We start from the raw sequence: 49,531 nt of genomic DNA on the forward strand, positions 1-49,531 counted from the left end.
TTCCGCGACGACGTGGCCAAAGGCCGAGGGAATGCGGCGCAAGCTGGGGTAACCGGGGGACTCGACGCCCACCGTGAGCGCGCCGCCGAGCGTCGGCGCGAGCGCGCGGAGTAACAGTGCCAGTCCTTCGCGGGCGCCCGAGGTGATGAGGATGCGCGCCGGGTCGACGGCGAGTCCGCGCATGGTGCCGAGGTGCGCGGCCACCTCGTGGCGGAGGGCGGGAAGGCCGGAGGCGGGGGCATCGGAAAGCGGAGTGGACGCCGCGCGGCGCCATGCGGAGCGCCATTCGGGGGTAATGATGCCCGCCGTGTCTGGGGCGCCGGGGGTAAGTTCCACGAGCGCGCGGGCAGGCTTGTGCACGGCCGGTTCCGGGGCTGGGGGAACGGGGTTGTGGTTGAGGCGGCGGCTCACGTGCGTGCCGGAGCCGACAGTGGCCTCGAGGTAGCCCTCGGCGAGGAGCTGATCGTAGGCGGAAACGACGCTACCTCGAGAAATGCCGAGTTCTGCGGCGAGCTGACGCGTCGAGGGAAGGGCCTCGCCGGGGGAGAGGATGCGTGCGGAAATCTGGCCGCGGATGGCGTGGGCGAGTTGCACCGGAAGGGTGCGGGTATCAGCCGGGTCGAGGATGACGTGCATGGGGTAAGGGTAAGTGGTCTAATTCAATCGGGTGAAATTGGCTCTTGTGATAGACCACTTGCGGCGCTGAAATAGTCGGCATGACTGAACAGATTGCAACTACCCGTGTGAAGCGCGGACTCGCTGACATGCTCAAGAACGGCGTCATCATGGACGTCGTCACCCCGGAACAGGCCAAGATCGCGGAGGACGCCGGTGCCGCCGCCGTTATGGCGCTCGAACGCGTTCCCGCCGATATCCGTGCGCAGGGCGGCGTGGCCCGCATGTCCGATCCGGATCTCATCGAGGGCATCGTCGATGCCGTGTCCATCCCGGTCATGGCCAAGGCGCGCATCGGCCACTTCGTCGAGGCGCAGATTCTTGCCGAGCTGGGCGTGGACTTCATCGACGAGTCCGAGGTTCTCTCCCCGGCGGACTACGTCAACCACATCAACAAGTGGGACTTTGACGTGCCGTTTGTCTGTGGCGCGACGAACCTGGGCGAGGCCCTGCGCCGCATCACCGAGGGCGCTGCCATGATCCGCTCCAAGGGCGAGGCCGGCACCGGCGACGTCTCCGAGGCCGTTAAGCACCTGCGCACCATCAAGGGCGAGATCGCCCGCCTGCGCAATCTGGACAAGGACGAGCTCTACGTCGCGGCGAAGGAACTGCAGGCCCCGTACGACCTCGTCGCCGAGGTCGCCGAGACCGGAGAACTGCCCGTCGTTCTCTTCGTTGCTGGTGGCGTGGCCACGCCTGCCGATGCCGCCCTCGTGCGCCAGATGGGCGCCCAAGGCGTGTTCGTCGGTTCCGGCATCTTCAAGTCCGGCAACCCGGCCGCCCGCGCCAAGGCCATTGTCGAGGCCGCCGCCCTCTACGACGACCCGGCCGCGCTCGCTCGCGTCTCCCGCGGCCTGGGTGAGGCCATGGTCGGCATCAACGTCGCCGATGTCCCGGCCCCGCACCGTCTCGCTGAGCGCGGCTGGTAATCCCATGCTCATTGGAGTGCTTGCCCTCCAAGGCGGGGTCGAAGAGCACATCGAGGTTCTCGAATCACTTGGCGCGGCCACGCGCCGAGTGCGCCAGGTGGCGGACCTTGAGGGCCTCGACGGCCTTGTTCTTCCCGGTGGCGAATCCACCGTCATCGACCGCCTCGCGCGGTCCTTCGGCCTGGACGAACCGCTGCGCGCCGCCATCGATGCCGGCCTGCCCGTGCTCGCCACCTGCGCTGGGCTCATCTACCTCGCGCGCGAGCTCGAAAATCCCGCCGCCGGCCAACAGACCCTGGGCGCGCTAGACGTCACTGTGCGCCGCAATGCGTTTGGCAATCAGCGTTTCTCCGCGGAGCGCGCCGTTTCAGTCATTCTCGACGACGGCGAAGCCGGAGTCGGCGACGAAGTCGTCGACGTGGACGCTTCGTTCATTCGCGCGCCCATCGTCACCCGTACCGGTCCGGGCGTGGAGGCTATCGCCACCGTCTCCGGTAACGCTGGCGAGGGCGAATTCATCGTGGGCGTGCGCTCTGGCGCCATCACCGCGTTGAGTTTCCATCCCGAGGAAAATGGTGATGCCCGCGTCCATGCGGCGTGGTTGGCGCAGATTCCGGCGGCCTCGGCTGTGGCCTAAGCGTGTGGCCTAAGCGCCCCACAACCGGCGGCGATACGCGAGCACGCGGGTGAGGTCGCGGCGTCGCCGGGGGTCGAATCCCGCGGCGTCGGCGATGGTTTCCGCTGCCCCCTCGGTAGCGCGGAGCACGTCTGCGATGACTTTGTGCGTCGCCGCCTCGCTGAGACCGAGCGATGCCGTGAATTCGGCGAACTTACGCGGCGAGAGATTGTCACGTACCCCGCCTACCGTAAGCGCCAGCGTGGAGTCGCCGTAGGGGAGGGTGCTGGGGATGTCATAAATTGGGGCGAGCTCGAACCCGCGACCCTTGTTAATGACCGAGACATTCTTGGCATGGAGATCGCCGTTGCCGGTAAGCCATGCGAAAGCGACGAGATGGGCGAGGCGCAGCGCTGCGACCTGCGGTCGCGCGACGACGCGGAGGACTGCCGCGGCAACGTCTTCCATGGGCGGCTCGTATTTCGACGAGGGCGGGATATTGAGCAACTGCGCGCCATCCTCGACTGCCCAGCGCACGCCGTTGTCTCGGTCGAACCGGGTGACGAGCAACCCGGAACGCCCCGACTCATCGTGTAGGACGCGCACCTGGCTGGCGGGAAGTGCCTTTCCGTATGTGCGGAGAAGCTCAAAACATGCAGCTTCATTTTCGACGAGGCCGGGATACTCAGGCGGAGAGACCTTGAGGATGTAATGTGTGCTGCCTAATCGCGTCGGGGCGGCGATGGTGCGTGCGGACGCCTTGTCTTGGGCGCCAGGGAGCGCCGCAGGGTCAGCGATGCCCGCCGCAGAGAGAACTGTAGAAAAATCGAGCGGCCCGTCTAGCTCTATCTGTGCGATGCTGTCATCTGGCCTAGCTCCTGGTTCCACGATGGAGACGTTTCCGATGGTGTTGGTGCCGACGGCAAGAAGCAGGCTGAGCTCGTCGTCCAGGGACGTCTTCACCGTGCGTTTGAGCGTTGAGAGGCGGCGGCCTTCGGGGAGGAGATTGCTGAAGAAGTTGGGAAGCGCGCCGTGTGGTGTCACCACGGGCTCAGGCACAACAGGCAAGGTGGTCGCGACCACCGGTCCTTGTTTGGATATGGCTTCTGCGGTATAGGAAAAGGTCGTCACTCCCGTGTCGTCGCGGTGAAGAGTTGCCGCAGGACATGGCCCTACCCAGACGTCTGCGTTCACGATGCCTCACCACGGGCTCGCGCAAGAGTCCAAGGGTCAAGTCGAGCATTGAACTGACCGTTGTGGAGCTGCGGTTCTAGATCAAAACCCACGACAGACAAGACGGCAATGGCCTTATCGAGGTGAACGCTGCCTTTGCCGGATTCGAAGGCTCGGACAAAGCGCTCGGACACGTCCGCGAGGAGAGCGACGTCCTGCTGGCTCAGGCCAGCCTCGCGGCGTTGTTCCTTCGCGAAGCGTCCCAATTCCTGTGCGTCCATCGAACCTCCTTGACGGAAAACCGGCACGATCATGCCTATTTGGGTCGAATTTACCACCAGTGCGTACATAAAGTATTAAAACCGGCACGAACGTGCCGATTCCTTGCCTTATTTATGAGTTTTCAAACATAGTATCCCGGATCGGCGCGATCGTGCCGGTTTATGTCATCACGTCGAACGGCAGTGCGCCTGCCGTTTCGACACGGACGTGCAGTCCAATCGCCGCGAGCACTGCGAGTGCCTTCTCGAGCTGTACTGTGCCTTTCCCTGTTTCTAAGTCGCGCACGAAGCGCTCGGATACGCGGGCGCGCCGGGCGACGTGTCGCTGTGTCAGTCCTCCTTCGCGGCGGCGTTCGCGCGCGATATCCCCGATTGTTCCAGCCGTGAGCATGGCGTAGACCCCCGTCTCCCCGATATATGCATGGTGTGCCGCCAGTCTAAAACGTCGCGGCGGGTGCCGCTACTTAAAAGGGAGCTGCGGCTCGGCGGGCGAGTACTGGTCATGCTTCCTGTGCTTGCACCGCAATTGGGGGTAGTGTGCCACCTTAACCCAGCGCAGGATAGTGACGTGGGCTACATTTGTGTAAATCCTGTAAACCACAGTGTGTTAACTCCGCGGCCGTGCTGAGGCAGTACAGAATCCGCGCCGAGGCGGCACAGAAAGGACTCCTCATGACCACCGCCAGCCCGTCCCGTGACTTCGTCAAAGACGATATCCGCCTGCTCGGACGGGTACTTGGCCGCGTCATCGCGCAGCAGGAGGGTGAGGACGTCTATGAGCTCGTCGAGTCCACGCGTCGCCTAGCTTTCGACGTCGCCCACGGGGACGCCAGCCCTGAGGACTTGCTTGCCGTCTTCCGCGACCTCGACATCACGAAGGCCAACCTCGTCGCTCGCGCCTTCTCCTACTTCGCGCTACTTACCAACTTGGTCGAGGACCTCGCGGACGAGTCCGTGCCTGCGCCCGTCTCCCTGCGCGCGACCTTTGACAAGCTCAAGGATTCGCCGGTCACCGCCGCTCAGGCTTCCCGCGTCGTTCGTGATGCCGAGGTCGCGCCGGTCCTTACCGCGCACCCCACGGAAACTCGCCGCCGCACGGTCTTCGATACTCAGACACGCATCAAGAAGCTCCTCCAGCAGTGGCATCTCGGCGGCGATGAGTCGGACATTGAACGCGAGCTGTACCTGCGCATGACGCTGCTGTGGCAGACCGCGCTCATCCGCATTGCGCGCCCGACCCTCGAAGACGAGGTTGACGTCGCGCTGCGCTACTACAAGCTTTCCCTGCTCGAGCAGATTCCGGCGCTCAACCGTGCCGTCCGCGAGGGCCTCAAGGAGACCTTCGGGCTGCAGCTTCCCGGAGCCGCCCTCATGCGCCCTGGCTCCTGGATCGGCGGCGACCACGACGGCAACCCTTTCGTCAACGCGGATACGCTCACCTACGCCACCTCGCGCGCGGCGGAGACGGCGCTCAAGTACTACGAGGATCAGCTCGCGGAGCTGGAGCGCGAGCTCTCCCTCTCGGACCGCTATTCCTCCTGTTCCACGGAGCTGGAGCAGCTTGCCGATGCCGCCCATAACGACTGGGAGTCCCGCGTCGACGAGCCCTACCGCCGAGCTATCTTCGGCATTCGTGCCCGCGTCGCCGCCACGCGTACGCATTTCTTCGGCGACGAGGCCGCGACCGTCGCCCCCTTGACGGAGCGCCGCCGCCCCGATCTTCTGCCAGCCTCGGGTGCCGCGCCCGCTGAGCCGTACGAGGGGCCCGCGGAGCTGCAGCGTGACCTCGACATCATCGACCGTTCGCTGCGCCAGCACAATGACGACATCATCGCCGAGGACCGTCTGGCACGCCTGCGCGACGCTATCTCGACGTTCGGGTTCCACCTCTACACGCTCGACATGCGCCAGAACTCTGAGTCCTTCGAGGCCGTCCTCGCTGATATCTTTGCTGCCGCCGGTCTCACCGACGACTATGCCTCGCTCGACGAGACTGCCCGCGTCGAGCTTCTGGTGGGTGAGCTGGGTACGCCGCGCCCGTTGCTCTACCCGAACCATGCCCCGCTGGGCGAGCTCGCGGAGAAGGAGCTCGGTATCTTCCGCGCGGCTGCCGCGGCCGTCGCGAAGTTCGGCGAGCGCTCCGTCGCGCACTGCATCATCGCTATGACCGGTACCGTAAGTGACGTCCTCGAGCCCATGGTCCTGCTTAAGGAAGTGGGGCTCACCCACGTCGACGTCGTCCCGCTCTTCGAGACCATCGACGACTTGAAGGCCGGCGCCCACATCCTGGAAGAACTCTGGTCCCTGCCGTTCTACCGCGACTACCTGCGCGCCCGTGGTGACGTCCAGGAAGTCATGCTCGGCTACTCGGATTCCAACAAGGACGGCGGCTACCTTCAGGCGAACTGGTCGCTCTACGACGCGGAGCTCGAACTTGTCGAGTTGTGCCAGCGCCACAATGTTGAGCTGCGTCTGTCCCACGGCCGTGGCGGCGCCGTCGGCCGTGGCGGCGGCCCGACCTATGACGCCATCCTTGCCCAGCCCAAGGGTGCCGTCTCCGGTTCTGTTCGCATCACCGAGCAGGGCGAGGTCATCTCCGCGAAATACGGTGCGCCCGAGACCGCTCGCCGCCACCTCGAAGCCTTCGCAGCCGGCGCGCTCGAGGCCTCCCTCTTTGATACCGAACCCATCGCCGACCCGGAAGGTTCTTACGCGCTCATGCGCGAGCTCTCCGCGCGCTCCGGCGAAAAGTATCGTGAGCTCATCGGCGACCCGGGCTTTATCCAGTACTTCACCGAGTCCACTCCTCTCCACGAAATCGGCGACCTCAACCTCGGTTCCCGCCCCGCGGCCCGTAAGCAGACCACCGCGATTTCTGACCTCCGCGCCATCCCGTGGGTGCTCTCTTGGTCGCAGTCGCGTACCAACGTCCCCGGCTGGTTCGGCGTGGGCACCGCGCTCTCCGGTTGGGCAGGGGAGAACGCCGCGCGCTGGGATAAGTTGCGCGAGCTCTACCAGACCTGGCCCTTCTTCCGCGCCGTCCTGTCCAACATGGCGCAGGTCATGACCAAGGCGGAGATCACCCTCGCGCGTCTCTACGCGAACCTCGTCAGCGACCAAGACGTGGCCGACCGCATCTACACGCTTATCGCTGACGAGTTTGAGCTCACCCGCGAGGTCTACCTCAAGGTCACCGGCAACGCGGACCTCACGGCGGAAAACCAGCGCCAGGCTCGCTCCCTGAAGCGCCGTTATCCGTACCTCCTGCCGCTCAACGCGGTCCAGCTCGAGCTGCTGCGCCGCTACCGCGCTGGCGACGACTCCTTCCTCGTCTCGAAGACCATCCAGGTGACGATGAACGGTCTTGCCACCGCTTTGCGCAACGCCGGCTAAGCCCGGCCGTAGCCGCAGAAGCTATCAACACAGCCCACAACGCGCCCCTCGAGGGCGCGTTTTCTTTGCGTCTCTAGGTCTGCGATTGCCCTCCAGCCCTTGTGTTGATAGCTATTATTGCCCTCCTTCGTTTCGGCCAGACGTAGCCCACAGCACCCACTGTGCGTCGACCGCGTGAGAACGCCTCCCACAGCCGACGCGCCGAATCACGTGCTTTCGCCTGTGGACCAGGGTGGAGCGCATCGTCCTTGAGTCCTTGAGGGCGAGGATGGGGGGCGTCGCTATCGCCGCGGGTGCTGGTGGCTTCGACGACGATGCGGCCGGAGGCGGTCCGAGGTCCGCACAGGGACGGCGCGCGAAAAGCGCCCGGGGCTGGGCGCTGTGGATGGAATTATTGGCGGACGCGGAATCGCATGCCGTGGGAATCCAATGCCTCTATATAAGGAGCGCCGAGCGCTGTTGCCGGCGTGAGGACACCGCCTTCGCCAGGATGGTTCACGAGGGTGACGGCTGCTTCGGTGAGCATCATGGCGGTTGTCTTATATCCTGGGTCGCCCTCGGCGGACACCTCGGTGACATAGACATGACCGTCTTCGTCTTTGCCGTAGTGGGCGATGGTGAAGCCACCCTTCTCAATATCCTTGGGGCCGTCGCCCGGTTCGGGGATAAAGCGGGAGAGGGGCTTGCGCAGGCCGGGAATCATAATGAGTGCGAAGCCGGCGACTGTCGCGGCGTGGAGGAGCTTTGCTTTTGCCTGGCCGAGGAGTCCCTGGCCGGTGGTCATCGCCTCGCGGTAGCGCAGGCGCTCGCCATAGGCGTGATTCATAAGCGAGTTGGAACGGCGCACGACGCGTGTATTGAACATGGCCATGAAGAATGGGCCGACCCATTGGCCCACGAGCTCGTCGTATTCCACGAAGCGGTCTGGCTCGGGGCCGAGGTCGGGCTCCTGCTTGTGGTCCGGCGAAAGGGAATGGGGGCTGTGGAGGATTGCGCCGCCCTTGGGCATGCGCTTCGCGTCGGCGCTGACCTCGCGCATGGAGTCGATCGTGCCGCCGGACAGGCCACCGGAGAGTCGTTCCACCGCCATAGTGACCTCGGTGAGCGGGCGGTTCGCGTGCTGGTGGAGGTAGAACATCCCCATGTCGGAGGGAACGGAGTCGAATCCGCAGGAATGGACAATGCGGGCACCGGTCTCCTGGGCGACCTCGTGCCAGTTGTCGATGCTGCGGCGGATGAAGAGCGCCTCGCCGCAGAGGTCGACGTAGCCCGTGCCGTTCTGGGCGCAGGCGGCAACCAGGTTATCGCCGTACCGCGTGTACGGGCCCACCGTTGTAATGATGACCTTCGCGCGCTTGGCGAGTGCATCCATGGCTTCGGCGTCCATGGCGTCGGCAACGATGACGGGGTAGTCCAGTTTCAATCCGTTGACTCGCCCGGCACCGCGGGCGGCCAACGCCACCGTGAGTTCGGGATGGTTCGCCTTGATATAGCGGGCGGTGATTTTGCCGACGAAGCTTGAGGCGCCGAAAAGGATGATGTCAAAGTCGCGTTCCGAAGTGGGGTTTATCTCCTGTGCCATGGCTGGTAAGTCTATCGAAACGCGCGGGCATCGGGGTGGTGGCATGGGCGGGCGAAGGAACGGGCAGGTGTGAAAGATTAACTTCTTTGCCAATTTCTCTGCAAAAGATGCTCGCAAAATTTAGGATAGGTGAGACACGACACACGTCTAAGAACTTGTGAACGGAGGAATGGTGGATCTCTACGAGTACCAAGCTCGTGACCTCTTCGAAGCGCATGGAGTCCCGGTGCTAGGTGGCATCGTGGCGACCTCGGCGCTGGAAGCGCAGCGTGCTGCGGCACAACTCATGAAGGCGGGCAGCGAGCTCGTTGTTGTCAAGGCCCAGGTGAAGGTCGGTGGGCGCGGTAAAGCGGGCGGCGTGAAGGTCGCGCGTAGTCCAGAAGAAGCAGCAGCCGTTGCGGATGAGATTCTGGGCCTCGATATCAAGGGGCATGTTGTCCGCAAGGTGATGGTTGCCCAGGGCGCTGACATCGCTGAGGAGTATTACTTCTCGATTGTGCTCGACCGCACGAAGCGCCGGTACTTGGCCATGCTGTCCAAAGAAGGCGGAGTGGAAATCGAACAGCTCGCGCAGGAGCGTCCGCATGCGCTTATCCGCCGGAGCTTCTCGCCGCTCGACGGCATGACGGACACACTCGCGCGCGACATGGCGTACGAGGCCGGGTTCGATGAGGCGGATATCCCGCAGCTCGTGCCGGTATTTAAGAAGCTGTACGACGTCTACGTAGAGGAAGATGCCTCGCTCGTGGAGGTCAACCCACTGTTGAAAACCAACGATGGAAAGGTTCTGGCGCTCGACGGCAAAGTTACCCTTGATGAGAACGCGAGCTTTCGCCATCCCGACCACGCTGAGTTGCAGGACCATTCGGCCACAGACCCGCTCGAGCTCAAGGCGCAGAAGATGGGGCTTAACTACGTCAAGCTCGACGGCAACGTCGGGATCATTGGCAACGGCGCTGGCCTCGTCATGTCCACGCTCGACGTCGTCGCGTACGCGGGGCGCAAGCTCGCCGAGGGCGATGACGCCGCCGCCACGCCGGCGAACTTCCTGGATATCGGCGGTGGTGCCAACGCAGAGGTCATGGCCAATGGCCTCGAGGTCATCCTTGGCGACCAACAGGTGAAGTCCGTCTTCGTCAACGTCTTTGGTGGAATCACCGCCTGTGACGAGGTCGCCAAGGGTATCGTCCAAGCCTTCAAGATTCTCGCCGCCGATGGCATCGCGCCCAAGCCGCTCGTCGTGCGCCTCGACGGCAACAATGCGGAGCGCGGCCGTCAGATCCTGAAAGAGGCAGCGCTCGACTACCTCGAACAGGTCGACACCATGGATGCGGCTGCACTGCGCGCCGCGGAGCTCGCCTCCCGCACACACCTCGTTGCTGTCTAACCCAATTCCGCGAACCAGAAAGAGATTTCTATGTCGATTTTCCTTGATGAAAACTCTGCCATCATCGTCCAGGGCATGACGGGTTCCGAAGGCATGAAGCACACCCAACGCATGCTCGATTCTGGCTCCCGCATTGTCGGCGGCGTGAATCCCAAGAAGTCCGGCGAAGAGCTCGAGTTCAATGATGGCGTGACCATCCCCGTCTTCGGCTCCGTGCGTGAGGCCATGAAAGCCACCGGCGCGAACGTCTCCGTCATCTTCGTTCCCGCGAAATTCACGAAGGCCGCAGTCGAGGAGGCCATCCACGCGGAGATGCCCCTCGTCGTCGTCATCACCGAGGGCGTGCCCGTGCGCGATACTGCGGAGTTCTTCGCGCTTGCCCGCGAGAAGGGCACGACCCGCATCATCGGCCCCAACTGCCCGGGACTCATCACGCCGGGCGTGTCCAACGCCGGCATTATCCCCGCTAACACCGCGCCACACCCCGGCAAAATCGGCCTCGTTTCTAAGTCCGGCACGCTCACCTACCAGATGATGTACGAGCTCGGTGACCTCGGTTTTAGCACCTGCGTGGGCATCGGCGGCGACCCGATCATCGGCACGACGCACATCGCGGCGATCGAGGCCTTCCAAGCAGATCCAGACACCGAGGCCATCATCATGATCGGTGAGATCGGCGGTGACGCGGAGGAATATGCCGCCGAGTACATCCGCGACCACGTGACCAAGCCCGTCGTCGCCTATATTGCGGGCTTTACCGCGCCCGAGGGCAAGACCATGGGCCATGCCGGCGCCATCGTCTCGGGCGGTTCCGGCACCGCCGAGGGCAAGAAGTCCGCGCTCGAGGCCGCCGGCGTCAAGGTGGGTAAGACTCCCACGCAGGCCGCGGAGCTCATGCGCGACATCCTCGTCGGCTCGACCGCGAGCTTGACCTCGGCGAGCCGCTAGATTTCCGATGCCGCCGCGCGCTGGGCCGTCCCCGGCGCGCAGCGTGGGCATGGCGTGAACATGCTGCTCACAGCCGCTATCGGCCGAATCTTCCGCGACTTACCGGTCGTATTTTCCGCCCTGAATCGGTCGAATTTTCCGTCGGCGCGGAATAGTTGCCGTTAGTCGGTGGCGCCGGACAGCCCGCGGCGGGCGAGCAGCGGGGCGACGTCTTTGTCGCGGCCGCGCAGCTCGCGGTAGGCCTCGGTGAAGTCGCGGGACGCGCCCTTGGACAGGACGAGGTCGCGGAAGCGCTGGCCGGCGGCGCGGGCGGAGGCATCGGAAGCCTCGGGGCCCGCGGCGTTTTCTTCCTTGAACCAGGAGAAGCCATCGGCGTCGAGGACCTCGGCCCACAGGTAGGAGTAGTAGCCCGCGGAGTAGCCGCCGGCGAAAACGTGATTGAAGTACGCGGAGCGGTAGCGCGGTGCGATGAGTGGGTTGTGCAGACCCGCGTCGTCGAGGGCGGCGCGCTCAAAGGCGTCGACGGACTCTTGGGACGCGGCGATGGCGGCGGCATCGGCAGGCGTGAGGGAGTGCCAGGCGAGGTCGACGATGGAGGCGGCGAGATACTCGACGGTACCAAAACCCTGGCCGAAGGTCTGGGCTTCGCGGACCTTGGCGAGCAGCTCGTCCGGGATGACCTCGCCGGTGACAACGTGGCGGGCGTAGCGCTTGACCATGGCCGGGTCGAGAGCCCAGTTCTCGTTGATCTGGGAGGGGAATTCCACCCAGTCGCGCGGGACGCGGGTGCCGGAGAAGGTGGGGTAGCGCACGTCGGAGAGCAGGCCGTGCAGTGCGTGGCCGAATTCATGGAAGACGGTGTGGAGCTCGTCTTGGCTCAAGCGTGGCTGGGAGCCGTCCGCGGGCTTGGTAAGACCCATGACGTTGACGATGACGGGCTTGGTGCCAAGCAGATGCGACTGTCCCACGAACTCGCTCATCCACGCACCGCCGCGCTTGGACGGCCGGCCGAAGTAGTCGGTGAGCAGCAGACCGATACCCTGGTCACGATCGGCGGCGGGGTCTTGGCCTTCGTCGAAGACCTCCCAGACGCGCACGCCCTCGGCGTAGCCTTCGAGGTCCTCGCGCGGGACGACGGTGATGCCGTAGAGGCGGTGGGCCGCGGCGAAGACTCCATCCTCGAGAACGCGGTCGAGAGGGAAGTACTGGCGCAGCTCGTCCTCGTCGAGGGAGAAGTCGCGGGCGCGGACCTTGGATTCCCAGTAGGACCAGTCGGCGGCACCGAAGTCCTCGTTGTGCAGGGTGGCTTCCTCGGCGAGCAGCTTTTCTTCGCCGGCGGCGTTGGCCTCGGCGGCCGGGGCGAGCTCGACGAGCATGCGGCGGGCGGCCTCGGCGGTCTGCGCGGTCTCCTCGGCGATGACGTAATCGGCATGTGTGGGGTAGCCCAGCAGCTGCGCGCGCTCGGCGCGCAGGCGCACCATCTCGGTGAGCACGTCCAGGTTGTTCTCGCTGCCGCGGGCGCGCGAGGCTGCGTAGACCTTGGCGCGCGCCGCGGGATCGGCCAGGCGCGCGAGCTCAGATTGCACGGTGGGCAGCTCGAGCGGGAGCACGTAGCCGTCTTGGCCTACTTCATTGGCGTAGGCCTTGGCTGCCTCGATGCGATCGGCGGGCAGGCCCTTGAGCTCCTCCGCGCTGTCGAAGCGCACGGCGCGTTCACGGGTGGACGCCATGAGGTTGCGGCCGAACTCCTCGGAGAGCGCCGAGAGTCGCTGGTTGATGATGGAAAGCTGCTCTTTTTCTGCCGCGCCGAGGTCCGCGCCTTGGCGCGCAAAATTCCGCAGCAGGTGCGCGTGGAGGCGTTGCGACTCCTCATCGGCCGGCGGGGTCGCCTCTTTGAGGCGGGCGTAGAGGACCTCATTCTGGTAGATCGCATCCGAATGCGCGGCGACCTGCGGCCAGACCTCCGCGGCGATCTCTTCCATCTCCTCCGTGACATCCGTGCCTGACAGGTTGCCGAAGATGGAAAGTACGCGCTCCAAATCCTGGCCAGCGCGCTCGAGAGCCTCGACGGTGTTTTCCCACGTCGGGTCGGCCGTGTTGTCGACGATGGCCTTAATCTCTTCGTCGTGGCGGGAGAGCGCCTCGGCGATGGCGGGACGGAAGTGCTCGACCTTGATCTCCGCAAACGGTGGGAGCTGGTACGGGAGCGTGGAAGGAGAAAGAAGCGGATTAGTCATGCGACTAATCTACCGATCTCCTCGTACCGACGGCAGGGAAATCCCTTAAAACACGAGCTGTTCGGGCCAAGGAAGTTCGACCTGGTGGTCGTCGAAAGGAGCGACTTCGAGCTCCACCGGAATTCCGCCTGCGATGTGAAGCAGCACCATCGCCTCGGGACAATCGGCGGTGAGCACGTAATCGGAGCCTTGCGGGACCATCTTGCCGTTAGCGTCGCGGCGCGGCTCCGGCGGCTCTTCACCCGCCGTGAGATAGACCGTGGGGCACGTGCCACATCCACAGTGCTTGTACACCTTGAGCTCCGGCACGCGCGCAGCAATGGCCTTGCGCTGCTCCACGCTCAAGGAATGCAGGGGGTCCGAGGCATGCGCCAGCATGGCGTAGACGACGTCGGATTCAGAAGAAAACAGGGGACGCATGATTATGCCTTTCGTAGGGGCGACAGAATCCATACGCTAGCAGGGCCCCTCGACATGGGTTGGTGCGTGCGGTGTGGGGCGGGGACATGACCGTTCTAAGAGGAAGCTTCTGCGTCAGAAGCAAGAAACAGGCAAAGAATTGGATTTTTGCATATATCCAGGTCATAAACTCGGAGGAGACGTGAAAACAGCGAATTCAGGCCACAATCGAGGCTTGTGAGGTTAATGAAGCAAGAAAGCCTCTGAGTCGAGCAAAGAAGCCTGCGTTGCGTGGCAACGCGGAGACGCCGAGGCCCCGCAGCGCCCCGGCAGGGGAGGGGCAAACAAAACGCTAGAACATCGTGACCACGGTGGTGGCCAGCACAATGAGACCCATGACGGTGACGAAGACGTTGGTGGCGCGGCCGCGGTACTGCTTGAGGGCTGGGACGTAGTGCACGCAGAGCATGGGCAGGAGGTAGGTGAGGAAGGTAAAGAAGATGCCGCCCACGAGCGTGATGAGGCTGAGAATCGAGGGGTTAAAGACTGCGGCCAGCGAGACCGTGACGAAGATAAAGAAGTACGTCCACAGGTCGAAGGCGCGGGGGCTAAGCCGGCGCGTGAGTCCCGGCATGGCGAGCTCTGCCAAGTACTGGGTGCCCTCGATGGTGCCCAGGGCGTGGCCGAAGTAGCTCGACGCCACCGCGCAGATGACGACGACGGGCGCCATGTACGACAGGAACGGGTTGTCCGTGACGTTCGCGAAGTAGGAGAGGACGGGCAGGTTTTGAGCCTCGGCCTCAATCATGCCGTCGGCACCCATGGCTAGCGCGGAGGACCATACGAAGAACATGGTGAAGACCGTGAGCAGGATGGTCGAGTTGCGGATGGCATTCGCCGTGGGGCGGCCGTCCTTGTGCGCGGCGACGCAGAACTGCGAGAGGGCCGCGACGTAGGAGAACGCGAAGACAAGCACCGGCAGGATGAGCAGGATGGACGTGAGGATACCCAGCGCACTATGGTCGCCGGCCTGCATAAAGGATGCGAAATCCCACTGCGGGATGAGGTAGAGCGAGACCGCGCCCAAGGCAAAGATGAGCGGGTAGACCACGAGATTCGCCGCGGCGAGCATCACCTTGTTGCCAAAGGCGAGCGCTGCCGTCATCAGCCCCACGCACAGCGGCGCGAGGATCCACCGGGAGATCTCCGGCCCGTGGAATTGGTTGACGATGAGGCTTTCCACCGTGTTCGTAATGGAGACGCCGTAGATGAGCACCACGGGGAAGACGGTGAACCAGTACATGGCCGCGAGCAGAATGCCATTATTGCGCCCGAAAAACTTGGTGAGCACCATGAGCACGTCCGCGCCGGGAATAGGCGAGTGGTTCATGATCCACGAGAACGCATGGTGCGAGAAATACGTCATCGGGCCGATGAGGAGCGTCGCGATGAGCAGCGGGATAAAACCAAAGCTGCCGGCCGAGATAGGAAGGAAGAGGATGCCCGCGCCCACGGCCGTGCCGAAGAGCGTGATGGTCCACTGCGCATTAAAGGAGCGCTCGGACGTCGTTCGTTGATCCACTATGACCTACAATTCTTTGCCGGTTTTCTTTCGTCGGATAATGCTACTCATTGTTCGATAATGTTCTGTTTCCGCCCCGCTCAGCGGACGCGGCAAAGGTCATCTCCCGCGGCGTGACGAGCCTGCGGCGATGGATACAGACAGACGCAGCGCGTTAGTCGAAAGCCGGATCCCGGACACGCCATCGAGAGGCGTTTATGCCGAGGTTGCTCGCCATAGTGCAGAGTAATGACGAGCAGCGTTGCCATTACTGGGGGCTTGGACTCGCTGTATTCTGGCCGCATGACCACTCTCCGCAGCGCCGCCGTCGTGGGCGCCGGGCCCAATGGCCTCACCGCCGCGGCGGTGCTGGCGCGCGCCGGGCTGCGTGTCGAGGTCTTCGAGGCTGGCCCCGCGCCGGGTGGCGCCGCGCGCAGCATCCCCTTCCATGACCGGACGATTGACCTCGGCGCGGCCGCCCATCCCTTCGGCGTCGCGAGCCCAGCCTTCCGTGCGTTGGGTCTCGAGGACCACGGCCTCGAATGGGCCCACCCGCGTTATCCGCTCGGGCATCCCTTTGATGATGATCCTGCGGCCCTGCTGCATCGGGACCTCAACGCCACCGCGCGGGGTCTCGGCGTCGATGGTCCCGCCTGGCGTGCGCTGCACGCGCCCATTGCGCAGCTTTCCGATGCCCACCTCGCCAACGTCCTGCGTCCCCTCACCGGCGTCCCGCCGCACCCGCTGGCCATGGCACGCTTCGGCGTGCGCGCCGCGCCGCCCGCGAGTGCGCAAGCCCGCGCACTCTTCCGGACGGAAGCAGCCCGCGCGCTCTTCATCGGCTCGGCACTCCACGCGCTGTGCTCGCCGACCCTGCCGTTCACGAGCGCTTTCGGCGTCCTCTTTGGCGCGCTGGGCATGACGACGGGGTGGCCCGTGGCGCGCGGAGGCTCCGGCGCCATTACCGATGCCCTGGCGAGTGTCCTCGCGACCCACGGCGGCGTTATCCACACCGCTCATCCCGTGACGGATATGCGGGAGCTCACCCGCTTCGATGCCGTCGTGCTCGCGCTCACCCCGCGCCAGGTGCTCGGCTTGCGCAACCTCGTCGTGCCGGAACGCCGCGCACGGGTCTTGCGCGATTGGCGCTACGGCCCCGGTGCGTTCAAGATTGACTACGCACTCGATGGCCCAGTCCCGTGGCAGGACCCGGCGGTAGGGGAGGCCGGTACCGTTCACCTCGGCGGTACCGTGCCGGAGCTCATCGCCGCCGAGCGCGCCATCGCGCGCGGCGAGATGCCCGCCCGCCCCGTCGTGCTCGTCGCCCAGCAGTCTGCCGCGGATCCTGGACGCGGCCACACGCTGTGGGCCTATGCCCACGTGCCTCACGGTTTCACTGGCTCAGCGCTCGAACACATCGAGGGACAGCTTGAGCGCTTCGCGCCGGGGTTCACCGCCCACGTGCTCGCCCGCCGCGTCATGAGTCCGACGGACCTCGAGACATGGAATCCCAACCTCGTGGGCGGCGACATCGCCGGCGGCGCCATGACCGGCACGCAGCTGTTCCTACGCCCCGGTTTTGTGCGCAACCCTTACCAGCTCACGCAACGGGTGTTCCTCGCGTCTGCCGCCACCGCGCCCGGCGGTGGTGTGCACGGCATGCCGGGGTGGCACGCCGCACACGCGGTGTTGCGCAGGGCCTAGATATTCCAGTGCCCTGGGGCGTTCTTGGAATAGTTCACGCCGATCGCTGCAAAGTGGACCTCCGCTGCATCAATCTTCGCTTGTTCGCTGGCGCGGATCTTGTTTCGATCCATCGTGGACTTGGTTTCGCGAATCATATACAGCTTGTCTTCGCCGTCCACACGCTTAACAATCGCCCAGTCCGGGTTATACGGGCCGACGGGAGTGTCGATCTTGAACTTCGGCGGCAGTTTCACAAATAGCTTGATGTCGTCGTTGCTGTCGAGCAGCTTGGCGAACTGCCGCTCCGTGTCCGAGTCGTAGACCACGTAGTCATAGTCTGTCTTTGTTTTGTTCTTGACCTCATAGAGGTTGTCGAGGAAGTACTGCTTTTCTTTCACCCCGTCTTCGCGCAGCTCCGACAAGGAATAGACGCTGCCACCGATTTTCTCGTATTGCACGCCTTTGGTCACGAGCCTCGCCAGCTCGGTCTGGATGATGGTGCGCACCATTGCCACGAAGTCATTCGGATTACCGATGAACTCGTCAAGCCGATCGCTGCGTAGAAGGATATCGATAATCGTCCTGCGGGTGAGCGACGTCGCTTCTTGGAGCTCCGTCACGATATCTGGGAGCTGGTAGCTCCCTCGGAGGTCGGTGGCGCGCGGACTACTAGTTTCTTCGCCCTCCGTGCCGCCACGGGAGATGGTCAGCTTGGCCTTGGCCACCTGCACTCGCAGCGGCTCGATCTCTGGGGCATTCTTGATCCCTTCGACCGCGTTTTCAATGAGCTCATCGCGATCGACGGAGACGCTGAAGGTTGTGCGCTGGGTGATGGTCTTCCAGAACTCTGTGAACTCGGGTGACTCGAAATACAGTTCCTTGTTGAGCGTGCGTGTCGTGCGATGACGGATAGGCTTGATATGAGTTCCGATGCTCGCGCGCTTCATGAGGGCAAGCACTTCGTTTTCAACCTCACTGAACTCGTCGCTGAGCTCAAGGGCGAAGCCGTCAGCATGGGGAGTGAAATCCTTGGTAAGACGACCGTCGTCGGCGAGGAAACCGTGGTCGTTCAGCTCCTCCCAAATACGCTCCGAGGTTGCGTATCCAATGTTTTTATCGTCCTCGGAGTCCGGCCGCCGAATCTTCGCAAAGTGGCCCTTCCCAATGAAGCCGATGACAACGCCCGCCTTCGCGTATTCCTTTTGGAGATTGCTGGCGAATTGTTGGTAGGACTCGTTGGCGACAACGGTTAACTGCGCGACGGATTGATCGGACAGCCGCACGCCGTCCTGGTCAACAGGTAGACGCAGACCGCGACCGATCGTCTGGCGACGTTCGGTCTCCGAGCCCATCTCGCGCAGCGTACAAATCTGGAAGACGTTAGGGTTGTCCCAGCCTTCGCGCAACGCTGAGTGAGAAAAGATGAAGCGTACAGGTTCGTCCTCGCTGAGCAGGCGCGCCTTGTCTTTCATGATGAGATCGTAGGAGTCCTCATCAATCTTCGAGGTGCCGCTCGTATCGTCGTAGACGCCTTTCTTAATTTGGGAGAAGTACGCGCGGCGCAGCTCGACGGGATCGTGAGGCAGCAACTCTTCGTAGCGAGGAGACCGTGCACGTTCTTCGATGAATAACTCGTCGAACCACTGCGCGAATTTTCCGTTCGCGGTGTCATTGTCGGCGCCATCGCCGAGGTAGCTGTGGACCCTGTCGACGAAGAAGAGGCTGAGCACCTTGATGCCTTGCTCGCGCAGCATCGATTCACGGCGGAAGTGCTCGCGGATGGTTTCTCGGATCATTTCGCGGTACACAGCGTCGTCATTGGAACCGATGGACTCACCGACACGAAGGATGCCGTGGTGGGTAAGTTCCACGAAGCCGCCCGCGTCGAGGCTGATCTCGTTGATGCGCCAGTTGTTCTCGTACGCCGGGTTACCCGTGACTTTCGCTAGATCCTGGTTCGTTTTGACGTTCTTTTCCTGACGTTTGAACGAACCGTCCTTCTTGCGGCAGTCGAGTTCGAGACGGGCTTGCCACGGCTGGCTGTTCACCGACACCACCTTGATATACGGCTTGGAGTCGCTTCCCTGCTCCGTGGTCTCCGCCACGACGATGTGCTTGACCAGTCCCAGCTCGTGCGCGTCGACCGGATCGAGCCGGTAGACCACGTTGCGGGTCTCGCGGTGCGTCGCGCTGTAGCGCAGCATGAACGCAGGGTTGAGTCCCTCGAGCGAGGTCTTCGCAAGATCGGACTCCATGTTCTGCGGTTCGTCGAGGATGAGGACGGGTTGCGTCGCGCGGAGGAAATCGATGGGGCGCAGGCCGTTGAGCTTGTCACGAGTCTGGTGCATGATGAGGCGGTCGCCCTTGCTGCGCACAGAGCTAATCGTCATGATCATAATCTGAATGCTGGTGGACGTCGCAAAGGACTGGACTTGCTCGGCGTCCTTGCCGCTGTAGACCACGTGATCGAAGGGCTGATCCGGGTAGAGCTGCCGGAAGTGATCGGCCATGAGCTCGATGCTCGTTTTCACGCCCTCGCGAATCGCAACGCTGGGGACGAGGATGATGAACTTGGTGAAGTTGTACTTCCGTGCGAGCTCGAACACGGTACGCAGATAGACGTAGGTCTTACCCGTACCGGTCTCCATCTCAATATCGAACTGCCGCCCATCCTTGAGCTCAGTGGCAGGCTCTAGCCCATTGTGATTCTGGATCTCCTGCAGATTGCGCAGGATTTGGTCGTCACCCACCACCAGGTTATTGCCCACTGCGCCGATCTCTGCACTGACATCGATGTTAAAGAGCGCGTCGTCCTCTTCTCCGTCGAGGGTCGTCGCTTCCAGGTCGACAGGCTGGCTTGGAAGGTTCAAAGAAGAGACGAGGTTGCCGGCATCTTTCGGCTGTCCCTTGAACAACTCCGTGACCGAATTGATGGCGGCGAGCTGATAGTCCTGCTTCGGATCAAACGTGAATTTCATGATGAGCGCTTCTTACACAGTCCGCAGCTCGACGTTGTGTGTTGCACAGATCTGCACCACATTGGTCTTCAGCTCGTCGTCTCCCTGGAAAGCATCTTCCAGAATGATCAACTCGGCCGGCGCAGTTTCGACGGCTGCGCGTAGTTGCTCGACGCTCGGTTTTACATGCTCGTGAAGGTACAGCAGGAGGCAGTTGCGGTCCTCCCCGGCGGCGGCATTGTGCTCCCCAACGATGGTATACGGTAGGCCATCGATGTCGATGTCGCGGATAGATTCGACGAGAGAGCGCCCCTGCTTGAGGAGGATTTCCACGAGGAGATCCTCGGGAGCCGCATTGTCATTGCTGCTGCCGCGCAGGGCGATCAGAGTCTGGCTCAGCGTCTCGGCATCGATTCCTGGCTGGGGCTGCCACTTCTTAAAGTTGGTATCGGCGAGCGTGTACGAGCGGAACCCAGCATCGAATTCTTCTGCGGCACGCCTTATGCGTTCGCGAGACAACGAGGAAATCGTCGGTTCGAGTTTCAGCTCCGTGCAGAACTTATACCCTTCCTTTTGCTCCTTGTTCTTCTCATGCAACGGCTCCGGAAGCTGCACCAGAATGAAGCGCCGGTTGCCACCATCTTCGGAGTTCTGCTTCATGACGGCGTGGCCCGTTGAGCCAGAGCCCGCGAAGAAGTCGAGCACGATGTCGTTGTTCTCAGTCCGCGTGGTGAGCGCCAGAATGCGCTGCAAGAGCTTGAGCGGTTTCTGGCCATTTCGGAAGCCTTTGACGCCGTTGGTTTCCTTGTTGAGGTTGATAGTGGAGATATCCGTCCACAGATCGCAGAGCGACTCTTTCAGATAATCGCTGAGGAAGAGCATCTGCTTGCCTTCCCACCAGACATACTCGATGCCCGTGGGAGACGTCACGCGTGCAATAGGAGTGTCGAAGGCCATGTCGCTGAGCGAAGCGTTGTTGGTGCGATAGACAACGCGCTCCGCGTTCTCGACCTTAAACTTCCGTACAGCGTCTGCAGTAGTGGGAAGTCCCTGCTCGACCATGGCGTCTTTGACGGAGGTGAGAACCCATTCCTCGGCCGGGGCGCTGGGGTTGATAATAATTTTGTTGTAGTACTTGAGGTACTTGTCCAGCGTTCCATCAGCAGAGCCACTCTTGGGGACGTCGACACGATTGAGCGATGCCCGCGTGTGGTCGCGCGTGCAGAGCACCACATATTCCTTGATTTTGGGCAGGCGCTTGTCGACGTGCGACATCTTCACGCCCGAGGTCTCACTCGATTTCACGGGAATGGTGTTGATGACGTTGTCCTCACCGAAGATCTCGCGACACATGGTCACGAGGTTGGAAAGCTCGCTGTCATCGATGCTGATAGCGATGTAACCGTCAGGAGTAAGCAGATTGCGCGCAAGTTTGAGTCGCGGATAGAGCATGTTGAGCCAGTTGGAGTGGTACCGGCCTTCGGACTCAGCATTCGTGGAGAGCTTCTTGCCGTCGCTGCTCGTCTGCTGCGACCACCCGAGATAGTTCCTGATGCCGTCTTTGAAGTTATCCGGATAGATGAAGTCATGGCCCGTGTTGTACGGAGGATCGATGTAAATGAGCTTGATGTGGCCGTGATAGTGCTTCTGGAGCACCTTGAGGACCTCGAGGTTATCGCCTTCGATGAAGGCATTCGTCGCAGAGTCCCAGTTCCTGGACTTGCCCTTGTCCGGGCGCAGTGTTGCGGAAGTGGGCAGCTGGGCGGCACGCATGGCGCGCTTCTTCCCCGGCCAGAACAAGCCAAAGCGCTCCGCAGTTCCGGATGCGTCGCCGCCTAGAAGCTCAGTGAGTGTGTCTATGTCGATGGTGCCGTCGGCGACGGCTTCAGGGACAAGGCGTGCCAACTGCGCGGCGAGCTCGGTGCGGAAGTCAGGACTGACGCCCGATACCTCGTGAATCGTGTCCATATCGGTCTCCAGGGCGTCCTGGGCCATGAAATGTCTCCTTTGCGTGCTCGACCTGTGTGCCCCTACCAGGATAGGGAGTTCGTCGACATATCCAGGGGAACTTCGCACTTCGTTTCTACGATTGGGATGCTTGCAGTCGATTCCGTGCTCATGATGTCACGCGCGTGACGCTTAAGACTTGACCCTCACGTAGCGTAAGGGACTGTGATGGGTTCATGAGCAACGACAACAAGTTTGACGGCGAGGGCCGCGGTGTTAGCGATGCCGCAGCCGTCCTCGGCGTGTCCGTGCGCACCCTGCACTATTGGGAAGAACGCGGACTTGTGGTGCCGAGCGCTCGTACGTGGGCGAACTACCGCGTGTATTCCGACGCAGACATCGCACGGGCACAGCGCGTGCTGATCTACCGTGCGACGGGCATGGCACTCGCCGATATTGCGCGGGTACTCGACGCTGAGGGAACGTCCCTCGAGCACCTCGCTCGACAACGCGCATTGCTCATGGACAAACGGCACAAGCTCGACGAGATGCTTGATGCCCTCGACTATCTCATGGAGGAAGAAATGAAGGATACGAATCTCAGCGTTGACGAAATCGCCACGGTGCTGGGCGACGCTCACTTTGCCGAGCACCACGAGGAAGCAGAAGAGCGCTACGGCGGCTCGGATGATTGGGCGATATCGCAGAAGAACGCTGCGCAGCGCACGGCGGAGGACTGGGCAGACCTCAAGTCGCGCACCGATGAACTCGAGGTCCGCTTGGCGGCGGCATGCGGGGCCGGCACGACGCCAGAGTCCGAGGAAGCTCGTGGGCTCGTTGAGGAACACCGCACGCTGCTGTGCGAGCATTTCCCGGTAAGCCCCGCGAAGCACGTTCTCATCGCGAGCGGATACACCGCTGACCCGCGCTTTAGAGCTCACTACGACGAGCGGCAGGCTGGGTTAGCGGAGTGGCTGCAGGCCGCGATCAATGCGGCTGCGGCAGCGCAGGGCGTCGACCCGGACTCAGCCGTGTGGGAATAGCCGAGGGCCGCTCGCGGCCTTGGGGCCGCGACGGTGACGCGGTGCTGCGCGGGCACAAAGGGACATCGGCAAGCTCAGAAAACGGGGGACGACCCCACCTCCCGGGAATGAGGGAGGTGGGGCCGAGTCTGTGGAGAAGAAGGACTACTTCTTCAGTGCGTCGATGATCTCGTTGTACGCAGCGACCGGGCGCATGACAGCGTTGAGCTTGTCCTCGTCCGGAGCGTAGTAGCCGCCGAGGTCAGCCGGCTGGCCCTGGTTGTCGATTAGGGCCTGAGCGATCTCATCAGCCTTGTCTTCGAGAGCCTTGGCAATCGGAGCGAAGTGCTCGGCGAGCTCAGCGTCATCAGACTGCGCAGCCAGTTCCTTGGCCCAGTTGAGGGTGAGGAAGAAGTGGGAGCCGCGGTTGTCGATCTCGCCGACCTTGCGGGACGGGGACTTGCCCTCGTCGAGCAGGGTCTCCGTAGCCTTGTCGAGAGCGGCGGCGAGGACGCCAGCCTTCTCGTTGCCGTGAGCGTTGAGCTCGTGGCGGAAGGACTCGGCCAGGGCGAGGAACTCGCCGAGGGAGTCCCAACGCAGGTGGTTTTCTTCCTCGACCTGCTGGACGTGCTTTGGAGCGGATCCGCCTGCACCGGTCTCGAAGAGGCCGCCGCCAGCCATGAGCGGAACGACGGAGAGCATCTTCGCGGAGGTGCCCAGCTCGAGGATGGGGAAGAGGTCCGTGTTGTAGTCACGCAGAACGTTACCGGTCACGGAGATGGTGTCCTCGCCCTTGCGGATGCGCTCGACGGACGCCTTGGTTGCGGAGACCGGATCCATGATCTCGATGTCGAGACCCTCGGTGTCGTGGTCCTTGAGGTACTTCTTCACCAGCTCGGTGATGTTGCGGTCGTGGCCGCGCTCCGGGTCGAGCCAGAAGATGGCCTTCATGCCGGACAGGCGAGCGCGGTTGACGGCCAGCTTGACCCAGTCCTGGATCGGGGCGTCCTTGGTCTGGCATGCGCGCCAGATGTCGCCAGCCTCGACGTCGTGCTCGATGAGCACATCGCCAGCGGAGTTGACGACCTGGACCTTGCCGTCAGCAGCAATCTTGAAGGTCTTGTTGTGGGAGCCGTACTCCTCAGCCTTTTGCGCCATGAGGCCGACGTTCGGGACGGTGCCCATGGTGGTCGGGTCGAAGGCGCCGTTGGCCTTGCAGTCCTCGATGACGGCCTGGTAGACGCCAGCGTAGGAGGAGTCCGGAATGACAGCGAGGGTGTCCTGCTCCTCGTTGTTCTTGTTCCACATGTGGCCGGAGGTGCGGATCATGGCCGGCATGGAGGCGTCGATGATGACGTCAGACGGAACGTGCAGGTTGGTGATGCCCTTGTCGGAGTTGACCATGGCCAGGTCTGGGCCGTTTTCGAGGGCAGCGTCGAAGGCAGCCTTGATCTCAGCACCGTTCTCGAGGCTCTCGAGGCCTGCGTAGATGGCGCCCAGACCGTTCTCACCGTTGAGGCCGGCGGCGAAGAGTTCCTCGCCGTACTTGTCGAAGACGTCAGCGAAGAAGGCGCGAACAACGTGGCCGAAGAGGATGGGGTCAGAGACCTTCATCATGGTGGCCTTGAGGTGAGCGGAGAAGAGGACACCCTCTTCCTTGGCCCGCGAGACTGCGTCTCGCAGGAAATTGTCCAAGGCCTTGGCCGACATGAAGGTGCCGTCGATGACCTCGCCCTCGAGGACCTTGAGGCCGTCGAGGAGGATCGTTTCATTCTGATCGGCGGAGCCGATCAGCTTGATGGTCAGGGTGTCAGCGGCCGGCATGATGACGGACTTCTCGTTGTGGCGGAAGTCGTTGTCAGCCATGGTGGCAACGTTGGTCTTGGAATCAGCGGTCCAAGCGCCCATGCGGTGCGGGTTCTTCTTAGCGAAGTTCTTCACGGCGATGGGGGCGCGGCGGTCAGAGTTGCCCTCGCGCAGAACCGGGTTGACGGCGGAGCCCTTGACAGAGTCGTAGGCGGCGGCGATGGCCTTCTCTTCCTCGGTGGAGGGATTATCCGGGTAATCCGGGAGCTTGTAGCCCTCAGCCTGGAGCTCGGCGATGGCCTTCTTCAGCTGAACCAGGGACGCAGAGATATTCGGCAGCTTGATGATGTTGGCTTCCGGCGTCTTAGCGAGCTTGCCCAGCTCGGCCAGAGCGTCATCGACCTTCTGGTCGCCGAGGGTCTCCGGGAACTGTGCCAGGATGCGGCCGGCCAGGGAGATGTCGCGGGTCTCGACCTCAATACCAGCAGTGGAGGCGAAGGCCTCAACGACGGGCTTGAACGAGTAGGTAGCCAGCAGCGGAGCTTCGTCCGTGCGGGTCCAGATGATCTTTGCCATGATTCTCCTAGATAAAGTTGAAAAAATCTTCGACGCTTAAGAATACCTGTTGTACGGTGTGCCTGCGACACGTTGGGTGGGTTTTGTGAGCGCGGTTAACCCCGTTTGAGCGGGGCGGGACTGTCATTAGTTTTCGGCGCGGCCGCGCTTCCAGTAGCCCATGAAGGACACTTGCTCGCGGGGGACGCCAACCTGCTTGACGAGCATGCGACGCATGGTGGTCACCAGCGTGGACTCGCCGGCGATCCAGAAGTAGGCGTCAGGAGCCGGCGAGGCGGTGTGGGCATCGGAGCTGGCGTCGAGGGGTTCGCCGGAGGCCGAGAAAACGGGGGTTTCCCACACCGTTTCCTCTGGACTCATTCCGGTGGAGGAGTACTCGGGAACCTCGGTTTTAAGCAGCTGCGCGGCGGCGGTGAGGAGTGCCTCGCCGTGCGGGCGGGTGCCGCGCGCGTAGTAGCGCACGTCCACGCCGTTGGGCGCGGCGAGGATCTGCTGGTCCTGGGCGTAGGGGACCTCAATGTGGGCAGTGCCGGTGAGTCCCACAGGAGTTGACGGCCATTCATCGATGATGCGTGAGATGGCGGGCAGGGCCGTCTCGTCGCCGAAGAGATGAATCTGGGAGGCGGGGCCGGGGGAGAACTCGATGCCGCCACCGGAGGCATCGGAAAGCGGCGGCGCGATGACGAGGATTTCATCGCCGGGGCGCGCGGCCTGAGCCCACGCGCAGGCAGGGCCTGTCGCGCCAGGAGCAGTGTGCAGGACGAAGTCGACGTCAATCTCACTGCCCACATGGTTGCGCACGGAGTAGGTGCGCATGGGGCCGCGCGCGGTGGGCTCGAGACTACGCCAGTGGTCGAACCAAGTGGCATCGCCCTCGGGAAGCGCAGGCAGCCCCTGAGGTCCAGGGAAGATGAGCTTAATGCGCAGGTCGCGGGTGGGGCCGGCGGGGCCCATCTGATCCAGGCCACCGAGGCGGATGCGCTGGAAAGACGGGGAAATGCGCTGGGTGGAGACCACGTGGGCGCGGAAAGCGAGGAAAGGCATAGCTTCCTTTCTAGTACTCGAGTTGATTAGTCGGTGGTGGATGGGGTGGAGACGCGATGGCGGCCCCTAGGCATGACCGCAGGTGCGCTGGAGACGGGATCGCGCACGATGGCGGAGTCGATGCCGAAGACTGCGCGGACGGTGTCTTCGGTGACGACGTCTGCAGGAGTGCCGTGGGCGAGGACTCTGCCGTGGGAGACGGCGATGAGCTCGTCCGAATAGCGCGCGGCGAGGTTGAGATCGTGGAGCACCATGACAATGGTGGTCCCGCGTTCCTCGTTGAGGTCGACGAGGAGATCGAGGACGTCGAGTTGGTGCTTGACGTCGAGATAGGTGGTGGGCTCGTCGAGCAGGAGGATATCGGTGCGCTGCGCCAACGCCATGGCGATCCACACGCGCTGGCGTTGGCCGCCGGAGAGTTCGTCGACGCTGCGCTCGGTAAGTTCTGTGAGACCGGTGGCCTCGAGGGACTGGGCGACGATGTCGTAATCCGCCTGCGACCACTGGCCGAGGAAGTTCTGGTGCGGCGAGCGACCGCGGCCGACGAGTTCGGCGACGGTGATGCCTTCGGGCGCGGTGGGGGATTGCGGCAGGAGCCCCAGGGTGCGCGCAAGTTCCTTGGTGGGAACCGACGAGATGTCGCGGCCGTCGAGGAGGACCGAACCGCCCGCGGGCTTGAGTAGACGCGAGAGCGTGTGGAGCAGCGTCGACTTACCGCAACCGTTGGGTCCGATGATGGAGGTGATCCGCCCCGGCGTGACGGTGAGACTGAGATCGTCCAGGATGGGCGTGCCGCCGTAGCCGACGGTGAGCGAATCCGCGCGGAGTTCGGAGTGCATGGAAGCTCTTTTCTTTGTAGGTGGGTTTATCGGGCGTTGCGTTGTGTTGTTACCGGCGGGCGCGGGTGAGCAGATAGATGAGGAAAGGCGCGCCGAGGGCGCCGGTAATGACGCCCACGGGGTAGCGGGTGCCCAAGGCGAATTGCCCCGCGAGATCGGAGGCGAGGACGAGAACAGCGCCGATGAGACCGGCGGGCAGCGGAGAGGTGAGCCCTCCCGGGTAGAGCCGAGTGGCGATGGGGCCGGACATAAAAGCCACGAACGCGACGGGGCCAGCAGTGGCGGTGCCTACGGCGATAAGCGTGACGGCGCCGGCGATGAGTGCGACCCGCATGGCGCCCAGGCGTAGGCCGAGGCCGGTGGCGAGGGCATCGCCAAGCCGGAGTACCGCGAGTTGGTGGCGGCCGATTGTCATAAGCGGTACGCAGAGCGCGACGGTGAGAAGCAGCGGGGCGCCGCGCTCCCAGCTCATTGTGTTGAGAGAGCCGGTGATCCAGCGGGCGGCGGTTCCGAGGTCCCACGCCGCGGCGCGGGAGAGCTGGTACGTCACCCAGGAATTGAGGATGGCGGAGATACCAATTCCGATGAGAATGAGCCGGGTACCGGAGAAACCTGACTTGAGGCTGAGCAGGTAGATCACCGCGGCGACGACGAGTGAGGCGGCGAGCGACAAGGCCGAGACAGCGGTCTGCGACCAGTGGAAGGCGACGATTCCGGTGACGCCCGCGGCCGAGGCCGCCGAGGAGATGCCGATGATGTCAGGCGAGGCCAGCTGATTGCGCAGCATGGTTTGGAAGGTGGTTCCTGCGATGCCAAACGCGAGGCCCACGGCGACGGCGACGGTGGCGCGCGGCAGGCGCAGCTCGCCGACGCTAAAGGACGCGCCGGGGACGGTCTGCCCCGCGATGACGCGGGCGATGTCGCCGAGCGAGTAGGTCACCTCCCCGAAGACGAGGCTGGCGAGCCACAGGCCGCCGACGAGGAGGACGAGGACAGTGGTGCGCAGAGCGTGCGAGCGTGCACGATTACGGCGGGCGGCGCGGATGTCGCGGGCGAGTTCGTGCTGCGTGCGGGGCGCGGGCGTGGTGGTCGTGGCGGTCATGCGAGTTCTCGTATCTTCGTGCGGCGGATTATCCAGATAAACAGAGGGGCGCCGAGGAAAGGCGTGAGGATGCCTACGGCGAGTTCTTCGGGCCGGGCGATAAGCCGGCCCACCGTGTCCGCGACGGTGAGGACGACCGCACCGCCGAGCGCGCACGCTGGCAGGAGGACGCGGTGATCGGTGCCGACGAGCACACGCATGAGGTGCGGGACGATGAGCCCGATGAAGGCGATGGGGCCGGCAAGCGCCGTTGCACAGCCGCAGAGGATAACCGCGCCGATGGTCGCGAGAAGCCGCGTGCGGGCGGCATGGAATCCCAGACCGCTGGCAAGACTATCGCCCAGCGCTAGGGCGTTGAGCCCGTGCGCGCAGTAGGCGGCGATGCCGGCGCCGAGGAGTAACAGCGGGGCCGCGGCGGCGAGGTGTGGCCATTGCGCGCCGCCCACGGAGCCGATCTGCCAGAAGCGGAAGGTATCCATGACGTCGGCGCGGGGGAGCACGATGGCAGAGACGAGGCTGGAGATGGCCGCCGCAGTGGCCGCGCCCGCGAGCGCCAGCTTGAGCGGCGTCGCTCCGCCGCGGCCGAGCGATCCCACCGCGTAGACGAAGGTCGCGGCCAAGAAGGATCCGACGATGGCCACGGCCATGGTGCTCAAAGGGCGGGCGAGCCCGAAGAACGTGATGCCAGTGACGACGGCGAGCGATGCCCCAGCGAGCACCCCGAAGATGCCGGGATCGGCGAGCGGATTGCGGGTGACGCCTTGAAAGATCGTGCCCGCGACGGCGAGGCTTGCGCCAACGAGGACGGCGAGGACCGTGCGCGGCACGCGGACATAGGCTGCCGCCTGCGCCGCAGTGTCAGCGTGTCCCTGCAACGCGGCGAGGGCGTCGGCCACGCCGATGACGCGGACGCCAAACATGACAGACGCCACGACGGCGAGTACGAGCGCGAGGAGCGTGCCGGCGAGGACAAGGCTGGCGCGGCGGGCGTGCGTGCGGGTGCCTGAGTCCGGGCCTGAATCGGTGCTTGGGTGGGGACGCGGGCGGTTCGGGGATTCGGTGGTCTCGGGAAGACGGGGCATCTGGTGCGTCACGGCGGGTTACTGGGCGGCGTCGTTGAGGAGTGAGAAGTAGTCGTCGATGGTGGCCGGAATGGACAGCGGCGACTCGTTGGATGCGGCACCCAGCGGTCCCTCCGGCAGCCAGGCGACGTGGCCATTCTTGATGGCGGGGATCTTGGACAGCAGCGGGTCTTTTTGCATGTCCTTGAGCGCCTGGGCGTCGGCCTCCGCGCCGCCCTGGGAGTAGGAGACGAAGAGATCGACGTCCTCGAAGAGCTCTGGCTGCTCCGCGGAGACCTCGACCCAGAAGGAGTCGGCGCCCTCGGTGTTGTCCTTGACCACCTGCGGCACGGCGAGGCCGTGGTTGGCGAGGAAGCCCATGCGGGGATCCTCGGTGGTGTAGAAGCCCACCTTGGACGGATCGGAGGCGCCGCCGAAGGAGGTAAACAGCACCTTCTTGTCCTTGAGATCGGGGTAAGAGTCCAAGGTCGAAGAGACCTCTTTATCGAGGGCAGCGAGCAGCTCTTTGCCGTCGTCCTCCTTGCCCAGGGCCTTCGCATTCATGGTGACCATGTCCTCCATCGAGGTGGTCCACGGCTGGGTGGGGTAGGCGACGACGGGCGCGATCTTTGACAACGTGTCGTAATCCTCCTGCGTGAGTCCCGAGTAGGAGGCGAGGATGACGTCCGGCTTGGTTTCCGCGACCTGCTCGTAGGGAATGCCGTCCGTCTCATCGAAGAGAACAGGGGTCTCCGCGCCGAGCTCGGTTAGCTTGTCTTCGACCCAGGGCAGGATGCCATTGCCATCGTCGTCGCCCCACGTCACCTTCGACATGCCCACGGGGGCGATGCCGAGGGCCAGCGGTACTTCGTGGTTGCCCCAGCCTACGGTGGCGACGCGCTGCGGGGCGGCCTCGATGGTGGTCTCGCCGAAGGCGTGCTGGACGGTGACGGGGAACGCCGCGGCGGAGTCAGAGGCGGACTGCGCGTCGGACGCGGATTGGGAGTCGGAGCCGCCAGTGGTGCCGGAATCCGTGGACGAGCATCCGGTGAGCGCGAGCGTGAGACACGTGAGCCCAGCGAGCGTTGCGGTAAGCGGGCGCGCACCGAGACGTGAGAACGTGCGAGCGGAGGAACGTGCGTGAGCCATAATCAGAGACATCCTTCATGGTAAGTAAGGCTTGCGTTGTTTAGGTGAGCCTACGCTACCACCTACGGCCTGTGGGAAAGAAAGGCGCAGCCTACCGGGGGATATCGGGCGGGCTGTGAGTGCACCATGTCACACGTGGTGAGTCATGTCTGATTCGTCGTGAATGTCGCTTCCAACTTACGAAGAGCACTCATAATTAGCTAACGTCCTTGCTCGTGACTGACTCCTCCGCAAAGACTGACCAGCGTAAGCATCCCCGCGACCCCAACGCCCCGCGCGTGCCGCGCCAGACCGAGATTTCTTCGACGCGCCGCACCCTCGTCATGCTTGCCATGGCGCTGGGCGCATTCGCCATCGGCACGACCGAGTTTGTGTCCATGGGCTTGCTGCCGCTCATCGCGCACGATTTCGGGATGTCTGAGGACTCCGCGTCGATTCTTATCTCTATCTACGCGCTCGGCGTCGTGGTGGGCGCGCCGGTGATCTCCGCTGTGACAGGCAAGCTCCCGCGCCGTCGCCTGATTCTGCTACTCATCGCGTTCCTGCTCGTGGGCAATCTCTTTACGGCGCTCGCGCCCAACTTTGGCGTGCTCATCGTTGCCCGCTTCGTCGCGGGCCTGCCGCATGGCGCGTATTTCTCCGTGGCCAACCTGTCCGCGGCGTCCATGTCTCCGGCGGGCGACCGCGGTAAGGCCATGGCGTTTGTGGGCATGGGCCTGGCCGTCGCCACCGTCGTGGGCGTGCCGGCCGCGCAAGCGCTCGGCCAGGCGATGACATGGCACGCGGCGTACCTCCTGGTGGTCATCATCGCGCTCGCGACGATGGTCCTGCTCTACTTCCTTATGCCACACATGACGAAGATGCAGCAGACCTCTCTGGCCACGGAGATGGGCGCGCTGAAGAATTCCCAGGTCTGGCTCACGGTCTTCATGGGCATTGCCGGTTTCGCGGTCATGTTCTCCATCTACACCTACATCACGTGGACCATGACGGAGGTCGCCGGCATGGATGCGAAGTGGACGTGGGCCGTGCTCATGGCCTACGGCATTGGCATGACGCTGGGCAATGGCGCCGGCGGCGCCATGGCAGACCGCAACATGGAGGGCGCCATCCTCATCGCGCTCACGTGCATGCTGGGCCTAGCCGTCGCCTTCTACTTCGCCGCGCACAATGCATGGACCGGAGCCCTCGTCTTCGGCGTCCTCGCCTTCTTCGGCTCCGTCCTCGTGCCCTCGCTGCAGCTGCGCCTCATGGAGGTCGCCGGTGATGCCCAGGCGCTCGCCTCCGCGCTCAACCAGTCGGCCCTCAACATCGCGAACGCCATGGGCGCGGCCATCGGCGGTATCGTCGTGGGCGCCGGGTTCTCCTACAACTCGACGGCGCTTGCCGGTGCTGCGCTGGCACTCGTGGGCGTTTCCCTGTGGTTCGTCACGATGTGGGATAAGCGCCGCATCATGCGTCGCAACCCGGAGGCGTTTGCGCCTAAGGTCAAGATCGTCGAGCAAAGCTAAAGCACACGCGCACTGAATACACACGCGCTGTCACTGAGCGCGCAGCGTACAAGGACACCATGCGGATAGTCGAAGAATCCCAGCCCACGAGCCGGGCGCCCCGCCGCCGGCTCCACCGCCGCCCCATTCCCCGCCAGACGGAGATGGGACGGCGTCGCCGTACCATCGCCATGCTTGCCATGGCGCTTGGTGCCTTCGCGCTGGGCACCACGGAATTTACGTCCATGGGCCTCCTGCCGCTCATCGCAGCGGACTTCGGGGTGAGCGAGGACACCGCCTCGACCATCATCTCTGCCTACGCTCTCGGCGTCGTCGTCGGCGCGCCGGGCGTCGCGGCACTTACCGCGAAGCTTCCACGTCGCCGCCTCATCCTCATCCTGCTGGGGCTCATCGTCGTGGGCAATCTCGCCTCCGTCGCGGCGACGAGCTACCCAGTCCTCCTCGGTGCGCGTTTTGTCGCAGGCCTTCCGCATGGCGCGTATTTCTCGGTGGCCATGCTCGCCACGGCGTCGATGTCCCCGCCGGCGCAGCGCGGCCGCGCACTCGCCTTCGTCGTCACCGGTCTCACCGTCGCGACCATCGTGGGCGTGCCACTTGCCCAAGTCCTGGGCCAAAACCTGGGCTGGCATGCGGCCTACGGCGTCGTCGCCGTTATCGCCCTTGTCGCCATCGGCGGCCTGTGGATCGCCATGCCACACATGACGCAGATGGCGGCGAGCTCCATCCGTCAGGAATTCTCCGTATTCACCAAAGGGCAGGTGTGGCTCACGCTGCTCATCGGCGTGACCGGTTTCGCCGGCATGTTCGCCGTCTACACGTACATCACGTGGATTATGACCAAGGACGCCGGCCTGCCCGAGGGCTGGATGTGGCTCATCCTCATGATCTTCGGCGGTGGCATGACCGCGGGTAACTGGCTGGGCGGACGCCTCGCCGACTGGAACGTGGAGAAAGGACTGGTGCTCTCCGTCGCGGCACTCGCGGCCGCGCTCATCGCGTTCTATTTCTCGACCGCCCACGTCATTCCCGCCACCGTATTCTTCACCCTCATCGGCGTCTTCGGCATGGCGCTGCAGCCTAGTCTTCAGGTGCGTTTGCTCGACCACGCGGGCGAGGCCCAGACACTCGCCGCAGCGCTCAATCAATCGGCGCTCAATACTGCGAACGCGGGTGGCGCGGCCGTCGGCGGCCTCGTCGTCGGCGCGGGCCTAGGCTTCGGTTCACCGGCGCTCGCCGGTGCCGTCCTCTCTGTCATCGCCGTCGTCCTCTGCGTCGTGGCCGCGCGCTTGGCCCGCTCGTCCGCCCGCTAGAGTAGGCGGCATGACTTTTACCATCGCTTCCGTCAACGTCAATGGCATCCGCGCCGCTTGCAAGCAGCGCAACGAACTCAACCCGGGCATGAACGCCTGGCTGGCCCAGACCCCGGCGGACGTCGTGCTCATGCAGGAAGTGCGCGCGAACCCCAAGGAGACGGAGAAGGCCCTGGCGCCGTCGCTCGAGGCGGGCTGGCACCTGGTTCAGGCTGAGTCGGACGCCAAGGGCCGTGCCGGCGTGGGCATTCTCTCCCGCACGGAGCTTTCCGATGCCTCTGTGGGTTTCGGTTCCTTTGCCTCTTCCGGTCGCTACATTGAGGCCACCGTCGCCACCGGCGAGCGCGTCGCCTCCCTCTACCTGCCCAGCGGCGATACGAATTCGCCCAAGCTGGATGAGAAGTACCTCTTCCTGGACGAGTTCGCGGAGGTGCTCGAGGAGCGTGCCAACGATTTCCCGCAGATGGTCATCGGCGGGGACTGGAATATCTGCCACCGCGCGCAGGACCTGAAGAACAACAAGGCGAACGAGAAGAAGGCTGGCCACCTGCCGGAGGAGCGCGCCTTCATGGACTTCGTCTTTGGCGCATTCCCGGATTCTGAGCCGCAGGTCAAGGCGCGCCTGGGCGAGTACCACGGCGTGGTGGAGTACGCGACGAAGACGGATTGGGCGGCCCGCGCGGCCGGCCATGAGCCGGTGTGGTTTGACGCCGCGCGTCGCCTCCAGCCGGAGCTGGAAGGCCCGTACACGTGGTGGACCTACCGTGGTCAGGCCTTCAATAACGACGCAGGGTGGCGCATCGATTATCAAGCCGCGACCCGTGCGATGCTCGACCGCGCCGTGCGCACCTGGGTCGACAAAGCCCCGAGCGTCGAGGAACGCTGGTCCGATCACGCGCCGCTTTTGGTGGAGTACCGCTAAAGGCTACCCCCGCGCGGGCGGCTGAAAGCGGGCATTAATGGATTGAAGCGTGTGCCGGGTGTTAAACTCTGTGGCGTCTATATCATTCTTTCCTCGCGAGAACTTGGAGCAACTGCATGGCACGCGCAGCAATTGAATTCATCCTCGGCGCTGTTATCTTGGCCGCCGCCATCTGGTGGTTTAGCGTCGAAGGCCCGTCCTTCCTGTCCCTGGCACCGATGGTCCTCATGGGCGTGGGCGGTGCCTTGATGGTCGCCGGTTTCTCTGACGCGCTGGACACTCACAGCCCGACCAAGCGCAAGATCTAGTTCTCGCGTTCACGACGCTGAGCCGCCCTTCCCGTTTCGGGAGGGGCGGCTTTCGCTCTGTGGGGGAGTTGCGCACGCCGGTGGGCGTTGACATGAAGAATGGCCGTGTAGCGCGAGGCTAACCCTGGGCCTTGCACGCAGGAGGCCGCGCACTACACTGAATGACTATGACTGAACAGAATTCTGCAGCAACCGCGGGTAGCACCGACGCAGGCGCTGACGCCGCGACGCACCGCGTCCTCTCCGGTATCCAGCCCACGGCGGATTCCTACCATTTGGGTAATTACCTGGGAGCCCTCAAGCAGTGGATTGACTTGCAGAATTCCTTCGAGGCCTTTTACTTCATCCCGGACCTGCACGCCATCACCGTGGAGCAGGATCCTGAGGCGCTGCGCCAGCGCACCATTGCCGGTGCCGCCCAGCTCATCGCCCTGGGCATCGATCCGGAAAAGTCCACGCTCTTCGTGCAGTCCCACGTCCCGCAGCACACGGAGCTGACCTGGGTCCTGCAGTGCCTCACCGGTTTTGGCGAGGCCTCGCGCATGACGCAGTTCAAGGACAAGTCCGCCAAGCAAGGCTCGGACCGCACCTCCGTGGGTCTGTTTACCTACCCCATGCTCATGGCGGCGGACATCCTGCTGTACTCGCCGGACTTCGTGCCGGTGGGGGAGGACCAGCGCCAGCACCTCGAGCTCACGCGCAACCTGGCCGAGCGCTTCAACGCCAAGTATGGCGAGACCTTCCGCGTGCCCGAGCCGTTCATCCCGGAGGGCTCCGCGAAGATCTACGACCTTCAGGATCCGACCTCTAAGATGTCGAAGTCGGGTTCGAACCCAAAGGGCATCATCAACTTGCTCGACGAGCCGAAGACCTCGGCCAAGCGCATCAAGTCCGCCGTCACGGATGATCTGGGTTCTGTCGCCTTCGACCGTGAGACCCAGCCGGGCGTGTCCAACCTCCTTATCATCCAGTCCGCTCTCACCGGTGAATCCGTGGACGCCCTGGTCGAGAAGTACGCAGGTCAGGGCTACGGCCACCTCAAGGTCGACACTGCCGATGCCCTCCAAGCGTTCACCACGCCGCTCAAGGCACGCTATGAGGAACTCATGGCGGACCGCGGCGAGCTCGAGTCCATCCTTGCCCGCGGCGCGGAGCGCGCGCAGGAGATCGCGCAGCCCCTGCTCGATAACGTTTATGACAAGGTTGGCTTCCTCCGCCCCCGCCGTGGCTAGGACCACGATATTCTGGGACGAGTAACTTATTTCTTTCTAAGAAAGGACTCTCGTCTGCATGGCAGCAGCGTCATCTCCGTCTACGAAGAACGACGAAGCACGCACCGACGTGTACGGCATTGAACGCGCATATGATGACGATCCAGGTGCCGTCGACAAAGTGCGTGAGCGTTCGCCCTTCGTCGACCACATCATGCGCACGCTCGATCGGTACGGGTCTGAGGGCGGCAACCAGTTCGCCGCAGCCACCACGTACTACTCGGTGCTCGCTATCTTCCCGTTGCTCATGCTGCTTACCGCGGGTGCGGCAACGGTCTTGGCATCGCGTCCCGACCTTTTCCAGCAATTGCAGGATCAAATCACGGAGTCTGTCTCGGGTGATTTGGGCTCGACACTCAACGAGGTTCTTGAAACCGCCGTCGATCAGCGCGGCGCCATGTTCGGCATCGGTGGTCTGACCACCCTGTGGTCTGGCTTGGGATGGATGAACAACCTGCGCGTTGGTATCTCCGCGATGTGGAAGATCGACGCGAATGAAGGCGGCAGCTTCATTCAAAAGAAGCTCAGCGACTTGCTCGGCCTCATCGGTTTGCTCGTCGCGCTCGTCATCGCCTTCGGCGTTACCGCAGCCGGTTCTTCTGGACTTACGCAGAAGGTTTTCGGCTGGGTGGGCATCGAATCTTTCCCCGGCATGAATAGCGTGATCTTCCTCGTTGGCCTAGTGGTCGGTCTCATTGCGAACTTCCTTGTGTTCTGGTGGCTCATTGTCATCCTGCCGCGCACTAAGGTGCCGAAGAAGTCCGGCCTCATGGGTGCGCTTATCGGCGCCGTGGCCTTTGAGGTCCTCAAACAGCTGTCCACCGTCATCATGTCCTCTGCTGCAGGCAACCCGGCGGGCGCCGTCTTCGGCCCCGTCATTGTCCTCATGGTTGTCATGTACCTCGTCTGGCGCGTGGTGCTCTATGTCTCCGCCTGGACGGCGACGACGGACGAGTCTCTCGTCAATGCCGAGGACGTGGACGTTCCCGCACCGGCGATTATTCGTGTGCGCAACGAGGTGAAGACCGGCCCGTCCGCCGGCACCACGCTGGGCATTGGCGCGGCTCTCGGCGCCGTGGGCGCCGGCCTCGTGGCGTTGCTGCGCCGCAAGTAGCTCATCCACACGTCGCCCCGCCGTTGCCTCGAGGAGTCGTGGCGGGGGCGATACAATACGCCACAAACACACTCAAAAGAGTCTCTGCGGCACCCCGCGCGGCGCTCTCGCAGCGCGATGGGGGCGCAGTGCAGTAACGAAAGGATCCGTGAGCGTCCATGCATGCGCCGAACCTCTACACCCACTTTGGTCTCGATCCGCAGGAAAACTCGACCGCTCTGGGCGTCTTGCTTTCGGCGCGCGACGCGCGCCTGGCTCAGCAGGGCTATTCCACGTCGACGGATACGCGGCGTGAGACGAATATCGGCTACGGCATCCTAGGCAACGACGAGGCCCGCGCGCTCTACGATGAAGCGCTCAGCGCTGGCCGTGGCGTCACGTGGGCGCAGTTGCAGTACCTCTGCGACTTTGGCACGTGGCCACAGGACTACACGGGGTGGACGGAACCCGACCACGACACTGACGCGCAGGCCGCCAGCGCCCCGCAGCCGCACCAGCACGCACAGCCGGGCCCTGCGCAGAACCCTTATGGCCAGTACGCCCAGCCCGATCAACCTGCGGTGAACCCGTACGGTTCTTCTCTTAACTTCGCGCACACGCCGGGCGTGGGGCCGAATAACCTCGTGCCCAGCCCCGCGCACCCAGTGTGGGGACAGCCCACCGGCGTCGTGGATTACGGCGCTGTCGCGCAGCGCGCGACGCCCGGCACGCGCTGGGCGATGGGCATCGTGGACGGTTTCCTCGCCACGATGGTCGGTGGTGCGGTGCTTGCGCCGCTCAGCGCCTTTGGCGATAGTGGCGATGCTATCGCGGCGCTTCTCTTCTTCGTCGTCTTCTCGGTGTACTTCATCCTCCCCGAGGTGCTCTGGGGCGGCAGCCCCATCAAACTGGCGGCAGGCTATCAAGTGCGCGACGTGGACACCCACGCGCGGCTTAGCCCGCAACAGGCGATGAAACGCAACTGGTTCCGCCTCGTCAACATCGTGCCGGGACTCGGCCAGCTCGTCGGTTTCATAGGCGGGCTTATCAGCGTCGGCACCATCTCACCTGACAACGGCATGCTGGGCGCCCACGATCGCTTCGCGCATGCCGAGGTGGTCAAGCGCTCACCGCGGCGTTAAAGCCAGCCAGTCGCGTCCCCTCGTCGCGCCCTGGCGTGCGCGATCGTGCTAGCGCTTGCGGTGGCGACCCGTCGTCCCGCGGAGCGTGAGCACCGCGGCGAGAATGGCGAAGAGAGCGATAAGGCCCACGATGAGCCAGCTCATCCACGGCTTGAGTTCGTCGAGGACTGGGTCGTAGGCGTGAGCGGACGCTGAGGTGGTGGGGGCATCGGAAGGCTCGGCGGGGCCGGGGGCCACTGGGTCCTGCGTGGCTGTCACCGTGGGGGTGGCGGAATGTTCCTCGGCGGGTGCCAGCGTGCCCACGCCCTGGCCGGGGCGGACGTCATAAGACTCGTGGAGCAGCTTCTGGGCCTGCTCCCACGCGCGGGGACCATGCTCGACGGTCGTGTTGAGGATGATCGCCATGAGGCGGCGGCCGCCGTGGTTGACGGCGCCCACGAAGGTATGGTGTGCATCATCCGTATAGCCCGTCTTGCCGCCGATGCCCTCCGGATCGTTCATGAGCAGGCCGTTGTCGTTCCACAGCTCATAGCCCGGCATGTCGCCGTAGCCGGGGAAGTCGACGTGATCCGTATTGACCAGGCGCGCGAAGGTGGGGTTGCGGTACGCGGCCTGGTAGATGAGGCCCAGGTCGTAGGCCGAGGTGGACATGCCTGGCGCGTCGAGACCGGAGTAGCTCGCGGCGACGGTGTCGGTGGTGCCCAGCTCGTGGGCCTTTTTATTGACCTTGTCGAGGGTCGCCTTATCGCCGCCCAGGGCTTGGGCGAGCGCGTGCGCGGCATCGTTGCCTGAGGCCATGACGAGGCCTTGAAGAAGTTGCTCGATGGTGTAGACACCGCCCTCGCCAATGCCCACGGCGGAGCCGTCCGCGTTCGCGTCCTCCGCGGTGGCGGTGTATTTCTGGTTGAGGTCGAGTTCCTCGATGGCAACAAGTGCGAGGAGCGCCTTGATGATGGACGCCGGGCGGTAACGCCCGTGCGGATCCTTCATAGCGATGATCTCGCCTGAGTCAACGTCCGCGACGAGGAACGCCGCGGCAAGGACGTCCTTGTCCACCGTGAAACCCTTCGGCGCTTTCACGCCGCAGTCGCTGGTCTGCGTAGCCGGCAGGGGAGTGGGCGCGGGCTGGCCCGGCGCGAGACGCTCCGAGGTCGTTACCGGCTCCGGCGGCACGAGGGACTGCGGACACGTATCCGTGTTGGGGGCCTCCGTGCGGTAAGTCGGGGTAGCGGACTCTTTTGTGGCCTCGCCTTCCTCGCCCGCCTGGTCGTCAGCGGGGCCGCCTGCAGGATCGCCCGGGGTCGGTGCCGTGGCGGCAGGATCCTCCTGTGCGCGGGCGGGGGCGGGGCTGAGGAACGGGGCGCTGAGCGCCGCAGAACAAACCGCGGCGAGCGCCAGAGTGGCGAGCTTTTTCATGACGTGAAACATCTTAGGCGCCCGCCTACGATGGTGGGCATGCATGACGCACCTTTGATTAGCCCGGAAAACAAGGACTCGGACCGCGATACCTTCGCTGGCCTGCCGAAAGTCACCCTCCAAGAGCATGTGCCTTCCGATGCCGCCACTCCCGCAGACCTTACGGCGGCCACGGCCGCCGCGGTGGCGGCGTTGGCCGCCGATAATGTCGTCTACGCGGAGCTGCGTCTCCATGCGGAGACTTATCCTTTCAGCGCGCAGGAGGCTGTCGATGCCGCGCTTGCCGGGCTCGATCACGCGGGGATCGACGCCCGCCTCGTGATCATGGGCTTGCGTGGGTCCACCACCCTGCAGGAGTTGGCCGCGCTAACCGTCGCCGCCGCACGCAAGGACAAGGCTGACCGCGGCACCGAGGGCGCCCGCGTCGTCGGCTTTGCTCTGGGCGGCGATGTGGCGCAGCCCTTACCGGACTTGGACGCGCTCGTTGCCACCCTGCGCAGGGGCTTCCTTCCTTTCGAGCTTCACGCTGACGGCGAGCTCGACGATGTTGCTGCGGGCGTGCAGGCGGGCGTGAACCGTCTCTCCCACGCGACGGCGTTGGTAGATGACTTCACCGCGAACCTTGACGGCATCGCTCCGGGCGAGGTCTCCGGCTGGGTGTGCGACCGACGCATCCCGGTGACCTTTAGCCCCGCGGTAGAAATCATGCGCGGCCAACTCGAGGAGTTGTCCGATCACCCCTTGCCGCTTCTGCAGCAGCTGGGCTTTACGTGCACTATCTCTGCCGGACTGCCGGAGGTGGGCACGCTCACCGACCAGTTCGTCGCGCTCAACGAGACGTTGAGCTACGGTCTCGAGGAGTTCTTCGACCTCACCGTCAAGGCCGTGGAGAACGCCTTCGCTCCGCAGGTCGTGCGTGAGAAGCTCCTGGAGACGACCATCCTGCCGGCCTACGAGGAGCTCGGCGACCCCGAATTCGCCGAGGACGCTCTCTTCCGCGGCGAGGACGCGGACGGTGCTAGCGACCACGATCACGGTCATACGCACTAGCCCGATGTCTCGCGCCCGGCACGCTTCCTGAAGACGGCCTGCCAGGAACCGTCGAACCCGCTGTTCATTGCGCCAGGGGCGCAGCAGTGGGGTGCCATCGCGCGGTGACGCGTGTTCAATGGGGGTATGTCTTCAGCGTCAAACACTGCGTCTTCGGTGCTTATCATCCTGCCTGCCGAGGCGGACTTTGATGCCGCTGCCTTCGTCGACGCACACCGTACTGCGAAGGCGGCTGGGCACTATGTTGTGCTTGCCACACCGGGCGGGGCACAGCCACAGGTAGACGAGACCGAGCTCCAATCCTTGGGCCCTGACGCGGCGACGCGGGTGCGCGGCTATCTGGAGGAATGCACCCTCGCGTTGCTGAGCCCCCGCGCGCTGCGCACCGTGGACGAGGCGTCGTTTGCCGACGTGATCATCCTGGGCGAGCCCGCCGTGGGGGAAGAGATTCACCGCTTCGCCGCCACGCGCCGCGCTGCGCGACGACCGCTCACGGTTCTGGGCGGGGAGCCCGCCACGACCGCAGAGCCCCCTGACTCCACAGAATCCACGACACCGGATGCGCCTGATGCCGACGTCGTTTCCCTCGATGCCGTGCGCCGTTCCCGCACCCACACGAAAGAATAGTGATGTCCCCTACTTGTTCCCGCTTCTTCTCCCGCGCCCTCGTCAGTGCCGGGGTCCTTGGCGCGCTCGGCGCAGCCGCCGCTCTCGTGCCGCAATGGCGGGCTGACCGCAGCGCTGTCTCGCCGACGCTGCGCACGCCCGCGACGTGGGTGCCGTTTACGAATGTGCCAGGCGCTGTGGCCATGACGATCGCAGGGCTGGGCCGCCGCGCCGTCATGGCGCAGCCCACCGGTGACGATGTGCAGGCCTCCCGCCTGCGCGTGCAGTCACCCGAGGGCGTGTCCTGCGCCGTACACGTGCTCGTGCCGGAGTCTGTGGATGCCGCGGCGGATGCACCCGACTGGGGCGCCATACCGGTCATGGTGTGGACGCACGGTGGTGGACATTTGGTCGGTGCGCCGGAGATGTATGACACTCGCAACGCGGCCATCGCGCGAGCGCTGGGCGCCATCATCGTGGCACCGTATTATCCCAAGGCCCCGGCGAATCCCTTTCCGGCGGACTTTGACGTCTGCTACGCGGCGCTGCGCTGGGCACAGGAACGCACCTCCGGCCCCCTGGCGGTGTGTGGTGATAGCGCCGGCGGCGGACTAGCCGCAGGCCTTGCACAACGCGCGTTCGATGAGGGCCATCCCGTTGTCTTTAACGGGTTGGTCTATCCCATGCTCGACCACCGCACGGGACAGCTCCCCATCGAGGGCGGGCGCGGGCACTTTGTCTGGACGGCCAACTTCAACCGTGCGGCGTGGGCCGCGTACCTCGGCGCTGATCACCTTGAGCGGGAGCTGGAACCCTATGCGTCCCCTGTCGATCGCGGCGACTTTACGGGCATGCCGCCGACGTGGATTTCCATCGGCACGCTCGACCTCTTCTACGACGAGTCGCGTGCCTACGCGGACAAGCTGCGGGCGGCGGGTGTTCCCGTCGACTTCGTGGAGGTTCCCGGTGCTTACCATGGCTTTGACGCCCTCGCGCCGAAGTCACCGGAAACTGCCCAGCTCACCGCGAACCTCATCGCGGCGCTGCGGCCGTACCTGCGTCCCGAAAGCGTGGAGGAGAACACATAGTCGCACAACAAACGCCCGCTGCCCCACGTCGATGACGTGGGAGCAGCGGGCGTTCGGTGTTCGCACGGCGCCGGGGTGACCGACACAGTGCTCTAGCAGCGGTTATCGTGCTGTTTAGAACTTGGAGAAGCGCTTGATGAGCATCTCTTCCAGGCTGCGCCACGCGGAGGAATGATCGCTGTACGGCTTGGACGGCACGTAACCAGCGTGCTCCGTGGAGCCCAGCATGTAGCCCAGGTAGTCCTGGAAGCGCGGGTTCTCCAGCATGAAGGAGTTAATCGAGTCGTCGCCGGCCCAGTCTGCGGCATCCGCACAGATCTCGTAGGCACGAGCGAGCTGGTCGTTGTCCACGGCCTCCGGGCCCTGCTCGATGTCGCGCACGAGGTTATTAAACGTGTACTGGTTGTCCGGGTGAACCTGGATCTCAAGCTCGCCGGCGTTGGCGGCGGTAACGATGTCCTCCCACGTCGAGACGCGGGCGAGGTCATGGTCGTCGTTTTCCATGATCCACCGCATGAGCTGCTTCGGGGTGGGGAAGGAGTAAATCTCGCCCCACTTGCCCAGGAACACCGGGCGCTCGCCCAGATAGGTGCGCAGCGTGTAGACCGTCTTGCGGTCGATAGTGATCTTCACCGGGTCGATACCGGCGGCGGCCCATACCGACTTGTCGTACGGATCCGCGGCGGCGGCTTCGGCCTTGCGGGCCTCCTCGTCCTCCTGACGCTTCTTGGCTGCGGCAGCGGTGGCGGTGGAGATACGCGCGGCGGCGTCGGTCACCTTGTCCTCACTGAAGTCCGTGGTGGGAACGACCTTGACGTGCTTGTCGAGGTCTTCGATGACCTCTTTCCAGTTGGTGAGGATGACGTGGCCCACGCCAGACCACTCACGCAGGCCTTCATCGCCCGTGTAGTGCTCAGAGCCACGCACCGTGTTGCGCAGGATGGAGTGCGTGGCGAAGAAGATGGTGGTGTGCTCGGCACCTGCGACCGCGGCGAGAGCCTCGGCGACCTCCAGGTTGCGTGCGACGGTGGACACGGCCTCGTGGCTGGGGCGCTCCGCCAGCTTCGCGGGCATGCCGATGAGGTCGTAGTCATCGCGCGGCGCGACGGAGACGCGGTTCGCGGGCCGCGAGTTGAAAGCTTCCCAGTTGGGGTGATCCAGCAAGTCATGGCGCTGGCCTGACTCTAAGAACATCAGCAGCTCGGCCTCGGTGTGGAAGAGGAGGATCGACTCATCGTCGCCCAAGAAGGCTTGCCATTCCGTGCCGTTCTGGCGCCACTTCGGGGCCCACAGGGTATAAAAGTCGCCCTCAGTCAGCGAGAGCTTAATCGGTACGATTGCGCGGGTGCTCATAAATGCTCAGTCTACCCAACCGTGCACGACGGATGCGCACGCGATTGCACTAGAGCAGCAGTGGTTTGTGCCCATGCCGAGGCAGCGCCCATGAACTTCGGTGGAATTAGCCGGTCGGTCGCCAAAAGCCCTTAAACGCCATGCCCATGTTGGTGGTGCGCAGTGGGTTGGTCTGGACGGGGCTTCCGGCCTCGACGAGCTGACCGTCGCCCGCATACATTGCTACGTGTCCATCCCATACGGCGAGGTCGCCTGGCTGAAGCTCAGCCGCGGTGACTTGACGGCCCACCGTTTGCTGCTCGGCAAGGCGCGGCAATTCGATGCCTGCTTGACGCCACGCCCACTGGGTTAGCCCCGAGCAATCGTAGCCGCCCGCGCCGGTGCCACCCCAGGCATACGGCGTCCCCACCTGTGATAGTGCGGCATTGACGGCAGCCTGTCCTTGTTCGGAACCGCTGGAGCTGCTGGTGACCGGACGTGCACTGCTGCCAGCGGTGGTCTCTTCCAGCGCAGCGGGGCGAATCTCGGGCGCGGCGGAGGGCGCGGGCGCGCCGGGGAGTGCACGGGATTGTTCCGACTTGAGCGAGTCTTTGGCGACGTGGCCTTCCTCGCCCACGGCCGAGGCGACGGCGCGACCGGCTATCTCTAGAAGGGGACGGGCGAGCGGAATGAGCTCATGGACGAGTTGCATAATGCGCTGCCCGGCCTCCGCGAGGCCACGCATGGCCAGTCCCTGCAGAGCGGCGCGGGCAGCCATCTGTGCAGCCGGATTGGGAATGAGCAAGCCCAGCGCCATGGGTACCGCCTCTTGGAGAAGGCGCAGGCCCAAGGCGAAGAGGTCACGAATGCACCCAAATGCGAGTTGGCGGGCCTCATTCTGCAGCTTTTCAATCTGCGCCGAGTCCTCTCGTAGCGAGTCCACGGCACGCAGGATCTTCTCTGGCGTGCCATCCGTGATGCGGGCCAGTTCGTGCACGCTTGAGACATCCGGCATGCGTGGCGTGGGGACGGCGGGGAGCTCAGCGGGGCGCAGCGCAGAAATCTGGCGAATGACGTCCATGATGACCATCATGAGCTCATCCCTCCGTTCCTGGACGTGAGGCGACGTTCTGGTTGGTGAAAGCCGCAGCGCCATCGCTGTCCACGGTGAGTGCTGCGTGCGTTGTCGCGACGGCGACTTCCGCGAGGTGAGCTAGGTCAGAACGCATTATCTCATCGCGCGCAGAGACGTTATGGAACGCGGCGGTAAGCGCAGAGCAGAAGTCGCTGAGGCACCCACCCGGAAGCGAGGGCAGAGACAACGGTTGTGGAACAGACTGTTGGTCGAGGTCACGGGCAAGGGATCGGGTTACTTCGGGGTCCAAGGTAAAAGTGTTCATGCCTCATTGGACTGTGCTGCGCGCCGAAAGGTTCCCACAAAATTGAGAAAAGCTTTTAGAGTAGGGGTCATGGATATCCACGTTGTAGACCACCCACTGGCCGCCTCACGCCTCACGCTCATGCGCGACGCGCGCAGCGATAACGCCGCCTTCCGCGCCGCTTTGAAAGACTTGGGCACCATGCTCGTCTACGAAGCCTCGCGCGACCTGCCCGTTGAGCACTTTGACTGCGTGACCCCCGTGGACACCGCGCAAGGCACGCGCCTTCAAGACCCGCCGATTATCGTTCCCATCATTCGCGCTGGCCTGGGCATGATTGACCCTGCTTTGTCCATGATTCCGGATGCACAGGTTGGTTTCATCGGCATGGCCCGCGACGAGGAAACGCACGAGCCGGTGCCGTATCTCGAGGCGCTGCCGGAAGATTTGTCAGGCCGTACGGTCTTCCTTGTGGATCCCATGCTTGCCACGGGTGGTTCGCTGCTGCACGCACTGCGTTTGATTGCTGCACGCGGGGCGACGGATATCACGGCTATTTGCATGGTCTCGGCGCAGCAAGGCGTGGATGCACTCGCCAACTCCGGTTTGCCGGTGCGGCTCGTGACCGCCGTCATCGACCCGTCCCTCGATGAGAATGCGTACATTGTGCCGGGCTTGGGCGACGCGGGTGATCGTCTCTACGGACCGCGCAATATCGAACTCTAGGAAGCACGCTCGGCGAGTCGGCCGTGTGAGCTGCGGTGACGCACGTGATTGAGTGCAGCGGTGGCACGCACGCGTGAGTCGCTTTAGAATCCCGGGGTAGACAGCCCGCGCTGGGGTGCGCGGGTCCAACTGCTCGGGGGTTCTATGACTTTTTCTGTCGAACGACTCATGTGGTCAAGCTATGGCCACGGCTTTTCTGTCACACTGCAAGCGCTGCGTGAGAGCAGAAAGATCTCGCAGCAAGCTCTCGCTGATATCACGGGCTTATCACGCAATCAGATTTCTAATCTGGAGCGCAATGACCATTATGGGGAGGGACTCGCAGACCCACGCCTGTCCACGATTTACAAGCTGGCGTTGGGGCTTGAAGTTCCGCCGGCGTCGTTGCTGCCTGGTGCGGCGCGCATGGTCGAGGAAATCTGCGCGCTCGAAGGGGAGGACGACTGGACGCTTCTCGTGAAGCCGGAACACATCGCGCCGTTCCCGTCGGACTACGTTAACCGCCGGCGCTTCAGTGGAAAATGGGCATTCGAATAAGCCAGGGCTGGCCGCATGAAAACCGGGCCAGATTTTCTGTACCGCTTGGTCTAGTCTAGACTCGTTGGGAAAGACCAGGAGGTACCTCATGAACGCTCGACCGAGCTCGCATTATGCCCACGCGGATACGTCGATTGACGTCTTCGGCGAGGGACCGGGCGATGTCTCGCGCTTCGTGGCGGCCTGGTTCGACGCGCACCGCGCCGAGGTGATCGGGTGGCGCCGCCACATTCACCGCAACCCGGAGACGTCCAATAACGAGGTCGAGACCACTCGGTACATTGCCAAGATTCTGGGGGAGTGGGACGTCGAACCGCATCTGTTCCCGGAGACCGGTCTCATGGCCGACCTGGGCCCGGACAGCGAGCAGGGCCGTGTGGCCTTCCGTGCGGATATTGACGCACTGCCCATCCAAGAAGTCACGGGGCTGGAATTTACGTCGCTGAATAAGGGAGTCTCCCACGCCTGCGGGCATGACGTCCACACCACGGTCGTGCTGGGACTTACCTGCGCGCTTAAGGAATACGATGAGCAGCACGGTCTGCCCGTCGGCGTGCGCGTTATCTTCCAGCCGGCGGAGGAGACGTGGGCCGGAGGCGCCACGGACGTCGTGTCCTGGGGTGCGCTCGAGGGCGTGCATTCCATCTTCGCTGTGCACGCCGAGCCCAAGCTGCGTGTGGGGCGCATCGGCGTGCGCGCGGGGGCGATCACCTCGGCCACCGACGTGGTCGAGCTTGAGGTGAAGGGACCGGGCGGACACACGTCACGCCCACACCTGTCGGCCGACGTTATCTTTGCCCTCGCCAAGGTCGTCACGGATCTGCCCGGATTGCTCTCGCGCCGGGTGGATCCGCGCACCGGCACCGTGCTCGTGTTCGGCCAGATCAACTCCGGTTTTGCTCCCAATGCCATGCCGGAGACGGGCACGCTCACTGGCACCATGCGCACGGCGGACATCACCGTGTGGCGCGGCATGCAAAAGCTTTTCAGCGAACTTGTCCAACAGGTTCTCGCTCCCCTCGGCGTGGAGTACGACCTGCAGTATCATCGCGGCGTGCCGCCAGTGCTCAACGACGACGTGGCGACGGCCGCGCTCACCGCGGCGGCCGCGGCCATCGATCCCCAGTGCGTGGCCCAGGCCCCGCAGTCTTCGGGCGGCGAGGATTTCTCGTGGTACCTCGAGCATGTCCCAGGCTCCATGGCGCGTCTCGGCTGCTGGTCGGGCGAGGGCGAGCAGTACGACCTGCATATGGGCGATCTCATCGTGGACGAGCGCGCCCTCGGCGTGGGCATTAAGCTCTTTGGATCCGTCGTCGATCAATTCGCGGCAGCAGAGTAAGCCGCTCCACGGCACTGGCGGTCGAAGCTCAGCCACGTTACCCAGCGTGCGGGAGGTGACCTGCGGGCACTACACTGTGGGGAGAGTGTGCCTGCCTCACGGTGGTCGTACAATGCGCATGCGTTTCCACGTTCGGAAGCGCGGCGGATACCTGTGCGTCCGTGGCGGAGGCAAAGCACCAAGGCATTACCGGCGAGGACCAGGTTGATACTGGAGTTAGCCGCATTCCCCATGACGCGTTTGACGTGAGATCTCATAAGGAGCGAGAAATAAAAGTGACCCAGGATAAGGCTGCTGCTCAGACTGCCCAGGTGACCGAAGACACCCCGCGCATTGTCATTATCGGCGGTGGCCCCGCCGGGTACGAGGCCGCAACGGCCGGCGCCAAATACGGCGCCCACATCACGCTCATTGAGGAGCAGGGGCCCGGTGGCTCCTCCGTGCTCCTCGACTGCGTTCCGTCTAAGTCCTTCATCGCCGGCGCGAACATTCGGACGGACTTCCGTCGTGCAGATGCGATGGGGCTTAATGATCAGCTCAGCTCGCTGCGCCTGAAGCTCGATGCTCTTAACGAGCGCGTCCAAGCACTGGCCGCGAACCAGTCCGCGGACGTGCGCGCGGGCCTGGAGAAGATCGGCGTGACGGTTATCGACGGCCGCGCGAAGTTCTCTGAGGACCAGACCGGCGTGCGCGGCGCGCACCACTTCGTCGACGTTACGCGTGCCGACGGCACCGAGGAGCAGCTCGAGGCGGACCTCGTCCTCGTTGCTACGGGCGCCACCCCGCGCATCCTGCCGGGTGCACAGCCGGACGGCGAGCGTATCCTCACCTGGCAGCAGGTCTATGACCTCAAGGAGGAGCCGGAGCACCTCATCGTCGTCGGTTCCGGCGTCACCGGTGCCGAGTTCGTTTCCGCCTTCGCCGAGATGGGCGTCAAGGTCACCATGGTCGCTTCCCGCGACCGCATTCTGCCGCATGATGACGCCGATGCCGCAGACGTCCTCGAGACCGTCCTCGCCGAGCGCGGCGTGGAACTGGAGAAGAATTGCCGCGTGGAGTCTGTCGTGCGCACCGAGGACGGCAACGTCGTGGTGAAGACCCAGGACGGCCGCGAGATCCATGGCTCCCACGTCATCATGTCCATCGGCTCTGTCCCCAACACCAAGGACTTGGGCCTCGAACACGTCGGAGTCCACACCCAGAAGTCCGGCCACATCAAGGTCGACCGCGTCTCGCGCACCAACGTCGACGGCATCTACGCGGCGGGCGATTGCTCGGATCTCTTCCCGCTCGCCTCCGTCGCCGCCATGCAGGGCCGCATCGCCATGTACCACGCGCTGGGCGAGGGCGTGTCCCCGCTGCGCCTGAAGACAGTGGCCACCGCCGTGTTCACCCGCCCCGAGATCGCCGCCGTGGGCTTCACCCAGGCCGAGATTGAGGCAGGCGAGGTTGCCGCGCGCACCATCATGATGCCGCTCAACACCAACCCGCGCGCGAAGATGCGCTCCCTGAACCATGGCTTTGTCAAGCTCTTCTGCCGCGCCACCTCCGGCCGCGTCATTGGCGGCGTCATCGTCGCGCCGACCGCCTCGGAGCTCATTCTGCCCGTCGCCGTTGCCGTGACCAACCAGCTCACGGTCAACCAGCTCGCAGACTCGTTTGCGGTCTACCCATCGTTGTCGGGCACCATCACGGAGGCGGCTCGCCGCCTCGTTGCGCACGACGATCTGTCCTAAGTTTTCGTTTCAGAACAAGGGACTATAACGACGTGGAGCTCGGCAGGGTTTGCCTTGCCCGAGCTTCTCGTCGTTGCTTTCGCAGGCCTTAGCGTCTTCACGAACTAATTCTGAACGCTCATCGGATGGTTGGTGTCCACCGTGGCTATCCTCGGTGTGGCATGACAGCCGCAGCACGCAGGAGCTTTCCGATGCCCCCGCGCCCGGCTCGTCCCTAGCCTCCAGCGCCGCCGCGGCCGCGCTTCACCGTGCGCGGTCGTGGAGCTTTCTCTTCGCGGCGAGCGCCATGAGGCATATGAGAAGAAGCGAGACACTCGTGGGGGGTGTTCCTATATAGGTTGTCAACTCCGTGGGTGAGGTTGTTGGGGGTGTGAAGGGTTTCTGCTTCACGCTGC

General features: G+C 64.0%; 41 protein-coding genes (1 of these 41 cut by a window edge). 21 read left to right on the plus strand and 20 right to left on the minus strand.

Going from position 1 to position 49,531, the window contains the following annotated elements; translation table 11 throughout:
* Nucleotides 1-636 carry the 5' portion of a PLP-dependent aminotransferase family protein gene (locus ABJ196_RS06120; RefSeq protein WP_347305654.1) on the minus strand. 714 nt of this gene lie to the left of the window's left edge, so only the first 636 of its 1,350 coding nucleotides appear in the window; its start codon is at nt 634-636; its stop codon lies off the left edge, out of view.
* A gap of 80 nt (nt 637-716) precedes the next feature.
* On the opposite strand from ABJ196_RS06120, the gene pdxS reads away from it, so the two are divergent.
* Nucleotides 717-1,604, plus strand: a complete 888-nt coding sequence (pdxS, locus tag ABJ196_RS06125) for a pyridoxal 5'-phosphate synthase lyase subunit PdxS (RefSeq protein ID WP_257053230.1) — start codon at nt 717-719, stop codon at nt 1,602-1,604.
* Nucleotides 1,605-1,608: 4 nt separating this feature from the next.
* Nucleotides 1,609-2,241 (plus strand): pyridoxal 5'-phosphate synthase glutaminase subunit PdxT, encoded by a 633-nt coding sequence (gene pdxT, locus ABJ196_RS06130; RefSeq protein WP_347305689.1) that lies wholly within the window; start codon nt 1,609-1,611, stop codon nt 2,239-2,241.
* A gap of 9 nt (nt 2,242-2,250) precedes the next feature.
* On the opposite strand, the gene ABJ196_RS06135 is transcribed toward pdxT, so the two are convergent.
* The 3 genes from ABJ196_RS06135 to ABJ196_RS06145 all read right to left on the minus strand — a co-directional run bounded on the left by ABJ196_RS06135 (nt 2,251) and on the right by ABJ196_RS06145 (nt 4,065).
* Nucleotides 2,251-3,414: a HipA domain-containing protein gene (locus ABJ196_RS06135; protein WP_347305655.1), complete on the minus strand. Its 1,164-nt coding sequence runs from the start codon at nt 3,412-3,414 to the stop codon at nt 2,251-2,253.
* Complete coding sequence (locus ABJ196_RS06140; protein WP_347305656.1) at nt 3,411-3,674, minus strand: helix-turn-helix domain-containing protein; 264 nt, start codon at nt 3,672-3,674, stop codon at nt 3,411-3,413. The genes ABJ196_RS06135 and ABJ196_RS06140 overlap by 4 nt, the downstream gene beginning before the upstream one ends.
* A gap of 160 nt (nt 3,675-3,834) precedes the next feature.
* The gene (locus ABJ196_RS06145) at nt 3,835-4,065 is read right to left on the minus strand and encodes a helix-turn-helix domain-containing protein (RefSeq protein WP_347305657.1); all 231 of its coding nucleotides are present in this window, start codon (nt 4,063-4,065) and stop codon (nt 3,835-3,837) included.
* A gap of 281 nt (nt 4,066-4,346) precedes the next feature.
* Here ABJ196_RS06145 and ppc point away from each other — a divergent pair, with 281 nt between their 5' ends.
* Nucleotides 4,347-7,067 (plus strand): phosphoenolpyruvate carboxylase, encoded by a 2,721-nt coding sequence (ppc, locus tag ABJ196_RS06150; RefSeq protein ID WP_347305658.1) that lies wholly within the window; start codon nt 4,347-4,349, stop codon nt 7,065-7,067.
* Nucleotides 7,068-7,458: 391 nt separating this feature from the next.
* Here the strand turns inward: ppc and ABJ196_RS06155 are convergent, their stop codons facing one another.
* A complete protein-coding gene (locus ABJ196_RS06155; RefSeq protein ID WP_347305659.1) occupies nt 7,459-8,649 on the minus strand; it encodes a saccharopine dehydrogenase NADP-binding domain-containing protein in 1,191 nt (396 codons plus the stop codon).
* Between the two features lie 172 nt (nt 8,650-8,821).
* Here ABJ196_RS06155 and sucC point away from each other — a divergent pair, with 172 nt between their 5' ends.
* Nucleotides 8,822-10,036, plus strand: coding sequence for an ADP-forming succinate--CoA ligase subunit beta (gene sucC / locus ABJ196_RS06160; protein ID WP_347305690.1), 1,215 nt, complete (start codon nt 8,822-8,824; stop codon nt 10,034-10,036).
* 30 nt (nt 10,037-10,066) lie between these two features.
* Complete coding sequence (gene sucD, locus ABJ196_RS06165; protein WP_347305660.1) at nt 10,067-10,984, plus strand: succinate--CoA ligase subunit alpha; 918 nt, start codon at nt 10,067-10,069, stop codon at nt 10,982-10,984.
* 161 nt (nt 10,985-11,145) lie between these two features.
* Here sucD and ABJ196_RS06170 read toward each other — a convergent pair whose 3' ends face one another.
* The 3 genes from ABJ196_RS06170 to ABJ196_RS06180 all read right to left on the minus strand — a co-directional run bounded on the left by ABJ196_RS06170 (nt 11,146) and on the right by ABJ196_RS06180 (nt 15,202).
* The gene (locus ABJ196_RS06170; protein WP_347305661.1) at nt 11,146-13,221 is read right to left on the minus strand and encodes a M3 family metallopeptidase; all 2,076 of its coding nucleotides are present in this window, start codon (nt 13,219-13,221) and stop codon (nt 11,146-11,148) included.
* Nucleotides 13,222-13,266: 45 nt separating this feature from the next.
* The gene (locus ABJ196_RS06175) at nt 13,267-13,641 is read right to left on the minus strand and encodes a hypothetical protein (protein WP_347305662.1); all 375 of its coding nucleotides are present in this window, start codon (nt 13,639-13,641) and stop codon (nt 13,267-13,269) included.
* A 331-nt stretch (nt 13,642-13,972) separates the two neighbouring features.
* The gene (locus ABJ196_RS06180) at nt 13,973-15,202 is read right to left on the minus strand and encodes a septum formation initiator (RefSeq protein ID WP_347305663.1); all 1,230 of its coding nucleotides are present in this window, start codon (nt 15,200-15,202) and stop codon (nt 13,973-13,975) included.
* A 282-nt stretch (nt 15,203-15,484) separates the two neighbouring features.
* On the opposite strand from ABJ196_RS06180, the gene ABJ196_RS06185 reads away from it, so the two are divergent.
* Nucleotides 15,485-16,885, plus strand: coding sequence for an NAD(P)/FAD-dependent oxidoreductase (locus tag ABJ196_RS06185; protein WP_347305664.1), 1,401 nt, complete (start codon nt 15,485-15,487; stop codon nt 16,883-16,885).
* On the opposite strand, the gene ABJ196_RS06190 is transcribed toward ABJ196_RS06185, so the two are convergent.
* Nucleotides 16,882-19,845 carry a DEAD/DEAH box helicase family protein gene (locus tag ABJ196_RS06190; protein ID WP_347305665.1) on the minus strand — a complete coding sequence of 988 codons (2,964 nt, stop codon included), beginning with the start codon at nt 19,843-19,845 and terminating at the stop codon, nt 16,882-16,884. The two genes, ABJ196_RS06185 and ABJ196_RS06190, sit on opposite strands and share 4 nt — an antisense overlap.
* A gap of 12 nt (nt 19,846-19,857) precedes the next feature.
* A complete protein-coding gene (locus tag ABJ196_RS06195; RefSeq protein ID WP_347305666.1) occupies nt 19,858-21,819 on the minus strand; it encodes a site-specific DNA-methyltransferase in 1,962 nt (653 codons plus the stop codon).
* Nucleotides 21,820-22,007: 188 nt separating this feature from the next.
* Here ABJ196_RS06195 and ABJ196_RS06200 point away from each other — a divergent pair, with 188 nt between their 5' ends.
* Nucleotides 22,008-22,814 (plus strand): MerR family transcriptional regulator, encoded by an 807-nt coding sequence (locus ABJ196_RS06200; protein WP_347305667.1) that lies wholly within the window; start codon nt 22,008-22,010, stop codon nt 22,812-22,814.
* Between the two features lie 144 nt (nt 22,815-22,958).
* On the opposite strand, the gene ABJ196_RS06205 is transcribed toward ABJ196_RS06200, so the two are convergent.
* From ABJ196_RS06205 to ABJ196_RS06230, 6 genes are all read right to left on the minus strand, one after another.
* Nucleotides 22,959-25,175, minus strand: a complete 2,217-nt coding sequence (locus tag ABJ196_RS06205) for an NADP-dependent isocitrate dehydrogenase (RefSeq protein WP_347305668.1) — start codon at nt 25,173-25,175, stop codon at nt 22,959-22,961.
* 126 nt (nt 25,176-25,301) lie between these two features.
* On the minus strand, nt 25,302-26,219 hold the full coding sequence (locus tag ABJ196_RS06210; protein ID WP_347305669.1) for a siderophore-interacting protein: 918 nt from the start codon (nt 26,217-26,219) through the stop codon (nt 25,302-25,304).
* 26 nt (nt 26,220-26,245) lie between these two features.
* Nucleotides 26,246-27,058: an ABC transporter ATP-binding protein gene (locus tag ABJ196_RS06215; protein ID WP_257053196.1), complete on the minus strand. Its 813-nt coding sequence runs from the start codon at nt 27,056-27,058 to the stop codon at nt 26,246-26,248.
* Between the two features lie 49 nt (nt 27,059-27,107).
* Complete coding sequence (locus tag ABJ196_RS06220) at nt 27,108-28,160, minus strand: iron chelate uptake ABC transporter family permease subunit (RefSeq protein WP_347305670.1); 1,053 nt, start codon at nt 28,158-28,160, stop codon at nt 27,108-27,110.
* Complete coding sequence (locus ABJ196_RS06225) at nt 28,157-29,254, minus strand: iron ABC transporter permease (RefSeq protein WP_347305671.1); 1,098 nt, start codon at nt 29,252-29,254, stop codon at nt 28,157-28,159. The genes ABJ196_RS06220 and ABJ196_RS06225 overlap by 4 nt, the downstream gene beginning before the upstream one ends.
* Nucleotides 29,255-29,260: 6 nt before the next feature.
* The gene (locus tag ABJ196_RS06230; RefSeq protein WP_347305672.1) at nt 29,261-30,370 is read right to left on the minus strand and encodes an iron-siderophore ABC transporter substrate-binding protein; all 1,110 of its coding nucleotides are present in this window, start codon (nt 30,368-30,370) and stop codon (nt 29,261-29,263) included.
* Nucleotides 30,371-30,648: 278 nt separating this feature from the next.
* On the opposite strand from ABJ196_RS06230, the gene ABJ196_RS06235 reads away from it, so the two are divergent.
* From ABJ196_RS06235 to ABJ196_RS06265, 7 genes are all read left to right on the plus strand, one after another.
* A complete protein-coding gene (locus ABJ196_RS06235; protein ID WP_347305691.1) occupies nt 30,649-31,881 on the plus strand; it encodes an MFS transporter in 1,233 nt (410 codons plus the stop codon).
* 59 nt (nt 31,882-31,940) lie between these two features.
* Nucleotides 31,941-33,191, plus strand: coding sequence for an MFS transporter (locus tag ABJ196_RS06240; protein ID WP_347305673.1), 1,251 nt, complete (start codon nt 31,941-31,943; stop codon nt 33,189-33,191).
* Nucleotides 33,192-33,201: 10 nt separating this feature from the next.
* Complete coding sequence (locus ABJ196_RS06245) at nt 33,202-34,113, plus strand: exodeoxyribonuclease III (RefSeq protein WP_347305674.1); 912 nt, start codon at nt 33,202-33,204, stop codon at nt 34,111-34,113.
* 116 nt (nt 34,114-34,229) lie between these two features.
* The gene (locus ABJ196_RS06250) at nt 34,230-34,421 is read left to right on the plus strand and encodes a hypothetical protein (RefSeq protein ID WP_257036695.1); all 192 of its coding nucleotides are present in this window, start codon (nt 34,230-34,232) and stop codon (nt 34,419-34,421) included.
* A gap of 167 nt (nt 34,422-34,588) precedes the next feature.
* Nucleotides 34,589-35,653, plus strand: coding sequence for a tryptophan--tRNA ligase (gene trpS, locus ABJ196_RS06255; RefSeq protein ID WP_347305675.1), 1,065 nt, complete (start codon nt 34,589-34,591; stop codon nt 35,651-35,653).
* 58 nt (nt 35,654-35,711) lie between these two features.
* Nucleotides 35,712-36,806, plus strand: coding sequence for a YhjD/YihY/BrkB family envelope integrity protein (locus tag ABJ196_RS06260; RefSeq protein ID WP_347305676.1), 1,095 nt, complete (start codon nt 35,712-35,714; stop codon nt 36,804-36,806).
* A gap of 158 nt (nt 36,807-36,964) precedes the next feature.
* Nucleotides 36,965-37,927 carry an RDD family protein gene (locus ABJ196_RS06265; RefSeq protein ID WP_347305677.1) on the plus strand — a complete coding sequence of 321 codons (963 nt, stop codon included), beginning with the start codon at nt 36,965-36,967 and terminating at the stop codon, nt 37,925-37,927.
* Nucleotides 37,928-37,975: 48 nt separating this feature from the next.
* Here the strand turns inward: ABJ196_RS06265 and ABJ196_RS06270 are convergent, their stop codons facing one another.
* The gene (locus ABJ196_RS06270; RefSeq protein WP_347305678.1) at nt 37,976-39,343 is read right to left on the minus strand and encodes a serine hydrolase; all 1,368 of its coding nucleotides are present in this window, start codon (nt 39,341-39,343) and stop codon (nt 37,976-37,978) included.
* A 39-nt stretch (nt 39,344-39,382) separates the two neighbouring features.
* On the opposite strand from ABJ196_RS06270, the gene ABJ196_RS06275 reads away from it, so the two are divergent.
* The 3 genes from ABJ196_RS06275 (at nt 39,383) to ABJ196_RS06285 (ending at nt 42,087) form a co-directional block, all read left to right on the plus strand.
* Complete coding sequence (locus ABJ196_RS06275) at nt 39,383-40,393, plus strand: adenosine deaminase (RefSeq protein ID WP_347305679.1); 1,011 nt, start codon at nt 39,383-39,385, stop codon at nt 40,391-40,393.
* A 126-nt stretch (nt 40,394-40,519) separates the two neighbouring features.
* Nucleotides 40,520-41,020 carry a hypothetical protein gene (locus ABJ196_RS06280; protein ID WP_347305680.1) on the plus strand — a complete coding sequence of 167 codons (501 nt, stop codon included), beginning with the start codon at nt 40,520-40,522 and terminating at the stop codon, nt 41,018-41,020.
* A 2-nt stretch (nt 41,021-41,022) separates the two neighbouring features.
* Entirely contained in the window at nt 41,023-42,087 is a 1,065-nt protein-coding gene (locus ABJ196_RS06285; RefSeq protein ID WP_347305681.1) for an alpha/beta hydrolase, read from the plus strand.
* Between the two features lie 114 nt (nt 42,088-42,201).
* Here ABJ196_RS06285 and ABJ196_RS06290 read toward each other — a convergent pair whose 3' ends face one another.
* The 3 genes from ABJ196_RS06290 to ABJ196_RS06300 all read right to left on the minus strand — a co-directional run bounded on the left by ABJ196_RS06290 (nt 42,202) and on the right by ABJ196_RS06300 (nt 44,648).
* Nucleotides 42,202-43,440 carry a hypothetical protein gene (locus ABJ196_RS06290; RefSeq protein WP_347305682.1) on the minus strand — a complete coding sequence of 413 codons (1,239 nt, stop codon included), beginning with the start codon at nt 43,438-43,440 and terminating at the stop codon, nt 42,202-42,204.
* A gap of 106 nt (nt 43,441-43,546) precedes the next feature.
* Complete coding sequence (locus ABJ196_RS06295) at nt 43,547-44,512, minus strand: C40 family peptidase (protein ID WP_347305683.1); 966 nt, start codon at nt 44,510-44,512, stop codon at nt 43,547-43,549.
* Nucleotides 44,513-44,516: 4 nt separating this feature from the next.
* Complete coding sequence (locus ABJ196_RS06300; RefSeq protein WP_257053654.1) at nt 44,517-44,648, minus strand: hypothetical protein; 132 nt, start codon at nt 44,646-44,648, stop codon at nt 44,517-44,519.
* A gap of 240 nt (nt 44,649-44,888) precedes the next feature.
* Here ABJ196_RS06300 and upp point away from each other — a divergent pair, with 240 nt between their 5' ends.
* The 4 genes from upp to ABJ196_RS06320 all read left to right on the plus strand — a co-directional run bounded on the left by upp (nt 44,889) and on the right by ABJ196_RS06320 (nt 49,136).
* A complete protein-coding gene (gene upp, locus ABJ196_RS06305) occupies nt 44,889-45,524 on the plus strand; it encodes a uracil phosphoribosyltransferase (protein ID WP_347305684.1) in 636 nt (211 codons plus the stop codon).
* 144 nt (nt 45,525-45,668) lie between these two features.
* On the plus strand, nt 45,669-46,061 hold the full coding sequence (locus ABJ196_RS06310) for a helix-turn-helix transcriptional regulator (RefSeq protein WP_257036682.1): 393 nt from the start codon (nt 45,669-45,671) through the stop codon (nt 46,059-46,061).
* Between the two features lie 88 nt (nt 46,062-46,149).
* Nucleotides 46,150-47,400 carry an amidohydrolase gene (locus ABJ196_RS06315; RefSeq protein ID WP_347305685.1) on the plus strand — a complete coding sequence of 417 codons (1,251 nt, stop codon included), beginning with the start codon at nt 46,150-46,152 and terminating at the stop codon, nt 47,398-47,400.
* A 311-nt stretch (nt 47,401-47,711) separates the two neighbouring features.
* The gene (locus tag ABJ196_RS06320; protein WP_347305692.1) at nt 47,712-49,136 is read left to right on the plus strand and encodes an NAD(P)H-quinone dehydrogenase; all 1,425 of its coding nucleotides are present in this window, start codon (nt 47,712-47,714) and stop codon (nt 49,134-49,136) included.
* The last annotated feature ends 395 nt before the right edge of the window (nt 49,137-49,531 follow it).

The sequence above is a fragment of the Corynebacterium sp. SA-MJD20WY100 genome (assembly GCF_039822565.1).
Lineage (GTDB): Bacteria > Actinomycetota > Actinomycetes > Mycobacteriales > Mycobacteriaceae > Corynebacterium > Corynebacterium phoceense_A.

Bases quoted from the DNA above. Each gene is read 5' to 3' on its own strand.
- pdxS (WP_257053230.1), top strand. From the start codon at position 717: ATGACTGAACAGATTGCAACTACCCGTGTGAAGCGCGGACTCGCTGAC.
- pdxT (WP_347305689.1), top strand. From the start codon at position 1,609: ATGCTCATTGGAGTGCTTGCCCTCCAAGGCGGGGTCGAAGAGCACATC.
- ABJ196_RS06140 (WP_347305656.1), bottom strand. From the start codon at position 3,674: ATGGACGCACAGGAATTGGGACGCTTCGCGAAGGAACAACGCCGCGAG.
- ABJ196_RS06145 (WP_347305657.1), bottom strand. From the start codon at position 4,065: ATGCTCACGGCTGGAACAATCGGGGATATCGCGCGCGAACGCCGCCGC.
- ppc (WP_347305658.1), top strand. From the start codon at position 4,347: ATGACCACCGCCAGCCCGTCCCGTGACTTCGTCAAAGACGATATCCGC.
- ABJ196_RS06155 (WP_347305659.1), bottom strand. From the start codon at position 8,649: ATGGCACAGGAGATAAACCCCACTTCGGAACGCGACTTTGACATCATC.
- sucD (WP_347305660.1), top strand. From the start codon at position 10,067: ATGTCGATTTTCCTTGATGAAAACTCTGCCATCATCGTCCAGGGCATG.
- ABJ196_RS06170 (WP_347305661.1), bottom strand. From the start codon at position 13,221: ATGACTAATCCGCTTCTTTCTCCTTCCACGCTCCCGTACCAGCTCCCA.
- ABJ196_RS06175 (WP_347305662.1), bottom strand. From the start codon at position 13,641: ATGCGTCCCCTGTTTTCTTCTGAATCCGACGTCGTCTACGCCATGCTG.
- ABJ196_RS06185 (WP_347305664.1), top strand. From the start codon at position 15,485: ATGACCACTCTCCGCAGCGCCGCCGTCGTGGGCGCCGGGCCCAATGGC.
- ABJ196_RS06190 (WP_347305665.1), bottom strand. From the start codon at position 19,845: ATGAAATTCACGTTTGATCCGAAGCAGGACTATCAGCTCGCCGCCATC.
- ABJ196_RS06195 (WP_347305666.1), bottom strand. From the start codon at position 21,819: ATGGCCCAGGACGCCCTGGAGACCGATATGGACACGATTCACGAGGTA.
- ABJ196_RS06200 (WP_347305667.1), top strand. From the start codon at position 22,008: ATGAGCAACGACAACAAGTTTGACGGCGAGGGCCGCGGTGTTAGCGAT.
- ABJ196_RS06205 (WP_347305668.1), bottom strand. From the start codon at position 25,175: ATGGCAAAGATCATCTGGACCCGCACGGACGAAGCTCCGCTGCTGGCT.
- ABJ196_RS06210 (WP_347305669.1), bottom strand. From the start codon at position 26,219: ATGCCTTTCCTCGCTTTCCGCGCCCACGTGGTCTCCACCCAGCGCATT.
- ABJ196_RS06215 (WP_257053196.1), bottom strand. From the start codon at position 27,058: ATGCACTCCGAACTCCGCGCGGATTCGCTCACCGTCGGCTACGGCGGC.
- ABJ196_RS06220 (WP_347305670.1), bottom strand. From the start codon at position 28,160: ATGACCGCCACGACCACCACGCCCGCGCCCCGCACGCAGCACGAACTC.
- ABJ196_RS06230 (WP_347305672.1), bottom strand. From the start codon at position 30,370: ATGGCTCACGCACGTTCCTCCGCTCGCACGTTCTCACGTCTCGGTGCG.
- ABJ196_RS06240 (WP_347305673.1), top strand. From the start codon at position 31,941: ATGCGGATAGTCGAAGAATCCCAGCCCACGAGCCGGGCGCCCCGCCGC.
- ABJ196_RS06245 (WP_347305674.1), top strand. From the start codon at position 33,202: ATGACTTTTACCATCGCTTCCGTCAACGTCAATGGCATCCGCGCCGCT.
- ABJ196_RS06250 (WP_257036695.1), top strand. From the start codon at position 34,230: ATGGCACGCGCAGCAATTGAATTCATCCTCGGCGCTGTTATCTTGGCC.
- trpS (WP_347305675.1), top strand. From the start codon at position 34,589: ATGACTGAACAGAATTCTGCAGCAACCGCGGGTAGCACCGACGCAGGC.
- ABJ196_RS06260 (WP_347305676.1), top strand. From the start codon at position 35,712: ATGGCAGCAGCGTCATCTCCGTCTACGAAGAACGACGAAGCACGCACC.
- ABJ196_RS06265 (WP_347305677.1), top strand. From the start codon at position 36,965: ATGCATGCGCCGAACCTCTACACCCACTTTGGTCTCGATCCGCAGGAA.
- ABJ196_RS06270 (WP_347305678.1), bottom strand. From the start codon at position 39,343: ATGAAAAAGCTCGCCACTCTGGCGCTCGCCGCGGTTTGTTCTGCGGCG.
- ABJ196_RS06275 (WP_347305679.1), top strand. From the start codon at position 39,383: ATGCATGACGCACCTTTGATTAGCCCGGAAAACAAGGACTCGGACCGC.
- ABJ196_RS06280 (WP_347305680.1), top strand. From the start codon at position 40,520: ATGTCTTCAGCGTCAAACACTGCGTCTTCGGTGCTTATCATCCTGCCT.
- ABJ196_RS06285 (WP_347305681.1), top strand. From the start codon at position 41,023: ATGTCCCCTACTTGTTCCCGCTTCTTCTCCCGCGCCCTCGTCAGTGCC.
- ABJ196_RS06290 (WP_347305682.1), bottom strand. From the start codon at position 43,440: ATGAGCACCCGCGCAATCGTACCGATTAAGCTCTCGCTGACTGAGGGC.
- ABJ196_RS06295 (WP_347305683.1), bottom strand. From the start codon at position 44,512: ATGATGGTCATCATGGACGTCATTCGCCAGATTTCTGCGCTGCGCCCC.
- ABJ196_RS06300 (WP_257053654.1), bottom strand. From the start codon at position 44,648: ATGCGTTCTGACCTAGCTCACCTCGCGGAAGTCGCCGTCGCGACAACG.
- upp (WP_347305684.1), top strand. From the start codon at position 44,889: ATGGATATCCACGTTGTAGACCACCCACTGGCCGCCTCACGCCTCACG.
- ABJ196_RS06310 (WP_257036682.1), top strand. From the start codon at position 45,669: ATGACTTTTTCTGTCGAACGACTCATGTGGTCAAGCTATGGCCACGGC.
- ABJ196_RS06315 (WP_347305685.1), top strand. From the start codon at position 46,150: ATGAACGCTCGACCGAGCTCGCATTATGCCCACGCGGATACGTCGATT.